Raw genomic sequence first — 55,962 nt, 5'->3', positions numbered from 1 at the left:
CAGAGCTGCGCGAGGCGCTGGCCATGGCCGTCGATCACCTGTCGCTTTATCAATTGACGATCGAACCGGGAACGGCATTTGGAGCGCGGGCCGAAGCCGGTAAATTGCGGAATCTACCCGATGACGATCTGGCCGCAGACATGTATCTGGAGACCCAGGAGCTCTGCACCGCCGCAGGCATGGCTGGTTACGAAATATCCAATCATGCGGCAGCCGGGTCCGAGAGCCGCCACAACCTGGTCTATTGGCGGCAGGGAGACTGGGCCGCAGTCGGCCCCGGTGCGCATGGCCGGATCACCCTGCCCCAAGGCCGTATGGCAACCGAAGCACATCGCGCGCCCGGTGCGTGGCTGGAGGCCGTCGAGCGGAATGGAACGGGGGAACTGCCGCGGGTGTTGCTGTCGTCAGAGGATCTGGCGGTGGAGTATTTGTTGATGGCGATGCGGTTGGCGGAAGGTCTGGATGAGGAGAGATATTCGCGACTTGCCGGACAATCTCTTGATGCCGGGGCGCTGGTCCGGTTGGAGGAATGGGGGATGATCCATCGATCGGATGGACAATTGCGGGCCAGTTCTGCCGGACGGCCTGTTCTGAATGCAATTTTGCGTGAATTGGTCGCCTGAATGAACATCATCTGGTATTTTACTGGCATATTGGCTCTAGGTTTAGGGGCTATAGGGGTGATCTTGCCGGTCATGCCGACAGTGCCCTTTCTCTTGGTCGCCGCTTGGGCATTCGCTCGTTCTTCGCCTCGGTTACGGCAGAGAATACTGGATCACGCAACCTATGGTCCTTATGTCCGGGCATGGCAGGAGCGTGGTGCCATCGGCCGAACTGCCAAACTCTGGGCGGTTGCAGCGATGAGCACTGGTGTTGCGATGGCGATATGGATCGGCCTGCCGCTCTGGCTTGTTGCGATGCAGATCACGATTTGTGCGGCGGTCGGGCTTTATGTGGTGACACGCCCGGAAACATAGTCAAGCCGGGGACATCATCTGCCCCCTTGGGGAGGAGGCAGACAGGAGTGTTTCACCTGTTCCCGCCCAGAATCTGGCAAAGCTGATCGAGTTGATCGAGATCGCGATAGGTGATGGAGATCTGCCCGCCATCCATACCGGCATGCTTGATCGCGACCTTCATTCGCAGATGTGCCGAAAGGTCGGATTCCAGCGCTCGCGTATCCGCATCCTTTTCCTGCTTACGAGCGCTTGCCTTGTTCTCTTTGGCAGCGGGCTCCGATTGCTTGCGCACCAGTTCTTCGGTTTCTCGTACGGACAGGCCTTTTTCGACGATCTTGCGCGCAAGCTGTACCGCATTGGGCGCAGTTATGAGTGCACGCGCATGTCCCGCGCTGAGTTGTCCGCCCTTGACCAGTTCTTGAACCGGATCCGGAAGATTCAGCAAACGCAGTAAATTGGCGATATGGCTGCGGCTCTTGTTGAGCGCCTCGGCCAATTTTTCCTGGGTATGACCGAAGCGATCCATCAATTGGCGGAAGGACGTCGCCTCTTCGATCGCATTCAGATCGGCGCGCTGGATATTCTCGATAATCGCGACTTCGAGCACTTCGGCATCGGAAAGCTCGCGTATGATCACAGGCAACTCATGGAGCTGCGCCATCTGCGCCGCACGCCAGCGGCGTTCTCCGGCGACGATCTGGTAAAGACCCCGGTCCTTGGGATGCGGGCGCACGATCAGCGGCTGCAGGACCCCACGGCTCTTGAGGGAGTCGGCGAGTTCGCTGAGAGCCTCAGGCTTGAATTGACGGCGCGGCTGATCCGGATTCGCAGTGATCTGCTCGATCGGGATCATCGAACGATCCTGAGGTTCGGGGGTGGTGACATCCATATCGGCCATCAGGGCGGAAAGGCCGCGGCCAAGACCACGTTTGGCGGTTTTGCTGTCGGACGTCATGCGGCCTCCGGCGTAAGGTTGAGACGTGCGGCGAATTCGGCCGCAAACTGGCGATAGGCGGCGCTGCCTTTTGAATTCGGATCGTAGATCAGCACAGGCAGGGCGTGGGACGGTGCCTCGGACACGCGGACATTGCGCGGTATCACCGTCGGGTAGATCAGTTCGCCAAGAGTCGCCCTTGCATCAGCCTCCACTTGCTGCGACAGGTTATTCCGATAATCCGACATTGTCAGTAGTACCCCGTTCACGCGCAGCGCCGGGTTGGCTGTCTGGCGGACCTGCCGAACCGATGTGAGCAATTGGGAAAGCCCTTCGAGTGCATAGAATTCGGCCTGAAGCGGAACAAGCACAGCATCGGCCGCAACCATGGCATTGACGGTGAGGAGACCGAGTGCAGGGGGGCAATCTATGAGGATGATCTTGCCCGGCGCTGCGTTCTGGAGCTTTCTGCGCAAGAGCCGGGTGCGGTCTGCGGAACTGGATAGTTCGACATCTGCGGAGGCGAGATCCGGGGTCGCGGGGACGATTTGCAGATTCTCGATATCCGTATCCTGAGTCACTGCCTCAAGGGATTCCTCCCCTACTAACAGATCGTAAACCGTATGATGACGCCTGTCCGGATCTATGCCGAGGCCGGTCGATGCGTTTCCCTGTGGATCCAGATCTATGAGAATCGTCCGGTGCCCTGCCTGGGCCAGGGCCGCACCAAGGTTGATTGCCGTGGTGGTTTTTCCGACCCCACCCTTTTGGTTTGCAATCGCCACGATATAGTGGTCAGGCATCCGAAACCTCGCTTATCTTGAGAATGGCGGCCCCCGCCTGAGTATTACTGGCTATTGTTTCCAGCTCAAATTTCCAATGCTGACGCGCTTCATCCACTTCGGCTTGCCATTTCTCGCCCTTCATCAGCCAAGCCTGCCCATCTTTTGCCAAATGTCGATCAAGATATGGCATAAGGCGTGGTAGCGGAGCAAGTGCTCGTGCACTCAGATAGGCGGCATCCAGCGGATCCCTCGCCTCGATTCGGATGTTATCTATCCTGGTGTTGCTGAGGCCGAGTTGACGAACCACGGAGCGAAGAAATGCCGCTTTCCTTTGGTCGCTCTCAAGAAGCACGAATTGAATGGGGCGGGAGGCAAAAGCGATGGCCAGAACGATTCCGGGCAGCCCGCCTCCGCTGCCCAGATCCGCCCATATGCCCTTATCCGGATCTGCATTTGCGCAGATCTGCAGACAATCATCTATATGGCGAGACCTGAGCTGCGGAATAGTGGAGGGAGAAACGAGATTTATTCGAGGATTCCATCGTATCAGTAGATCCTGATAGGCATCCAGGCGATCCTGTGTTTCACGTGAAACATTCTCGATCATGCGCGCTTTCGTCCTGCCTGCCGCGCAATCGCGATCAACAATGTCAGCGCAGCTGGTGTCATTCCCTCGATTCTTGCCGCCGCCGCCAGAGTCGCGGGCTGCGCCTGTGAAAGCTTGCCGCGGAGTTCCGAAGACAGGCCCGCAATATCGGCATAATCCATATCGACGGGGAGTGTGATCGCCTCGTCGGCTCTCAGTGCTTCCGCGTCCCTGCTCTGGCGATCAATATACTGGTGATATAGGGAATCGTTGATCAGTTGCTGCAATGTCTCCGGCGCAAGATCGTCAAGCCATGGAGCGATATCGCGCATCTTACGGTCCGGGATATCGGCCATGCCCAGCAAGGCGAAAACGGAGCGTGATTGTCCGTCGAGCCGAACATGGATATCTTTTCGTTTCAATTCCGTCGGCGAATATCGCTCTTGCTCAGCCCTCATCCGGGCTTCCTCGTAGCGTCCCTGCCGTTTTGTGAAAGCCTCTTTTCGCGTATCTCCAACGCAACCAATGGCGATACCAACAGGGGTCAGACGCTGATCCGCATTGTCCGCCCTGAGGGTCAGCCGGAACTCGGCGCGTGACGTAAACATGCGATAGGGCTCGCTGACACCGCGCGTAACCAGATCGTCAATCATGACACCGATATAGCTGTTGGTTCGGCTGAACAGAACTGGAGTCTCGCCTTTCGCAAAAAGCGCTGCATTGAGGCCGGCGACCAAGCCTTGGGCCGCTGCTTCTTCATAGCCTGTCGTGCCATTGATTTGCCCGGCAAGATAGAGTCCCTTCGCAGCCTTAAGACGCAATGTCGAATCGAGTGCACGCGGATCGACATAATCATACTCGACCGCGTAACCTGGCTGCAGGATTTCAGCCTGCTCCAAGCCTCGGATTGATCGAACATAAGCCACCTGGATCTCGGCCGGCAAGGAGGTCGAAATACCATTCGGATAGACGGTGTAGTCGTCCAGGCCCTCCGGTTCCAGAAATATCTGATGGGATTGTTTGTCCGAGAACCGCACCACCTTATCTTCTATAGACGGGCAGTAACGAGGTCCCCTTCCCGATATGCTCCCGCCATACATGGCGGAACGCTCAAGATTATTGCGTATGATGTCATGGGTTTGACTGTTGGTATGGGTTATAGCGCAACTGATCTGCCGTTGTGACGGAGCCTCGCTGAGATACGAGAACATGACCGGATCGTCGTCGCCCGGTTGTTGCTCCAGCGCAGCCCAATCTATGGTGCGGCCATCAATACGCGGCGGTGTACCGGTTTTAAGGCGACCAAGAGGCAGTTCAAAGCGTTCAAGCGATTCCGCCAAGCTGTTCGAAGCGTCGTCGCCCCACCGGCCCGCGGCGCGACTTACGTCACCAATATGGATAATGCCGTTTAGGAAAGTCCCCGTTGTCAGGATCACGGCAGATGCCCCGATGCTCGTCCCGTCAGCGAGCTGAACACCGTCTACCTCGTGCGAATTTCCCGAAAGTGCAGCAACTTCACCAAAAATCAATTCCAAGCCCGGAATTGTTAAGGCTTCACGATACGCAGCGTCACGGTATAGTGCCCTGTCCATCTGGGCTCGAGGCCCCTGTACAGCCGGGCCTTTACGGCGATTCAAGAGACGAAACTGAATTCCGGCCCGATCAGCAAGACGCCCCATCACGCCGTCCAAAGCGTCGATCTCGCGCACCAGATGGCCTTTTCCAAGCCCTCCAATTGCGGGGTTACATGAAAGCGTCCCGATATCGCTCTTGCGCATCGTCACCAGTGCGGTTTGCGCGCCCATGCGGGCGGCTGCCGCAGCAGCCTCCAGCCCGGCATGACCGCCGCCAATCACGACAACATCAAAATGTTTCACGTGAAACATCCTCACTTTCCGATACAAAATGACGTAAAGATAACATCCAGATACTCTTCTGCGCCGATTCTGCCAAGTAGCCGGTCCAATGATGCGGCCGCTTGCCTGATTGCTTCAGCCAAAAGCTCCGGTGGAAGCCGCTCCAAGTCGGAAAGAGCGTTTCGCGCTTCAACCAAGGCGTTCAATTGGCGTTCGTGACTGACGATACCTGCCCCGGCAACCCGTGACGACAACCTATCATGTATATGTGAAAGTAGTGCGTCCATTCCTTCACCGGTAACGGAAGATACGGCATTCTCGCACCGTTTGTCCGGATCAAGATCAAGCTTGGTCGTGACGGTTATATCTCCATCGCGCCACAGATCCTGATCTGCTTCACCAGTTTCCGACAGATGCAGCCTGAGATCTGCTGCCAAGGCTCTCTGCCTGGCACGATCAACACCCATCTGTTCAATCTCGTCAGTGGACAGGCGCAATCCAGCAGTATCAAGGAAAGTCACCGCCAAGCCGTTCAAATCCAGCCGCAGTTCGATGATATCCCGCGTCGTCCCGGCAATATTCGAAACCAGAGCAACATCCCGCCGCGCGATTCGATTGATAAAACTCGATTTACCGACATTCGGAGCCCCAATGACAGCGACCTCGAATCCCTTCCGCAAGCGCTCGGCCGCAGGGAAACCACCAATCTCGTGATCGAGAAGAACCTTCAGCTCCGCGAGTATGGAGAAAACCTCCTGCGGGACTTCCTCCGGAACCTCTTCGTCGGCAAAATCGACACTCGCCTCGACAAGGGCGCCAGCGCGAATCAATTTTCCGCGCCAGATTTCCGCTTTACCGCCGATCTCCCCATTCGCAGCTCGAACCGCCAACTGCCGCTGCGCCTCGGTTTCTGCTTCCAGAAGATCGCCCAGACCTTCCACTTCAGCCAAGTCCATGCGGCCGGATTGGAATGCCCGGCGCGTAAATTCACCAGCCTCGGCCTGCCGCGCCCCGCATGTTGCGAGCGCCTGCGCCACGCGGCGCACAACAACCGGAGCACCATGCAGATGGAACTCGGCAACCTCTTCCCCGGTAAAGCTGCGACCTTCCTGGAACCAGATGACCAATGCCTGATCAAGCACCTCCCTACCATCCCGGATGGATCGCAAATATCCATGCCGGGCATCGGGCAATGGTCCGGCCAACCGTTCCGCCACCTCTCTTGCGCCGTCACCGCTCAGTCGGATGACCGAAACGCCCCCCCGCCCAGGCGAGGTGGCTTCGGCAAAAATCAGATCCATGGTAATCTCGTCAGGCGTTCATTGAATCGAAGAACTCGGAATTGGTCTTCGTTTGCTTCAATTTCGAAATCAGGAATTCAACAGCATCGGTCGTTCCCATCGGATTGAGGATCCGCCGAAGAAGATATGTCTTTTGCAGATCCCTCGCCTCGACCAGAAGTTCCTCTTTCCGAGTGCCGGATTTCAGAATATCCATTGCCGGGAACACGCGCTTGTCGGCGACTTTGCGATCAAGCACGATCTCGCTGTTGCCCGTCCCCTTGAACTCTTCAAAGATGACCTCATCCATCCGCGAACCCGTATCGATCAGCGCAGTGGCAATGATCGTCAGGGAACCGCCTTCCTCGATATTCCGCGCCGCGCCAAAGAATCGCTTGGGCCTTTGCAACGCATTCGCATCGACACCACCAGTAAGCACCTTGCCCGAACTCGGAACGGTTGTGTTAAATGCCCTACCAAGTCTTGTGATTGAGTCGAGAAGAATAACAACATCTCGCTTATGCTCAACCAGACGCTTGGCTTTTTCAATTACCATCTCACTCACGGCAACATGTCGGCTCGCCGGTTCATCGAAGGTCGAAGAAACGACCTCACCACGCACGCTCCGTTGCATATCGGTAACTTCTTCGGGACGCTCATCGATCAGCAAAACGATCAGGTAGCACTCCGGATGATTACGTTCGATGGAATGCGCAATATTCTGCAGGAGTACCGTCTTACCGGTACGGGGGGGTGCCACGATCAAGGATCGCTGTCCTTTGCCGATTGGCGCGACCAGATCGATGATCCGTGCACTGCGGTCCTTGATCGTCGGGTCCTCGATCTCCATGTTCAATCGCTGATTGGGGTAAAGCGGGGTCAGGTTGTCGAAGGCAACCTTGTGCCGGGCCTTCTCGGGATCCGAGAAATTGATCCGCTCGACTTTCGTAAGGGCGAAGTAACGCTCGTTCTCCCCCGGCGCACGGATCACACCCTCGACGGTATCGCCAGTTCGCAGGGAGAACTGACGGATCATATCCGGGCTCACATAGATGTCGTCAGGGCCGGGAAGATAATTGGCTTCGGTCGAGCGCAAGAACCCGAACCCGTCCTGTACCACCTCCAGAACGCCCTCTCCGCCGATATCCCAGCCCTCTTCGGCATGTTCCTTCAGGATCGAGAACATCATCTCGCCCTTGCGCATGGTCGAGGCGTTCTCGATTTCCCACTCTTCCGCCATCGATAGCAGATCGGCCGGGCTCTTGGCTTTAAGCTCGGACAGGTTAAGGCGCTCTTCGCTCATCTTGTAACCTCGTGAACGCCAGAGAATGAGACCCGGCGCAATCATGAATATAATGGAGAATCCCGCACCGGACGGCCGGGTTTGAGCGTCAAATAAGCTTCAATGGACCTCGAGTCAATCATCAGGGTCAGTATTTCACGATCACCGAAAGAACGATCAGGATCATCAGCAATGTCGGAACCTCGTTCATCATGCGATAGCGTCTGCCTCCAGACGACTCCCCACGCGCCAGACACTGCCTTTGAGTCGCACACCATCCGTGAAACCAGGTCATCGCCAGAACACATGCCATCTTGACCCAGGGCCAGATCAACGACCAATCCACGATTCCGGGGGTAAATGCCAAGCACAACCCACTGATCCACACCGCGATCATTGCCGGACGCATGATGAAAGCCAGAAGCTTGCCTTCCATAATGGAAAAACTGCGCCCGGGCTCACCATCCTCCATGCCGCGTTCCGCATGATAGACGAACAAGCGCGGCAGATAGAACAGACCAGCCATCCAGGAGAGCACGGCCATCACGTGGAATGCTTTCACATAAGGATAGATGGTCAGGAATAGCTCGGTCATGAAAATTCTCCCGCTGAGCCCTATCTAAATAAGAAGAAGATAGAAAGGAATGTTGTTGTTATAGGGGCTGGGGAGAATGGGATCATCCGGTTGTCTACATCTCCTTCCAAAGATTCCACGACTGTGGATAAGCAGGAACAAGCTTCGGTAATTGATATAAATATTATTTAAAAACAAACAATTAAATTGTGGATAAATCTGGGGAATCAATCCTGATCAGAATGTTATCAACAGGTGGCAGATTGGCGGGACAGCTTTGTCCACCTGTGGACAATCCGGGACCGTTCATGCTTGGTTCCAGGCCGTTCAGGGAAGATCCGCGGGGGTGTCGGCCTTATCAACGGATTCTCCCGAAGATATCCGCATGTTTCATCCACAAGGGTGAGTCCATTGCGCCACAACCACGGTCCCGACTCCGGCAAGGATCTCATTTCCCCCACGCGATCGGTCGACACTCTGCTACAATCCCGAAAAATGGCAAAGCATAGTGAGAAATGACTGAAGACACGCCTATCAGCGAGATCCGGCACGCCCCCCTCGCCGGCGTGATCGGGCTGCCGATTGCGCATTCACGATCACCGAAACTCCATGCACATTGGTTGAAGCGCTACGCGATCGACGGGTATTACATCCCCATGCCGGTCATGCCCGAAAATCTCGCCGAGATGCTACGGGCGCTTCCCAGGCTGGGATTTGTCGGCATCAACGTAACCATCCCCCACAAGGAGGCGGTGCTTACGCTGGCGGATGTGGTCACGGATCGTGCCGCATTGATCGGGGCGGCGAACACATTGATTTTCCGACCGGATGGCAAGATCCACGCCGACAATACGGACGGCTACGGCTTTATCGCCAATCTGCGGCAATCCGCGCCTGAATGGGTTCCGGATCGCGGACCCGCGGCCATTATCGGGGCCGGTGGCGCAGCGCGGGCCGTAGTCGCATCCCTGCTCGACAGCGGCGTGGGTGAACTCCGGATCACCAATCGAACCAGGGTCCGGTCCGAGCAGATCCGTTCGGAATTCGGCGCACGTGTCATCGTTTATGACTGGGCACAGGCGGGTAACATGCTGGAAGGTTCCGCGACGGTCGTGAACGCGACATCCTTGGGGATGCGGGGCAAGCAGCCGTTGCGAATCCCGCTCGATGCGCTATCGCCGGACGCTCTGGTCACCGACCTCGTCTATACACCGCTGATCACGCCGTTTCTGGCCGAAGCGCAGGCGCGCGGATGCCGCATAGTGGACGGGTTGGGAATGCTGCTGCACCAGGCCGCACCGGGATTCGAGCGCTGGTTCGGTCAGCGTCCGACCGTTGATGACGAAACCCGCCGGATCGTTCTTGAATGACCTACAAGCTTGGCCTGACCGGCAGCATTGGCATGGGGAAATCGACCACCGCAAGGATGTTTCACGATCTCGGATACCCGGTATGGGATGCCGATGAGGCGGTGCATCGGCTCTATGCGCCCGGAGGCGCGGCGGTAAAGCCGATCGCAGCCAGATTTCCAGGAAGCCTCGGCAATGACGGTATTGATCGCGAAGCATTGAAACGGATCCTGGCCGAGGATCCCGATGCGCTGAAAGACCTGGAAGCGATCGTTCATCCGCTCGTTGCGCAAGACCGGGAAAATTTCATTCGTGAACATGCCGCCAGGCAGATCGTGGTGCTGGATATACCCTTGCTTTTCGAGGGCGGTTCGGAACGGCAGCTGGACGGTGTGGCCGTCGTTTCAACACATGCGGAGATCCAGCGCGAGCGTGTACTCTCGCGGCCCGGTATGACAGAAGAGCATTTCCGGATGATCCTTTCGCGCCAGATGCCCGATGCGGAAAAACGTGCGCGTGCCGATTGGATCATTCCGACCGATACGCTGGAAGGCGCCCGCTCCGCCGTCGAACGAATTTGCAGGGAGATTGTGACGAATGCGTGAGATCGTCCTGGATACCGAAACCACCGGCTTCGATGCGGAAAAGGATGACCGTATCGTCGAAATCGGCGCGCTCGAATTGCTCAACCATTTGCCGACAGGCCGGACCTTTCACGTCTATATCAACCCGGAACGTTTCATGCCTACCGAGGCGTTCGAGGTCCATGGCCTTGGCGACGATCTCCTGCGCGACAAGCCGAAATTCGCGGAAATCGCCCAGGATTTCCTCGATTTCGTAGGGGATGACGCCAAGCTGGTGATCCATAATGCCAGCTTTGACATGAAGTTCCTGAACGCGGAACTGAAGCGCGCGGGTCTGCCCACCCTTCCATGGGGCCGCGCTCTCGATACCCTGGCTTTGGCTCGCGAGAAATTTCCCGGTGCCCCGGCGTCCCTGGATGCGCTTTGCAGACGCTTCCGCGTGGACAATTCCGGGCGCGAGCTACACGGCGCCCTGCTGGATTCGGAGCTTCTGGCAGAGGTATATCTCGAACTGATCGGAGGGCGGCAACCCGACCTCGTGCTCGATCAACCAAGCGAGGAGAAATCCGAAGACGAAGACCAGGCCGCTCCAACCACGATACGCCCCCTGTCGCGGCCGAGACCGCTACCGTCTCGATTGACCGAGACCGAGGCGGCAGCGCATGCCGAGCTTGTTTCGAAAATGGGCGATGCATCCATTTGGGCGCGTTACACCGGTTGAGATCCAGTCGAAGCTGGAACCGGGCAAAGTCGGACAAGATCGAGGAAAAGCCCATGCTATACGCGTTCCGAGAGCTCTGGTCCTTCTGGCAAGCGGTTCTTGACCGGATGGACAAGATCCATATGGGTCTCATCGCTGCGGGCGTGGCCTTCTATGCGATGTTTGCCGTTTTTCCCGGCCTTGCCGCGATCATTGCGCTTTGGAGCCTGTGGTTTGATCCAAATGTCATCATGGCCTATGTGGAAGTCGCCCACGAGTTTCTTCCCGATGGCGCGGCGGGAATCATAGACACCCAGATCAGATCGCTGACCGCTGCCGGTCGCACCTCCATCGGATGGGCGTCCCTTGTCTCCTTCCTGGTCGCGACCATCTCGGCGCGGGCGGGAGTCGATGCCCTGATCAATGGGCTGAACGCGGCTCACGGGGTGCGTCGGCGCTCCACGATCTTTCGCTTCATCAGGGCCTATCTGCTGACATTGGCGATTGTCGGGGTGTCATTGGCCGGAATGGCCACCATCGTCATCATACCCATCTTGTTGAACTTCCTGGTCATCGGGCAAGTCCGCGCATGGTTCCTGACCGCGTTGCCCTGGGCGGGAATGTTCCTGCTGGTCATTCTGGGGATAGGCATCCTGTATCGCTACGGCCCGAACGTGAAGGCGTCGCGAACCCCCCTGCTGACATGGGGCGGATTGTTCGCCACGCTCCTATGGGCCGCCGCGTCGATAGGCTTCTCGGCATATCTTGGCAGCTTCAACAGCTATAACAGGATCTACGGCTCCATCGGCACGGTTGTCGCACTTCTGATGTGGTTCTATCTCGCTGGCTTTTCCGTGCTTCTGGGTGCGGTGATCAATATCGAGCTTGCCCACAGGAAACGCCTGCGGATCGCGCGCGCGGCGCGGCAACCGATCGAGACGGGGTGAGGCAAGGGGCCTGTTACCACCCCTGCGATTGCCGGAACGGCCTCAGGCCTCCAGCCCCTCGGTCGTGGCGAAGAACATCGCCTGAGACACGGCCGAGCGGACCTGTTCCTCGTTATAGGGTTTCGAGATCAGGAAGGCCGGTTCGGGCCGGTCGCCGGTTAGCAGCCTGTCCGGGAATGCGGTGATGAAGATCACCGGGATTTCACCCAGGTCCCGCAACAGGTCATTGACCGCATCGATCCCCGAAGATCCGTCGGCAAGCTGAATGTCGGCAAGGATCAGATCGGGTCTCTCGCTTTCGGCCAGTTCGATGGCGGCGGAATGGGTTCGGGCAATGCCGGTGACATCGTGCCCCATCGCCTGCACGATGCCCTTGAGATCCATGGCGATGATGGTCTCATCCTCGATCACCATGACCCGGCCGGCAATCGCGTCGCTCATTTCGTTCAAGGCGATCTGGATCAGTTCCTCTGCCTCTGGCTGGCCGATCCCCATGATATGGGCGATCTGATCGTAACGCAGCTCTTCTATGGTGCGCAGGAGCAGGGCTTCGCGTGAATTCGGTGTCAGCTTGCGCAAACGGTCCTGGGCGCCCTTTTCCCGGGCCGACAGGTCGGATTCCTCGACCGGCTCGCCAGAACTTTGCCAGATCGCGTGAAAGGCGCGGAACAGGCCGATGCGCGTGTCATTCTCTCCGTCCAGCACCGAGCGATCGGAAAGAATGGCCTCCAGGGTCGCGGCGGCATAGGTGTCGCCTGCCTTCTGACTGCCGGTCAATGCGCGCGCGTAGCGCCGCAGATATGGAAGTTCGCGCCCGACGGATTGGGCAAGATTTGCAGCGGACATGACGTCTATCCTCGAATTTCGCAGGTTGCGCGGAACCATCACCCACCCCTACATGTTGGAAGGATGGCGCACAAGATTACCGGGACTAACGAAAAGATGACACCTAAGCGAGAAGACAACCGCAGGGACGCGATCCAGAAGCAGATCGATGAGAACTTGCGGCGGGTGTATGAACAGGACAGTTCCGACGAAATTCCCGATCGTTTTCTTGAATTGCTGCAAAAATTGCGCGAGCAGGAGTAACAGATGACACCTGCCGACAAATCCGGCGGTGAGCGCAAAGACGCCATCGCCCAGACCGATCCGCGCGAAGAACTGGTCGAACATCTTCCCGCGTTGCGCGCATTTGCGCTGTCGCTGACACGCGAGGGTGCATCCGCGGATGATCTGGTGCAGGACACCATCGTCAAGGCATGGACAAATATGGACAAGTTCCAGGCCGGGACGAATCTGCGGGCATGGCTGTTCACAATCTTGCGAAACACATTCTATTCCGCCCGCCGCAAGACGAAGCGGGAGGTCAGCGACAGCGATGGCCTTCACGCCGCGCGCCTCTCGACACGTCCGGATCATGACGGGCGTCTGGCCTTGCGCGATTTCCGTGTGGCCTTTGAACAATTGCCGGATGAACAGCGCGAGGCATTGATTCTGGTGGGAGCGTCGGGTTTCTCGTATGAGGAAGTTGCCGAGATGACCGGGGTGGCTATCGGAACCGTGAAATCACGCGCAAATCGTGGTCGGCGCAAACTGGCCGAACTGTTGCATCTGGAAGAAAACGAAGAGTTGAGCATGAACGATCAGGTCACTCTCGCCGTAATGGCACCGAATCAACCCGTGCGCCGCTGACCTTGTTCAAGTGGTATCGCTGCGCCGTCTGACCGAAGGACTGGAGTTCACCAAGCGGCTTGGTTTCCGCCTTGGCATGCTGCTTTCCGTCGCGATCCTGCCGATCGGCCTGATGTCACTGATCCAGAACCTCAACCTGTCACGGGAAGCGGAACGCAGCGCCGAGATCGCGCTTCTCGGCCGCACCGCATCCGCTGCATCGGGCGAGAGGGCGCTGTTGCAAAGCGCATTGGGTTCGGCCGATGCCTTGGGTCCGGGCGTGCTGGATGCGATGGATCAGCAGCGGAACTGTTCCGATCTCATGCGGAACTTCATCGAGCGCAGCGCAACTTATGTCTATGCCGGCTTCGTGCCTCTGAACGGGGTAAGCACCTGTCATTCCGGACCTTTGTCCGATGCTGTCGCCGATATGCGCGAATCCCCTGCCTACCAGAATTTCGTCAACGAACCCGGGACGCTTGTCACCTCTCTGGACGACGGTTCCGACGGCGATCCATCGGTGATCCAGGTCATGCAGCCGCTCTATCGGGACCGGGAACTGCTCGGATATATCGCTGTCGCGCTGACCCATGAATTGCTGCGTTCGACGCATTCGATCAGCTTCGGCACGGAAGGCGCAAAGATTGCCACCTTCAATCACAGGGGCGAGATTCTGACCGCCGATAGCGGTTCCGGCGACAGCGCGACCGATATCCTGCCGCAGGGAACCGAATTGGTCAGTCTCTTGTCCAGGACCGAGACAACCTTCCGCGATTATTCCAATACCGGAGAGCTGCGCGTCTTTACCGTGGTTCCGGTCGTTCCGGGCCTGGTCTATGCGCTTGGCAGTTGGAGCCCCAAGATCGCCGGTGTGGGGGTGCTGCAACTGTCGCGTTTCGGTGCCGTATTGTTTCCGGTCACCTTGTGGCTGGTGTCGCTGGCCGTTGCCTATTTCGCCGTGTTCCGCCTTGTCTTGCGCCATATCAGCGAGCTTCGCGGCCAGATGCGCCGCTTTGCCATCGGTAATCGGGACATCGCTCCCCCGGTTCTGTCCGACGCACCGACGGAGATCGCCGATGTCAGCCAGACCTTCCACAACATGGCCCGCATCCTGATCCGGGACGAAGAGGCGATGGAGGCAGCGGTTGCCGAGAAGACCGTGCTTCTCAAGGAACTCCATCACCGCGTGAAGAACAATCTCCAGCTGATCGGCTCGATCATCAACATGCAAAGCCGCGTCATCGAGGATAACGACGCCAAGCGCGTCCTGCGCTCGGTTCAGGACCGGGTGGCCGCTCTGGCCACGATCTATCGAAATCTCTACCAGGCCGAGCATCTCGATGCCGTCGAAGCCGACCGCCTGCTGGGCGACATCATCAACCAGATGGTGAATGTATCCGTCGAACCCGGATCGAACTTGAGGGTCGATACCAGGCTCGAACCATTGACGCTCTTGCCCGACCAGGCGGTTCCCCTGTCGCTGCTGGCAACCGAAGCTTTCACGAACGCGCTGAAATACGCTGGAAAACCGGATGACGAAAGCGCGGCATGGGTGCGGGTGAGCTTGACCAAGGCGGCGGATGACGCGGGTGTTCTGGAAATCGTCAACTCTATCGGAAAGCAAGAGAATGAGGCCGAGGGAACCGGTCTCGGAAGTCAATTGATCGAAGCATTCTCGACTCAGCTCCAGGGTGAAACCAGCTTTGGTGTGGAAGGCAAGACTTTCGTCATGCGCCTGCCATTCCGGATCGAGATGCCGAAACCGAATGTTCAACCGGATATCAAGAATGTAGTATTGACCTCCGCCGCACGGGGCGGCGCCCAGCACTGAGGGAAAAAACACAAGGACTTAGCCCATTCGTGAACCTGTACTTGCACCGGTTGGCAGTCGGCCTATCTTGATGAGTGTGATGAAGAGCAAGGACGGATATGATCTGCAGACCGGCGAGGGGCTGATGGCCTGCCCGCGCTGCGACGCATTGCATGTCGAGGAAGAGCTGACCGCCGGCGAAAGAGCCCGCTGCATTCGTTGCGGAACGGTTCTGGCAAATCCGCGCAGCGGGGCGTTCGTGCAGCTTATCGCATTGGCCTTCACCACCATGGTATTGATGATGGGTGCGGTCTTCTTTCCCTTCCTCGAAATCTCGCGGATGGGTATCGGCAATGCGACCTCGCTATTCGGCGTGGCCTTGGCCTTTGCGGACGGATTCCTGCTGCCATTGGTTCTTGCCGTTCTGATCATGATCGTCGGGCTTCCGGTGCTGCGGTCCTTCCTGCTGCTTTACACGCTGGTGCCTCTTGCCCAGGGTAGGCCCGCCCGCCGCCATGCCGCGACCGCCTTTCGCCTGTCCGAGCATCTGCGCCCATGGTCGATGGCCGAGATCTTCGTCATCGGCACCTCGGTTGCGCTGGTGAAGGTGGCGGGGTTGGCGAATGTGCATCTGGGCCCGGCGTTCTGGGCATTCTTTGCACTGATCTTCGTCAATCTGGTGTCACGCGGCTTCATGTGCCAGACGACCATCTGGGATGCGATCGAGGATAGCGGCGGCCGGACGGATGGCCGTGAAATGGTCGAGACGCCAAAACCCGAAACGGCGCAGTCATGAGCAATGCGCCGGATCCGCATGATGACGGACCCGTTTTGACCGCCCATCGCGCGGGGCTGATCGGCTGCCGCAGCTGTGGTCGGGTCTGGCCCGCCGAGCAGGCGGTCTGCAAACGCTGTGGCGAGCATCTGGTCCCGCCGGACCGGCGGCGGCTGCAATATGTCTGGGCGTGGCTGTTTGCGGGGATCATCACCTATATCCCGGCGAATATCTTCCCGATGATGCGCACGCAGACCTTCGCGGGACTGCAAGGCAGTTCCGAAGCGACCATTCTCGAAGGCGTGGTGGAACTGATCCATCATGGCAGCTACGATATTGCTGCGATCGTGTTCGTCGCCTCGATCATCGTGCCGATCGCGAAATTCGTGGCGATCACCTGGTTGGCGCTGGTTGCGGGACGGCCCGCAACGGTTGACCAGGCGCATACCCGGCTCAAGATTTACGAGATTGTCGAATTCATCGGGCGATGGTCCATGATCGACGTTTTCGTGGTGGCGATCCTCTCGGCCCTGGTGCAACTGGGCTTCGTGGCCTCGATCCATCCGGGCCCCGCTGCGGTTTCTTTTGCATTATCAGTTGCTTTCACGATGCTTTCGGCGCAAAGCTTCGATCCAAGGCTGATCTGGCGGGGGCTTCCTCTGCGCAGCCGTGGTAACAGTAACGATGGTCGGGGAACACAGGCAGGATGAGCGAAACCCAACCGCCATTGAAACCGGCAAGCCCGGTTCGCAAGACTGCCGCAAGGGCGGCGCGGGCCGGAGTCAACGTGATCTGGCTGGTGCCCATTCTGGCGCTGGTCGTGACTCTCGGTGTGGCGTGGAATTCCTATTCCAATCGCGGCACTCTCATCGAGGTGGAATTCGCTGACGCGACGGGCATCACACCAGGCGAAACGGCGCTGCGCTTTCGCGAGATCACGGTCGGGCAGGTCGAGGCGGTGAAGTTCACCCCCGACCTTTCCAGGGTCAGCGTCGAACTGCGCGTCGATCCCGATGTTGCGAAATATATCGATGACGAGGCCAGTTTCTGGATCGTACGCCCGCAGGTCACCGCACAGGGGGTTACCCGGCTGGACACGGTGCTGACCGGGGCATTCATCGAGGGCTATTGGGATTCCAAGGTCAGCAAAAGACAGGCCGAGTTCGTCGGCCTGGACCGTCCGCCGCTCGTCCGGAGCGATGCCAAGGGCAGTTGGATCATATTGTCCATGGATAGCGCCGATGGCCTGACAGAAGGTGCTCCGGTGCTGTATCGGGGGGTTCAGGTCGGACGGATGGACAATATTCGCCTGTCCGAAGATGATGACCGGGTGATCGCCAATGCCTTCATCGAGGCCCCGCATGACAAGCGCCTTACCAGTGCGACGGTGTTCTGGGATACTTCCGGCTTCTCCCTGTCACTGGGAACGCGGGGGGTTTCGTTCAACGTGAACTCTCTCTCGTCGCTTCTGCAGGGCGGTGTCGCCTTCGACACGCTCGTCAGCGGTGGAAAGCCGGTTGAAACAGGCCAGATCTTCACGGTCCAGCCGGATGAAGAGACCGCCCGAAGCAACCTGTTTATCGAAGACGAGTCCAGGCAACTGCACCTGAATGTTCTGGTAGACAATTCCGTCGGTGGATTGACGAAGGGCTCGGATGTCCAGTTTCTCGGGCTGAAGGTCGGCACGGTCACGGATCTTGCCGTCTATGTGGACGAAGAAGAGGCCGGACCCGTGACGCTGCAACAGGTCACTATCGCGGTTTCGCCTAGCCGGATGGGGCTATCGACCGACGCCACTGCGGAAGACGCGCTCGAATTCCTTCGGGATTCGGTCAAGTCGGGGCTGCGGGCAAGAGTCGCCAGCACCGGTTTCTTCGGTAGCGCATTGATGATCGAACTGGTCAATATCCCGACCGCCCCGGCGGCGGAGATCGACATGGATGCCGAGCCCTACCCGATCATTCCTGCGGTCGAGGGCGATATTTCGGACTTCACGGAAACGGCCGAGGGTTTCATGAGCCGTATCGGAGAATTGCCGATCGAGGAGGTGCTGAAATCCGCGACCGACATGATGAACAGCGTTACCGCCCTGACCAGCTCGCAAGACACGCGGGCGATCCCGGAGAGCCTGCGCAAGACCGTTGACGAGGCCCAGACGACGCTGACCGATCTTCGAGAGATGGTTCAGGAATTCCGCGATGCCGGTGCGGTCGATAATGCCGGCACGGCGCTCGCCTCGGCCAGCGAGATCGCAGACAAGCTGAACACTGCCGCAGATCGGCTGCCAGCGATTCTCGAGTCGCTGGAAAAGGCGTCGGCCTCCGTGCAGGATGTGGATTTCGCGTCGATCGGTGCGCAGCTTGATGCGACCTTGCAGGATCTGCGCGACGTGATCGGAACGCCGGAAGCCGAAGCGCTGCCTGCCAAGATCAGCACTCTGGTGGATACCCTGGACAGCGCCGCAACCCAGATCGATACGCTCGCAAGCGAGATCCAGCAATCCGGGGCGAGCGCGAACATGGGCAAGATGATCGATGAGGCGACGGCCGCCTTTGAATCGGTCCAGGTTGCTGCCGAGGATGTTCCCGGCATGGTTGATGATATCGAAGAGGTAGCCGCCAAGGCCAAGGAGATCGATTTCGCCGCGATTGGCACGCAGCTGGAGGGAATACTGACCGATTTGCGCGCCATGCTGGGCAGCGAGGATGCCGAGGCATTGCCTCGCAACCTGTCGGATACGCTGGAAGCTGCTGCCGGTCTGCTGAATGATCTGCGCGACGGCAATGCGGCCGGTAGTCTGAACAACGCGCTGGATTCGGCCAGTGTTGCGGCGGATGAGATTGCCGAAGCGGTGCAGGATCTGCCCGGCCTGATCAAGCGGCTGCAGGCAACGGCGGCGCGGGCCGATGCGGTGCTGGCCGCTTACGGCGACCGCTCGGCCTTCAACAGCGAGGCTGTGGGCATGTTGCGCGAACTGCGGCGCGCGACGGAATCCTTCGGATCTCTGGCAAGGATGATCGAACGTAATCCGCGCGCCTTTATCTTGGGACGATGACATGATCATGAGACGCTTTTCCGCCCGTCAAGTATCCGCTCTGCCGTTTCTTGGCCTGTTGCTGATCCTGTCGGCCTGCTCGAACCCGGAGAAGACCGGGCGCTTCCTGATCGACCCGCCCTCGACGCGGGCGCAGGTGCCCAACCGGTTGGGAACGGCGGAGCTGAAGGACGTGTCGCTGCCCGATTATGCCGCCGATCAGGAAGTGATGTGGCAAACCGAAGATGGTGCTGTCCGGTCCAATCCGGATAATCTCTGGGCGGACAATCCCAAACGCGGTTTCACCTTGGCGCTTGCACGCGAGATATCAGACATCTCGGGCGCGACGGTGATCGGGGAGCCCTGGCCCCTGGCCGAGCCTCCTCAGCGCGTCCTGGAGGTGAGGGTCGAGAAGGCGCTGGCGCAGGCGGATGGAATATATCGGCTGAGCGGACGTTACTTCGTTTCGGACGAGGAAAGTGGAGGCACCAATCACGCCCGCAGCTTTGACATTTCCGTACCGATGTCCGGCGATCAGCCTTCGGCCATCGCCGGGGCAATGTCGCAGGCGATAAGTCAGCTTGCACAACAGATCGCCACGCTCGGCGGGCCGGGCCGGACAATCGCCACGCGAGCCAGCTCCGATCCGTTCGCACTGGATCCCATCTTCTGACCGGTCGGGGCCAATCAACCCTTTCGTTCATGGCTTCGACCCCCCATATTGCGACCAACCACAGATACCAGCCGTTTTTGGGGGCAACATGACCATGCTTTTCGACGCTGCGCAGGACGCGCCGCAGTCTGGCGATTTCATCCGCGACGTGACCGAAGCCGACTTCATGGCCGAGGTGGTCGAGAAATCCATGGAGATTCCCGTCGTCGTGGATTTCTGGGCACCGTGGTGCGGTCCTTGCAAGACATTGGGGCCCCAGCTCGAAGAAGAGGTGGCGCGGCACAAGGGCCGGGTCCGGATGGCAAAGGTCAATATCGACGAGAACCAGATGATCGCGGCACAATTGCGGGTGCAATCGGTTCCGACCGTCTATGCCTTTTTTCAGGGCCGTCCGGTGGATGCCTTCCAGGGCGCTGTCCCGCAAAGCCAGATCAAGCAGTTCATTGACAAGCTGGCCGCACTTGGCGGCGATGACGGCGGGCTGACCGAGGCCCTGGCCGCAGCCGAATCCATGCTCGAGGAAGGTGCCGCCTCCGACGCGATCGAAACCTTTGCTGCCATCATCGGCGAAGAGGCCGAGAATTCCGAGGCATGGGGCGGATTGATCCGCGCGCATCTGGCGGCAGGCGACGCCGCCGCCGCGGCTTCGAGCTTGCAGCAGGTTCCGGCCTCGATTGCCGGGACCGCGCCGATCGAGGCCGCCCGGGCGCAGCTGCAACTGGCCCAACAGGCCGAGAACGCGGGCCCGTTGGGCGATCTGCAGGCCAGGGTCGAGGCAAATCCCGAGGATCAGCAGGCGCGGCTTGAATATGCTCAGGCGCTTCATGCCGCCGGAGAGGTCGAGGAGGCGGTCGAGATCCTGCTGGACAGTTTCCGCCGCGACCGCGACTGGAACGACGGTGCCGCAAAGGCTCAGCTCCTGACGATTTTCGACAGCCTCAAGCCGAATGACCCGATCGGCCAGAAGGGTCGCCGGAGGCTGTCCTCGCTGATCTTCGCCTGATGGGCTTTCGCTTTGATCTGCCCACGCGAATCGCGCTGTTTCCGCTTTGCGAGGTGGTGATGCTGCCTCGCGCCAAACTGCCACTGCATATCTTCGAGCCGCGTTACCTGCAGTTGCTGGACGATGTGCTCAAGACCGATCATCGCCTGATCGGCATGATCCAGCCCGATGGAAACCGGCTCGCCGCCATCGGCAGCGCGGGCCGGGTCATCGCCTTTTCGGAAAGCGAGGATGGGCGGATGATGATCTCGCTTCGTGCGGTCTCGCGCTTTCGGCTGGCGGGGATAGAGGACGGCTTTACTCCTTACCGGCAGGGCGAGGTTGATTGGGCGGGGTTCGAACGGGATCTCGATGGTCCCGAGACGGATCCCGGACTTGACCGTTCGGCATTGCTGGACAAGCTGCGCCGCTATGCCGAGGCATTACAGCTTTCGGCAGATCTGGAATCCGCCGCAAAGGCCGCCGACGAAACCTTGATCAACGCCTTTTCAATGATGCTGCCCTTTTCATCCGGCGAGAAGCAGGCCTTGTTGGAGGCCCGCACCCTGACCGACCGCCGTGTGCTGCTGGAAGGGCTGATGGATTATGCGCTGCATGGCGGCGAAAACGAAGAACCTATGCAATGACCGACATTCCCAACCCCCGATTCGACCGCCACATGCTGGAAGCCCTGGTCTGCCCGGTCACCCATGCGGTGCTGCATTACGATGCGGAACGGCAGGAACTGGTGTCCAAAACCGCAGGCCTCGCCTTTCCGATCCATGAGGGTATCCCGGTCATGCTGATCGATGAGGCCCGCCAGATCAAGGCGGACTGACGGTGTCATGACCCAACAGGCCAGACCGAGCCTTCCCCACTGGATGATCGCGCTGATCCTCGTCTGTTGCGTGATCGAGGCGGGCCTTTGGCTCGCCCCGATGCTGGGATATGGCGGGGTGCGCGTCGCGGTGAACCTCGCAGGGGGATTCTGGTCTCCCCTGTTATGGCGCGGCGGTGGACTCTATCCCGGCCAACCGGTGCTGATGTTCGTGACATACGGGCTGTTGCATGGCGGTCTGGCGCATCTGGCCATGAACATGTTCTCGCTCGCCGCGGTCGGGCGGGAACTTGCGCGTTTCCTGCGGCCGTTGCCGATGCTTGCCGTCTATCTCGTTTCGCAGATTGCAGCGGGCGTGCTTTTCGCCCTGATCTCCCCGGCGCCGGGTCCGATGGTCGGCGCGTCGGGGGCGATCTTCGGCCTTGCCGGTGCGCTGATCGGGCAGGCGATCAAATGGCGGCGCAGCCGCCGTATGTCGATGAGGCCGATCTGGCGCGCCGTGCTGATCATCGGCGGGCTGAATATCGCCCTGACCCTGCTGGTGCCGCAAATTGCCTGGCAGGCCCATCTGGGAGGGATTATCGCCGGGTTCGTCATGGGTCTGCTTTTGCCGCTCAAGCGTGATCGATTTGGGGCGCGGGCGCTCCGCTAGACCCACCTTGATCGCCGGATCTGTCCGCCGCGCCCCGAGATGACCCGCGCCATGCTAACCGATGGCCTGATCCCGCGTTTCCGTCTTGATCAGCATCAATGCCGCGGCTCCCAGAAGCAGCAGGATGGCGAATACTCCGATGGCAAAGCCGAAGCCGCGGGCAAAGGCCACCGCAAGCAGGCTCGGCGCAAGAATACCCCCCAGTCTCGCCATGGAACTTGCGGTTCCCATGCCGGTGCCGCGCAGGTTGGTCGGGTAGAGTTCCGGCGTAAAGGCATAAAGCGCGCCCCAAGTTCCCAGCAGCGCAAAGCTCATCAGGATCAGCGAGGCGGCGATCAGCCCGGTCGAATCCGCAATGGTGAACAGAAAGCATCCCGCCGCGCTGAGCAGCAGGAATCCCATCAATGTATTACGGCGGCCGATTGCCTCGACTCCCCAGGCGGCCAGCGCATAGCCGGGGATTTGCGCAAGGGCAAGGATCACCAGGAAACCGAAGCCCCGCACGAAACCGAAGCCTTCGGTTGCCAACTGCCCCGGCACCCAGATGAAAACACCGTAATAGGACAGCGAGACAAGGAACCAGACTGCCAGCACGCCAAGGCTGCGATTGCGCAATGCGGGCGCGAAGATCGAGCGTTCCGCAGAGGCGGGAACCGGTGCCGGAACGATTTGGACGTCATCGCCAAGTGTCTCTGCGCCATTGGCCGCCAATACCCGGTTGATCACCTGTCGCGCCTCGGGCTGACGCTTGTTCCGGATCAGGTACATTGGCGATTCCGGCACCCAGAGGCGCAGCCAGAACCCGATCAGCGCAGGCAGTGCCGCGATCGCGAATATCCATCGCCACGCGGCGGGCGCCCCCATGGTGGAGGCGATCCATGCCGTCAACGCGATCACGATGGTGCCAACCGCCCAGAAGCCCTCCAGCCAGACCAGCCAGCGGCCGCGGTTCCTGGGCGGCAGGAACTCGGCCATCATGGCGTAATCGACGGGTAGCGTGCCGCCGACCGCAATGCCGGTCAGGAAACGCAGCGCCAGCAGGAAGGTGAAATCATTCGCGAAGACCGAGGCGAGGCCGAATACCGCATCCATCGCCACGGTAAACAAGAGCACATTGCGCCGTCCGATCCGATCGGCCAGCCGTCCAAAGGCGAATGCCCCGACGAACATGCCCAGGAAGAACAACGTGCCGATCTGCAGCGCGGTGACCCGCTCCAGCCCGAAAGTCGCCGCGATGCTTGGCGCTGCGAAACCGACCGCGATCACCTGCATCGCATCCGCCGCCCAGACCAGCCCGAAGATCGCCAGCAGCCGCCATTGAAAGCGCCCGGTTCCGCCTTGCGCCAAGGCGTCGTCCACGGTCATCTGCATGATCTGCTCTCCGGCCCCGATGTCTTCATGCATGGATAACCGCAGCGCCCGCCTTCACCAAGGGACATCCCGTCGAAAAAGCGGTTTCCGTCAGGTCAGTGCGGCTCGACATGTTCTGGCGTCGCAGCTAGGCTCTGCCGCAAAGGAGCCCGCCCATGTTCACACTCGCCACCTGGAACATCAACTCGGTCCGCCTGCGCGAGGGCCTTGTCGCAAGATTGCTGCGCGAGGAAAGCCCCGACATCCTCTGCCTGCAGGAATGCAAGTCCCCGGTCGAGAAGATCCCGATGGAGGCTTTCCGGGAACTGGGCTACGATCACATCGTCGCGCGCGGGCAAAAGGGTTACAACGGCGTCGCCATCCTGTCGCGCCTGCCAATCGAGGATGCGGGTGATCGCGACTATGCGGGGCTTGGGCATGCACGGCACGTTGCGGCACGGCTGCAGAATGGCGTCGTGATCCACAACATGTATATCCCGGCAGGAGGTGACATCCCCGACCGCGAGCAGAACGAGAAATTCGGCCAGAAGCTGGATTTCGTGGCCGAGATGCGGGATGTCTTTCACGCCGACCGGCCAAAGCGGTCGATCATGGTCGGCGATTTCAACATCGCCCCCCGCGAGGATGACGTCTGGTCGCACAAGCAGCTTCTCAAGGTCGTCAGTCATACCCCGATCGAGGTCGAGCATCTTCTGGATGCCCAGGCAGCGGGCGAATGGGTGGACATCACGCGCAAGGACATTCCCGAAGGGCAGCTTTATTCCTGGTGGAGCTATCGCGCGCGGGATTGGGACGCGGCCGACAAGGGCCGGCGTCTGGATCACATCTGGGCCAGCACCGACATCGCCAATGCGGGCCATGGCAGCCGGGTGCTGCGGGATGTGCGGGGCTGGGAAAAACCCAGTGACCATGCGCCGGTCTTTGCCAGCTTCGATCTGTAAATTCGTTCAAATGCAATCCGAATGACGGTCGCCCTGCCGTGACAGCGGCACGTAGCGGCCTGCATTCGCTTGCGATGAACTGGCGGGGGCAGCCTGCCCCGTATTTCGTCGCGGCGATGTGCCGAAATTGAGTAAAATGCAAGGCGAACATTGTTTGTAAGCCCTTGGGCATTCGTGTTTTATCAACCCCACGCAGGCATAACCCGTCAATGCGGGGCCGCGTATGAATAGAAATTCCCCGCCGGTCAGAAGGCCATATCAAACGAAACCGCGGCGTAAAACCTGCCGCAACTAAATGGAGGTCTTTATGACCAGCATTCTGACGAATAACGGCGCCATTGTCGCTCTTCAGACCTTGAAGATGACGAATATGCATCTGGAAAAGACGCAACAGCAAATTTCCACCGGCAAGAAAATCGGAAGTGCCAAGGATAATGCAGCATTGTGGTCAATCGCCAAGATCATGGAAACCGATGAAACTGGATTTCGGGCGATCAAGAACAACTTGAATGCCGCCGGTCAGACTGTCGCAACCGCCGTGGCTGGCGCGAACGAAATAACCGATGTTCTGAAGGACATGATGGACCTTGCTACGAACGCGGGTACCGACGGGTTTGATTTCGCGACCGTCAACGACCAGATCACCAATAAGCATAAACAAATCAAGGCTATCATTTCCGGTACGCAGATGAACGGTGTGAACCTGCTGAAAAAGAATGTCAGTGGGACCAAGACGGATTTCACGATTCTGGCTTCGTTGGATAGATCGTCCGGCACTGGCGCACCGGCTATCGGTACGATCGTAGTGAATGGACTTGGTTTTGACCAAAATGTGGCTTCCGCGCCAACGGTTGTATACAGTGGGGATTCCGCCCCATCGACCCCTAGTGGCGGTACTACTGCACCTGCTACGGGCGCTGCGCCTGCTACGGCCACGACTGGATTCTCCGGCAGTATCACTCAAGTGACGGACACGGCCTCCGCGCATCAGGCGCTCGCTCAACTCACACTCATGCACGACCTTGCTGTTAAGGGCACGGCTGCGTTGGGCAATGCGGCGAAGCGGATCGAAGATCAAGTGAGTTTTGTTACGAATCTGGCTGATTCTCTGAAGCTGGGTATCGGCTCGCTGGTCGATGCGGATCTTGAGGAATCCTCCGCGCGCTTGCAGGCCCTGCAGGCTCAGCAGCAGCTTGGCATTCAAGCCTTGTCGGTTGCTAACCAGGCGCCGCAGTCGGTTCTGGCCCTTTTCCGTTAAGGCCACTGTCAGCAACAATCTTCGGGGCGCGCGGACCAGTCGCGCCCCGATCTTTCAACCAAATGACAGGGAACCGGGTCATTGAACGCTTTAGCATCCGACTATTCGCACGGCTATGGAAATAATCCCGTACGCTCTGACCGGGATACCGAATATGCCATGCTTTCGCGCGTCACCTCAATGCTGCGCCGGGCTTCCGCCAGCGGCGATATCAGGGTTCAGATCGAAGCGGTGGGCAAGAATAACCAGCTATGGACGATCCTGGCCGCCGATCTTGCATCCGAAGGAAACGCCCTTCCCGACGATCTGCGTGCTCGCTTGCTCTCTCTGGCGAGTTTCTCCCTGCGCCATGGTCACGCCGTGCTGGTTCGCAAGGCAACCGTGAATGCCCTGATCGATGTGAACATGTCGATTATGAAAGGCTTGCGAGGCGAGGCCGGCGCATGAGCGGGCTCATTCTGAAACTCGGACCGAATGAGCGTGTCTTGATCAATGGTGCCGTTATCCAGAACTGTGATCGCCGGACGAAACTCTCGATCAAGACGCCGAATGTGCATGTGCTACGCTTGAAGGATGCCATCCATCCCGACATGGCGAACACCCCGGTTGCCCGCACCTGTTACATCGCGCAGCTCATTCTTTCTGGCGACGCCGAACCCGAAAAGGGCCGCAAGCAGCTTCTTGTTGCCATCGAACAGCTCAGCCAGGTCTTCGAGGATTTCGATAGCCGCAGAATACTGTCCTCGGCCACGGAACATGCGATCGCAGGGAACGCGTATCAGGTCTTGCGCCAACTGAAAAAGCTTCTTCCCCGCGAAGCCCGCCTTTTCGCTGCAGGAGAACAATGATGATATCCATATCAGTTGGACTTGGTGGAATCGCAGGATGGGGCATCCTGCAGCGCCTGGAAGGCCGCCAGAAAGCAATTCTGGCCAAGGATCCCATCATTCAACGCCAAACCAGGCATTTCCGCGACCGCATAGAACTCACGAAGATGGCAAGGGATCTGGTCGGTGATTACCGGATGCTCAGCGTCGCCTTGGGTGCCTTTGGCCTGGAAGATGATATCGGTAACAAGGCGTTCATCAGGAAGGTGCTGGAGTCCGATCTCGATGATCGCAGATCCCTGGCGAATCGGCTTGCCGATAAACGATATCTCCGCTTGGCGGAAGAATTCGGTTTTCAGGATGCAACTTCATCCGAAGCATCTGCTGCATCTCGTGATCCCGGCTTTGCCGAGCGGATCTCCCGTGCCTATCTGGATAGGGAGTACGAGCGCCGCGTTGGGCTTGGTGATGAGAATCTGCGCCTTGCCCTGAACGCCAAGCGAGAGATCGAGGCGTTTGCGAGCCGGGATTCGAGCGAGAAGGCACTGTGGTATGAAGTGCTTGGGAACCAGCCATTGCGGAAAGTATTCGAGAAAGCTTTCGGATTCGGCGATTATTTCGCGAAGATACCCGTAGACCGGCAATTGGCAGAGCTCACCAAGGCGTCCCGGCGGCTTTTCGGAAGCAGTTCCTTTAAAACCATCTCGAAGCCCGAGAATATCGAGAAAATCACCCGAAACTTTCTGATCAGGTCGGAAATCGCAACGACGAGCGGTCAAAACCGCTTCAGCGTGGCGTTGACCCTCTTGTCGCGATAGGCTGATGTTGCGCGAGACGCCTCGTTCCGGGCGGATCTGACCTTGCACCCAGGCTGCGCATGGCTATAACCCCGGACGATTTGCGCCGTTCCATGACAAGCCCGGAGGCAGGACCATGCCAAAAAGAACCGATATCAAATCAATCCTGATCATCGGTGCCGGCCCCATCGTCATCGGGCAGGCCTGCGAATTCGACTATTCCGGCGCACAGGCCTGCAAGGCGCTGCGCGAGGAAGGTTACCGGGTCATCCTGGTGAACTCGAACCCCGCCACGATCATGACCGATCCCGAGATGGCGGACGCGACCTATATCGAGCCGATCACCCCGGAGATCGTCGAGAAGATCATCGCCAAGGAACGGCCCGATGCGCTCTTGCCGACCATGGGCGGGCAAACCGGGTTGAATACCGCATTGGCGCTGGCTGATTCAGGTGCGCTGAATCGATATGGCGTCGAACTGATCGGTGCGCAGCGATCCGCGATCGAGATGGCGGAAGACCGCAAGCTGTTCCGCGAGGCGATGGACCGGATCGGGTTGGAAAATCCCCGCGCGACGATCATTGCCGCGCCAAAGCTGACAAGCGGGAAATACGATGTCTCCGCGGGCGTTGCTTCGGCGATGGAAGTCCTGGAGGAGATCGGCCTGCCCGCGATCATCCGTCCCGCCTACACCCTGGGTGGCACGGGCGGCGGCGTCGCCTACAACCGCGACGATTACGAGCGGATCGTGCGTTCGGGCCTTGATGCCTCGCCGGTCGCGCAGGTGTTGATCGATGAAAGCCTGCTGGGCTGGAAGGAATACGAGATGGAAGTCGTGCGTGACCGCAACGACAACGCCATCATCGTCTGCTCTATCGAGAATGTCGATCCGATGGGCGTTCATACCGGCGATTCGATCACCGTCGCCCCGGCCCTGACCCTGACCGACCGCGAATATCAGCGGATGCGGAATGGCAGCATCGCGGTCCTGCGCGAGATCGGGGTCGAGACCGGCGGATCGAATGTGCAATGGGCGATCAACCCCGCGGATGGCCGCATGGTGGTGATCGAGATGAACCCGCGGGTCAGCCGTTCATCTGCTCTGGCCTCCAAGGCCACGGGTTTTCCGATCGCCAAGATCGCCGCGAAACTGGCGGTTGGCTACACGCTGGATGAACTGGACAACGATATCACCAAGGTCACCCCGGCCAGTTTCGAACCTTCGATCGATTATGTCGTGACGAAAATCCCGCGTTTCGCCTTTGAGAAATTCCCGGGTTCCAAGCCCGAGCTGACGACCGCGATGAAATCGGTGGGCGAAGTCATGGCGATTGGCCGCAGCTTCCATGAATCGCTGCAAAAGGCGCTGACCTCGATGGAAAACGGCCTGACCGGCCTGGATGAGATTGCCATCGAAGGCGTGACCGAACAGGGCAAACCCGCCGTCATCGCGGCGCTGTCCAGGCAGACGCCTGACCGGCTGCGCGTCATTGCCGAAGCCATGCGTTTCGGCCTGACCGATGACGAAATCCAGCGCATCACGCATTTCGATCCCTGGTTCCTGGAGCGTTTGCGCGAGATCGTGGATACCGAAACCCGGATCCGCGAATCCGGCCTGCCCGAAGATGAGGAGGACCTTCGGGCGCTGAAGATGATGGGTTTCACCGATGCCCGCCTCGCCACCCTGACCGGCCGGGACGAGGCCGATATCCGCCATGCCCGGGTATCGCTGGATATCCGCCCGGTCTTCAAACGCATTGACACCTGTGCGGCCGAGTTCGAGGCCCAGACCCCCTATATGTATTCCAGTTACGAATCCCCCGCGATGGGCGAGGCGGAATGCGAATCCCGTCCGACCGGGGCCAAGAAGGTGGTCATCCTCGGCGGTGGCCCGAACCGTATCGGCCAGGGGATCGAATTCGACTATTGCTGCTGCCACGCCTGTTTTGCCCTGACCAGCGCGGGTTACGAGACCATCATGGTCAATTGCAATCCCGAGACGGTGAGCACTGATTACGATACCTCGGACCGGCTCTATTTCGAGCCGCTGACACTGGAGCATGTCCTTGAAATCCTGCGCGTCGAGCAGGAGAACGGCACCCTGCATGGCGTCATCGTGCAATTCGGCGGCCAGACCCCGCTGAAGCTTGCCAACACGTTGGAGGCGGAGGGCATCCCGATCCTCGGCACCACTCCCGACGCCATCGATCTGGCCGAGGACCGCGAACGTTTCCAGCAGCTCCTGAACGATCTGAATCTCAAGCAGCCCATCAATGGCATCGCGCGCAGCGATGCCGAAGCCATCGCGATTGCCAAGAAGATCGGTTTTCCGTTGGTGATCCGTCCTTCCTATGTCCTGGGCGGCCGCGCGATGGAGATCGTGCGCGACATGGATCACCTGAAACGCTATATCACCGAGGCGGTCAGCGTTTCGGGCAAGAATCCGGTTCTGCTGGACAGCTACCTGACCGGCGCGATCGAGGTGGATGTCGATGCTCTCAGCGACGGCACGAATGTCCATGTCGCCGGAATCATGGAACATATCGAGGAGGCCGGCGTGCATTCGGGTGACTCGGCCTGCTCGCTGCCCCCGCATACGCTGGATGCGGCGACGATTGCCGAGCTGAAGCGCCAGACCGTCGCCATGGCCCGCGCCCTTCATGTCGTCGGGCTGATGAATGTGCAATTCGCGCTGAAGGATGGCGAGATCTACGTGTTGGAGGTCAATCCGCGCGCTTCCCGGACCGTTCCTTTCGTGGCCAAGGCGACCGACAGCGCCATTGCCTCCATCGCCGCCCGGCTGATGGCCGGAGAGCCGATGTCGAACTTCGCCACCCGCGACCCCTATCCCGAGGCGTCGGCCCCGAGGATGATCTGCCCTTTGCCGATCCGCTGACGCTGGCCGATCCGAACACGCCGTGGTTCTCGGTCAAGGAAGCGGTGATGCCCTTCGCCCGCTTCCCCGGCGTCGATACGCTGCTAGGCCCCGAGATGCGTTCGACGGGCGAGGTGATGGGCTGGGACCGCAATTTCCCACGCGCCTTCCTCAAGGCACAGCTTGGGGCGGGCACCAATCTGCCGCATGACGGACGCGTTTTCATCTCGATCAAGGATGCCGACAAGACCGGGGCAATGGCGGATGCGGCCCGCGACCTGGTCGCGATGGGTTTCCGGATCGTCGCGACCAGCGGCACGGCAGAGTTTCTGGCCGCCAATGGCGTGGAGGCGCAGGGTGTGAACAAGGTCTATGAAGGCCGGCCGAATATCGTCGACCGGCTGAAGAATGGCGAGATCGCCATGGTCCTGAACACGACCGAGGGCGCGCAGGCTATTGCCGATTCACGCGAAATCCGCGCCGTCGCCCTGTACGACAAGATCCCCTATTTCACCACCGCGGCAGGCAGCATCGCCGCGGTCGCGGCCATCAAGTCGCGCGAAGAAGGTGAGGTTGGGGTCCGCAGCCTGCAGGCCTGACATTCCCGCTTGTCCGAAGGAGGCGATCCGTATCGCCCCTTCTTCATGCTATCCTCCGGAGTCGCCGGTTCTGCCGCCACTGCTTCAAGAAACTTGCCGATGACGGGGGCGAAGCGCCCCGGCCATGGCAGGGCACAATCAACCTGCCCGCTTCAGTTCCGCGCCGTCTTGCGCGAGGCCTGCCGTGGAACAAGGGCACGCATGATGGCGGGCATTTCCAGCGAACCGACCGCTTCGCCATCCCGCATGACCCGATATCGCCGGTCCAGCGCACCCTCTGCCATGGCGATGACGCTTTCGAGATTGTCATTATGGTCGATCTCGCCCGAAATCTCGCCCTCGGCGGGGCCTTCCTCCATGATGGACCGGGCCCGCAAAACCCGGGCGCGATTGATATCGCTTACGAAATCCTCGATATAGGGATCGGCCGGTTCCAGCAGGATTTGTTGCGGCTCGCCCTGCTGGATGACCGCCCCGTCTTTCAGGATCACCAGGTGATCGGCCAGTTTCAGCGCCTCGTCCAGGTCATGGGTGATGAAGACGATGGTCTTGTGCAATTCCGCCTGCAATTCGATCAGCAGATCCTGCATATCGGTGCGGATCAGCGGATCGAGCGCCGAGAAGGCCTCGTCCATCAGCATGATCCCGGAATTCGAGGTCAGCGCGCGGGCGATCCCCACCCGTTGCTGCATGCCGCCCGAAAGCTGATGCGGGTAATGACCGCCATAGCCTTCCAGCCCTACGCGATCCAGCCAGCGATTGGCATCGGCCTCGAATTCCTTGCGCGAGATCCCCCGCGTGGCCAGCGCCATTCCGGCATTCTCCAGCACTGTGCGATGTGGCAGCAGGGCGAATTTCTGGAACACCATCGACATGGTCTCGCGCCGTAACCTGCGTAGCCGCGTTTCGTCCCATGTCAGGATATTCTCGCCATCGACCAGCACTTCTCCCGCCGTCGGTTCGATCAGCCGGTTCAGATGCCGGATCAGGGTGGATTTGCCCGAGCCGGACAGCCCCATGATGACGGTGATTCGGCCCGTGCGGATCTCGACATTGATATCGCTGAGCCCGAGCACGTGGTTACGCTTTTCCAGCAGTTCCGGCTTGCCCATCCCGGCCCGCACATCGGCCAGCGCGGCCTGCGGTGTATCGCCGAAGATCTTGTAGAGGTTGCGGATGGAAATCTTGACCTGATCGTTCATATCCATCCCCCCTTATCGTCTGGCCTGGCTGGCATCGATACGGGCCAGTGACGCCTTGGTCACCCGGTCCAGCATGATCGCCAGCAGCACGATGCCAAAGCCCGCCACAAGGCCGACGCCCAGTTCCAGGCTGCGGATGCCGCGCAGGACCAGCACACCGAGTCCGGGGGCCGAGACCAGAGAGGCGATGACGACCATGGCGAGGCTCATCATGATGGTCTGGTTCACGCCCGCCATGATATTGGGCAATGCCAGCGGGATCTGCACGCCGAACAGTTTCTGGCGATTGGTCATGCCGAAGGCATCGGCGGCCTCGATCACGTCCTTGTCGACCAGCCGGATCCCCAGGTCGGTCAGCCGGATCACCGGCACGATCGCGTAAAGGATGATTGCGATCCCGTAAAGCTTGGGCTCGGTCACGGAGAACAGGAAGATCAGCGGGATCAGGTAGACGAATGGCGGCAGCGTTTGCAGCATGTCGAGGATCGGGATGACGATCCGCTGCAACCTGTCGCTGCGCGACATGGCGATGCCGATGGGCACACCGAAAAGTACACAGATAAAGGCGCAGACGAATATGATCGCCAGCGTCTGCATCGCCGCATTGTAATGATCGACAAAGGCCAGCAACGCCAGCGAGATGGCCACGAAGACTACGACCCGCCACGACTTGCTGACCAGCCATGTGACCGCCAGCAGCAGCGGGATCATGATCCACCATGGTGTGTTGGTCATCACCGCAAGGCTTTCCCGCAGCATCCAGCTTAGCGGTTGCGTCACCGGATCGATCACCACCCGCAGCGCGTCACGCATCGACAGGAAGCCCCGCTCCAGCCCAAGGGTCAGGTCGCGCGATTCCGGGATCACCCCGCAGGCGTCATGTAGTGCATCGAGCGACGGGAAGGGTAAATCCCAAAGCGAGGCACCGCCGGTCCCGCCACCGGATTCGCCCCTGCTGCGGGCAAGCAATTCGGCCATCGACATCGGCCCTTCGCCGCTTCCGCCGCCATCGCACCATTCCCGCAGGCCCAGACTGTCGAACACGCTGTCATATATTGCCATGAATCTCCCGGGCCGCCTGCCCGTCCACCTTGACCGATTGCAAAGGACGGCGCCGACCCCCGACGCCGTCCTCCCTTCTCATCGAGCGGTCCCGATCAGTTTTGCTCGACCAGCGCCGAAAGCTTCTCGCGCGCGGCGTCCGACAGCCAGCCCTGCCACTCATCGGGATTCTCGGTGATGTAATGGACCGCGACCTCTTCGGCAGAGGCCGAGTTCTCGTCCTGCCAGGCCAGCAGAGCGCTCATGGTTTCGGTCTTGAAACTCATGTTGCGGAAGAACTCGGTGATTTCCGGGTTGCTTTCTACGAACTCCGTGGTAGCCGAGGTCAGGATCGGTGCGGCCGGGAAATCCGAGACCTGCGGATCGGGCGTATCCGGGTTCTGCAGCGGCTCGAACTTCGCTTCGTCATATTCGCCCAGCTTTACCCGGGTCATGTCGTATTTGCCCATCGGCACGGTCGGGCCCCAGTAATAGCCGAACCAGGGTTCGCCATCGGTGACGGCGGCACCCATCGACGAGGCCAGCGTTTCGCCGGATCCGTGGTTGAACACTTCGATGCCGGACTCCTCCAGGTTCAACGCGCGCACGAGATTATCACTCACTACGCGGCAGCCCCAGCCATCCGGGCAGTTGTTGAAGCGCCCACCCACGAGGTCGGGATTTTCCATGATCCCTTCGATGGTCGTCAATTCGGGATGCTCCTCGGCCATGGCGGTCGTAATCCACCAGCCTTCGATCCCGCCGGGATCCAGAACGCTGGTCAGGCGCTCCATCTTGCCTTCGTCTTCCAGTTTCGTATAGGCGTCGCCGGCCGAGTTCAGCCACAGATTGGTGACGACGTCAGGTTCGCCATTCTCCGCGACCGAGGTGATCGCGGGGATGGTATCGGATTTCACCAGCGAAACGTTGCAGCCATAGCCCTGTTCCAGCATGAACTTGGCGACTTCCGTGGTCACCTCGGCGGCGGCCCAGTTCATCTGCGCGATGGAAACATCACCGCATTGGCTGTCGCCATCCTGTGCATTCGCAGGGAGTGAGAAAAAGCATCCGGCCGCAGCAATCGCGGCGATCGAGGTCATTCTGAGCATGATCTTTCCTTCAGCTTGTCATGATACTGATGGCCGGACGCAGCGACATGTCGCGGCCCGGTCGGTGAAAACGGGGGAATATGATAGCATAAAACCCGGCGCGGCTGTTTGCCGCGTCGAAGCGCCTTGACGCACTTGAGAGCTGCTATGATCTCTCTCGGCCATTAATTGCCGATTAGCACGGGGTCGATCGAAAGGCAACCTGACCGGGCTGGTCGGCCCATGTGTCTGATTGACCTGAATCAGTTCAATTTATTGAAAAATATAAATAAATATTAACAAGAAAAGACCCTGACCTCCCCGTTTGCCTGTGCTATCGCTCGGTGCAGGAGGGGCCATGATCGAGACGACGACAGGAGATGCCGGGCGGGACTCGCGCGCGGGAATGCTGGCCATGATCGCGGCCATGGGGCTGTTACCGATAGGCGACGCCATCGCCAAGCTGCTGACCGGGATAGCCTCGCCCTTCGAGGTGAGTGTCTGGCGCATCGCGATGCAGGCGTTGTTCTTCATACCCGTCGCGATCCTGTGGCGCCGCCGGTTGAAGGGATCGCTGCTGTCCCGGCCCGCGCTGTTGTCGGGTGCGCTTTTCGCGGTGACGATGATTTGCCTGGTCAGCGCCTTTCAGAAGATGCCCATCGCGACCGCCATCGCGATCTTCTTCATCGAACCCCTGTTGCTGACCCTGCTCGCATGGCCGTTCCTGAACGAGCGTCCGGGTCCACGCCGTTTCGTGGCGGTTGGCGTGGGTTTGATCGGTGCGCTGATCGTGATCCGCCCGAATTTCGCGGTCTTCGGGCCCGTGGCGCTGTTTCCGGTCGGCGCGGCCATCGCCTATGCGCTGAACATGATCGTGCTGCGCCGCGCTACCCGCGATCACTCGGCGCTGACGCTACAGATCGGGGCGACCTTCTGTGCGGCGATCGGGTTGCTCACACTTCATGCGGGTGGGGTGATGCTGGGACAGGAGGCTACCTCGCTGGCCGATGCCCCAGGCTGGACCTTGCCGGCGCTGATCTGCGCCGGGGGGTTGCTGGCAGTGACCTTCCTGCTGATCACCCATGCTTTCAGCAAGGTCGAGGCCAGCCTGCTGGCGCCTTTCCAATATCTCGAAATCGTCGGTGCAACCATCGTGGGGCTGATTGTCTTCGGCGATTTTCCCGATGCGCTGACATGGCTGGGAACCGCTATCATCCTTGGCTCGGGTATCTATGTCTTTCACCGCGAGCGGAAGACAGAAAGCTAGGCCACCCGGCTCCGGTAGAACCGGAACCGGGCCGTCGTTTTACTCCGCGGCGGTGTCAGCCTCGGCAAGCTTGTCGTCAATGATCTTCTTCAACTCGTCCCAAGGCTGGTTTTGCACCTTCTCGCCGCCGATGACGAAGGTCGGCGTGGCCTCGATCTCATCGGCGGTGGTGTTCTGCTGGAAGGTCGCGATCAGGCTTTCCGCCTTGGCGCTGTCGTTCCAGCAAGCGGTCATCTGCTCTTCGGTCATCCCTGCCTTCAGGCCGATTTTGCGCAGGTTCTCGGCGATCTGGTCGCCCGAGTCGCCTTCAAGCCATTTCTTCTGCTCGTCGAACAGCATGTCCGAGACGGCATAATACTTGTCGTCGCCCCCGCAGCGGGCGAGAATCCCGGCCCACAAACCGACCGCATCGAAATAGACATCCCGCTGGATGAAGCGGACCTTGCCGGTATCGACATATTCGGATTTCAGCTTTGGCCAGTTCTGATCGTGGAAATTGGCGCAATGGCCACAGGTGAAGCTGGCATATTCGACGATGGTCAGCGGCGCGTCCTCGGCCCCGAGCGCGATGTCGGGCAGGGTTTGCGCCTCGCTGGTTTCGGTTTCCTCGGTCGCCGTGGCGTCCTGCGCCAGAACGGGTGTGGCCAGCGACAGCGCCAGAGCGGCGGCAACGGAGCGGATCAACATCAAGAGTCCTTTCGGTTTGTTCGGGAAGAGAGATTCAGTGCCAGCCGGGCCATCGCCTCGGCCAGTTGCGGGTCCTCGAACTGCGCGGCAACCTCATGGGCCCTGGCCTTTGCCTGCGGGTCGGGGGGGGCCGTGCTGCGCGGTGGCGCGGGGGTGAATTGCGCCTGCCCTTCGGCAAAGCCGGTCGCGGCCGTTTGAGTCAGAACGATCTTCTGTATCGCGTTATAGCCGTAACAGGCGTTGACCCTTTCACGAAGCTGCGGAAGCTGCATTTCCACCAGGGGCGCGGCCGGACCCGAGGTCAACAGGGTCAATGTTGCGCCGAACCCGCCCCGGCTGTGGCTGATCCGGACCGGACGGGTTGCGCGCGCCAGTTGCTCGCCGGCGATCTCGGTCCAATGGGTCAACAGGCGGGTGACTGCAAAGCCCCGGCCTTCCGCCGCTTTCTGGACGCGCTGCGCCAGCAGGGCAGAGGCTGCTTCGAAGCCCCGCTTCCGGCGGGGTGTCCGTTTTTCCTGGCGTTGCGGAGTCTGGGCCATGCCTGCCTGATCGGTTATCACGTATATATCCTTAACCAGCAGGAGCCCCGGATGAAAGCGCGCCGAAAGGATGGAGTTCTGAAAATTGCGTGACAGCAAGGTGATCGCGGAACGGCTTCTGGAATGGTATGACCGGCATGGAAGGGTCCTGCCCTGGCGCGTTCCGCCGGGCGGGGGCGCGGCCGATCCCTATCGCGTCTGGCTGTCCGAGATCATGCTGCAGCAAACCACGGTTGCCGCCGTGAAGTCTTATTTCGAGCGTTTCACTGGCCTGTGGCCCACCGTGGACGACCTGGCGGCGGCAGAGGATGCGCATGTCATGGCGGAATGGGCCGGGCTGGGCTATTACGCGCGTGCCCGCAACCTGCTGGCCTGTGCGCGGATCGTGTCGAAAGCTGGCGGGTTTCCCCGGACACGCGAGGCATTGCAGGCGCTGCCCGGCATCGGCCCCTATACCTCGGCGGCCATCGCGGCGATCGCCTATGACCAGCCCGAAACCGTCGTCGATGGCAATGTCGAGCGAGTCGTGGCGCGGCTGCATGCCGTTGAGACTCCACTTCCTGCTGCGAAACCCGAACTTGTCGCATTGGCGCAGAAGCTGACCCCGCAAGCGCGGCCCGGCGATTACGCCCAGGCCATGATGGATCTCGGTGCAACGATCTGCGCGCCGCGCAATCCGGCCTGCGGGATATGTCCCCTGATCGATGAATGCGACGCGCACCGGCTTGGCATCGCCGCGACTCTTCCCCGCAAGGCTCCGAAAACCGCCAAACCGAACCGGAGCGGTATTGTCTGGGTGGCCCGTCAAGGAGACGGGCTGCTGCTGGAGGAACGCCCCGCCAAGGGTCTGCTTGGGGGAATGCTGGCCTTTCCCTCAGCCGGTTGGGACGGGCGCGACCTGCCGCCGCCCGGCCAGGCCGATTGGCGCGAGATTGGCGAGGTGCGCCATGTCTTCACGCATTTCAACCTGTCGCTGCAGGTGATGCTGGGCGAGTTGACCGGTCCGGCACAGCGCGGGCATCTCGTCCCCCTGCGGCAAATCGACCGGGACGGGCTGCCGGGACTGATGCGCAAGGTCTGGGATGTGGCACATGCTGAAATCGTGGCGTAATATCGCGGCCATGAGCAGCAAATCACCCAATACCCTACCCGCCGCCGCTCCGTTCTGGATGTCGGTCGTCATGCCGCCGCTTGTCGCATTGGCCGCCGTGAAGGGCGGGTTTTGGTGGATGCTTTTGCCCGCATATGCCTGGTATCTGACCACGGCGCTGGACGGCGTGCTGGGCCTGAACGAAGACAATCCCGACACGGAAACCGGGACCGCGCAACTGTTCTGGCATCGCGCGGTCACCATCGTCTGGTTCCCGCTGCAATTCGCGACGATTTTCGGCGCGATCTGCTACGTGACCTCCTCGGGCCATCTGTCCGGGCTGGAAAAGCTTGGCTTGTTCTTTGGCATCGGCGTGCTGTCCGGCTCGATCGGGATCGTCTATGCGCATGAGCTTTTGCACCAGAAGACCATGCTGGAGCGGTGGCTGGGTGATCTGCTGCTGGGTTCGGTCCTGTATTCGCATTTCCGGACCGAGCATCTTCTGGTCCATCATTCATGGGTCGCCACGCCCCGGGATGCTGTCTCCGCCCGCTATAACGAGGGGTTCTATCGCTTTTTCTGGCGCGTGCTGCGCCATGGCCCGGCAAGCGCGTGGCGGGCCGAGACCGGCTTTCTCGCGCGGGGCGGCAAGGGGCCGTTCGATCGGCGTAACCCGTTCTGGCGCTATGCGGCGATACAGTTGGCAATGCTGGCGCTGGCATTGCTGCTGGGCGGCTTGCAGGGGTTGTTCCTGTTCCTGTTCCAGGCCTTCATTGCCGTCTGGCAGCTGGAACTGACCAATTACGTCGAGCATTACGGGCTGACCCGCCGCTATCTGGGCGAAGGCCGGTATGAGCGCATCCTGCCCCGGCATAGCTGGAACGCATCGCATAAGGGCTCGAACTGGCTGCTCATCAACCTGCAGCGCCATTCGGACCACCATTACAAGCCGGACCGGCGGTTTCCGCTGTTGCAGACCTATGACGAGGTCGAGGCGCCGCAACTGCCCCTGGGATATCCGGCGATGACCTTCGTGGCCATGGTTCCGCCATGGTGGCGGCGGCGGATGAACCCGAGGGTGCGTGCCTGGCGGCGGCAATTCTATCCCGATATCGAGGATTGGGGGCCGTATAACCGGGGCGAATTGCCGATGCCGCGCAATGCGCTTTGAACCCGATGAGCTTTGCTGATGGAATATGAAAGCGATTTCCACGTCGAACCCGGTCCCCGGGTGCTTTGGGCCGGAATGGACGGGGTGCTGCTGCGCTTCGCCCTGACGCCGGAACCCGAGGCGATGGTGGCCACGCAGCTTCTGGCCGCCGACCTGGAGCGCAGTCCCCCCGCCGGCACCGTGGAAATTGCGCCGGGGCTTGTCTCTGTCCTGCTGCGGTTCGATCCCGTGACAACGCGGCGCGATGTTCTGGCCAGGGAGATCTCGGCGCGTGCGGCGCATATCCTGCAGGGGCCGCTCGATCGTCCGGCTCCGGCAAGGCGCTGGACGATTCCGGTGGCATTCGGCGATGCCGATGGTCCCCAGCTTGCCGAGGTGGCGCAGGCGGTGGGTTGCGGCCCCGACGCCGCCATCCAGCAGATCTGCGAGGCGGATCTGCGGGTGCTGGTGATCGGCTTCGCCCCCGGTCAGCCCTATATCGGCCTGCTGCCGGAGGCATGGGATCTGCCGCGCCAATCCGAATTGACACCGACCGTTCCGGCGGGGGCAATCGTCGTCGCAGTGCGGCAGATCGTGATGTTCGGCGCGGCCTCCGCGACCGGCTGGCGGCAGGTGGGCCGCAGCGCCTTTCGCAGCTTTCGCCCCGAACGCGATACGCCGATGCCGTTGCGGGCGGGCGATGCGATCCGCTTCGTCCCCGTGCCTGCATCCGAGATCGAGGCGCTTGATAAGGCTGACGACGGTCTTGGCGGCGCGCGGCTGGAGGTGCTGCGATGACATCGCTGATCTTGCGCCGCGCCGATGGGATCCTGACGGTCCAGGACATGGGACGACCGGGCCATCTGGCCAAGGGGCTGTCATGCGGAGGCGCCGTAGATCGGCAGGCGCTGATCGAGGCCGCGGCCTTGCTGGGCGCAGACAGGCCGCTGGCGGGGATAGAGATGGCCGGTGCGGGCGGCATATTCGAGGTCGAACAGCCGATGCGCATCGCCCTGACCGGAGCGCCGATGACGGCGACGCTGGACGGCGCTCCGCTGCGCTGGCATGCGTCGCATCAGGTGGCCCCTGGACAGAAGTTGCTAATCGGCGGGGTGCAGGCGGGAAGCTATGGCTATCTGACCCCTGCCGGCGGCATGGCGAGTGATGAATGGCTTGACAGTCGGGCGGCGCATCTGAGCATCGGCATTTTCTCGCCCCTGGCTCCGGGCGAATTGCCGACCGGACAGGATACCTGCCCCGACATGCCACCGCAGGTGATCGATCCGGCACCACGATTCAACGGTGGCACGGTCCGGATCATCGATGGCCCGCAGACCGGATTGTTCGACGACGAGGTTCTGTCCGCGTTTTTCAGCACTGAATTCACCCGCTCGGATCGCGGCAACCGGCAGGGCGTCAGATTCGATGCCGACCGGGGATTCGCGTCAGAACATGCGTCTGGCCTTGCCTCGGACCTGATCGGGCCGGGCGATCTGCAGATGACCGGGGACGGCGTGCCCTTCGTCTTGCTGGCCGAATGCCAGACCATCGGCGGATATCCCCGCCTCGGCACGATCATTCCCGCCGATCTGCCGATTGCGGCACAGGCTGCTCCCGGCATGAAGCTGCGCTTCCGGAGGATAACGCTGGACGAGGCCGACAGGCTTTGGCAGACCGAAACCGGGCAATTGCGGGCAGCCCTTGCCCGCTGCCGCCCGCTGGTCCGCGACCCGGCGATGATGACCGACCTGTTGGGCTTTCAGCTTATCAGCGGCGTCACGGCAGGCAACGAATTGGAGGATCAATGATGCGTGTCGACCTGAACTCGGATATGGGCGAAAGCTTCGGGCCGTGGAAGATGGGCGATGACGATGCCCTGCTGGATATCGTGACATCGGCCAATATCGCCTGCGGATTTCATGCCGGGGACCCGGATGTGATGGCCCGGACCATGGCCCGCGCCCATGCGAAGGGCGTGGGTATCGGGGCGCATCCGGGCTTTGCGGATCTGCAAGGCTTCGGCCGCCGTCGCATTCGCCTGAGCGGCGAGGAGCTTGCCAATATGGTCGCCTATCAATTGGGGGCGGCGCAGGGCATCGCGCGGGCGGCGGGGGCCGAGCTTCGGCACCTCAAGCTGCATGGCGCCTTGTCAAACATGGCCACCGATGAGCCCGAGATCGCCCGCATCTGCTACGAGGCGGCGCTCAAGGTCGCTCCGGAGCTGATCCTCGTGGTATTGGCGGGCACCGGAATGGAGACCGCCGCGCGCGACCTTGGCGCCACCTATGCGGGAGAAATCTTTGCCGACCGAGCCTATAACGATGACGCTTCTCTGGTTGACCGCAGCCAGCCCGGCGCGGTGCTGCATGACCCGGAAGAGGCGGGCCGGCGCATGGTGCAGATGGTTCGCGAAGGCGCGATCATCACAGGCAGCGGAAAACGGATCTCCTGCCGCATCGATACGATCTGCGTGCATGGTGATTCGCCCCAAGCCGTGGCCATGGCGGCAGGGGTCCGGCAAGCATTGGTTGAGAGCGGAATCGACGTCAGGCGCTTTGGTTGAGCAGTGCCTCATGCCCCGCCACGATTTTCGTTCTTGTCCGACCTGAATAGATGGGAAAATCGCCCGACCGTTGCGCAGATCAACAGAATGTTGGGCGTTATTCCGCCGCCCCTCTTGGTATTGTCGCCGAGATCTGCCAAATGCCACCCCGCATAAGAAACGAGTTCATAGCCATGATGACCCAGCCCGCCACTGACACCGAAATCAGCCCGGCCACGCTGACCCATTTGCAGCGCCTCGAAGCTGAAAGTATCCATATCATGCGCGAGGTTGTGGCCAATGCCGACAACCCCGTCATGCTCTATTCCGTTGGAAAAGATTCCGCCTGCATGCTGCATCTGGCGAAAAAGGCCTTTTACCCTGCACCGCCGCCCTTTCCGCTCTTGCATGTCGATACGACATGGAAGTTCCGCGCCATGTATGAATTGCGCGACCGTGCCGCCGAAGACGCGGGCATGAAACTGATCGTGCATCACAATCCCGAAGCGATGGAGAAGGGGATCAACCCCTTTGACCATGGCAGCCTGCATACCGACATGTGGAAGACCGACGGTCTGAAACAGGCGCTGACCAAGTACAATTTCGACGTGGCATTCGGCGGTGCCCGCCGCGACGAAGAGAAATCGCGTGCCAAGGAGCGCATCTTCTCGTTCCGTTCGGCCAATCACCGCTGGGATCCCAAGAACCAGCGTCCCGAGCTGTGGCGGCAGTATAATACCCGCAAGGCCAAGGGCGAATCGATCCGGGTCTTCCCGCTGTCGAACTGGACCGAATTGGATATCTGGCAGTATATCCATCTCGAGAATATCGAGATCGTGCCGCTGTATTTCTCGGAACCGCGCCCGGTGGTGGAGCGTGACGGGCTGTTGATCATGGTCGATGACGACCGTTTCCCGCTGCGTGACGGCGAAGTGCCGCAGATGAAATCGGTGCGTTTCCGCACGCTCGGCTGCTATCCGCTGACCGGCGCGGTGGAATCCGAGGCCAGCACCCTGCCCGAGGTCATCCAGGAAATGCTGCTGACCACCACATCGGAACGGCAGGGGCGCGCGATCGACCACGATCAGGCCGCCTCGATGGAGAAGAAGAAGCAGGAGGGGTATTTCTGATGACCCTTGATACCAAAGATCCCGTCTACGTCACGGATTCGCTGATCGCCGAGGATATCGACGCCTACCTGCTGAAGCACCAGCACAAGACCATGCTGCGCTTCATCACCTGTGGCTCGGTGGATGACGGCAAATCGACGCTGATCGGGCGGCTGCTCTATGACAGCAAGATGATCTTCGAGGATCAGCTTGCCAGCCTCGAAAGCGATTCCAAGAATGTCGGGACGCAGGCGGGCGAGATCGATTTCGCGCTTCTGGTCGACGGTCTTGCCGCCGAGCGCGAGCAGGGCATCACCATCGATGTCGCCTATCGCTTTTTCGCAACCGACAAGCGGAAATTCATCGTCGCCGACACGCCGGGGCATGAACAATATACCCGCAACATGGTCACCGGCGCCTCGACCGCCGACCTGGCCGTGATCCTGATCGATGCGCGTCAGGGTGTGCTGACCCAGACCCGTCGGCACAGCTATCTGGTGAACCAGCTTGGCATCCGCAACGTGGTGCTGGCAGTGAACAAGATGGACCTGGTCGATTACTCGGCCGAGCGGTTCTACGAGATCGTCAGCGATTACTCGCATTTCGCCAAGCAGATCGGCATGGAGAGCTTCCAGCCGATCCCGATCTCGGGCCTGAAGGGCGACAATATCGTCAGCAAGAGCCCGAACATGGAATGGTTCCAGGGTCCGACCCTGCTGGGTCATCTGGAAGATGCCCCGATCAGCGAAGCGCGGTTGCAGGACCATCCGTTCCGCATGGCCGTGCAATGGGTGAACCGTCCCAATCTCGACTTCCGCGGCTTTGCCGGTCAGATCGGCGCAGGCGTGGTGCGCCCGGGCGATCCGATCCGGGTCCTGCCTTCGGGCAAGACCACCAAGGTCAAGTCCATCGTGACCTTCGATGGCAATCTCGACCAGGCAGTTGCCGGGCAATCCGTCACCTTGACCTTCGAGGACGAAATCGACTGCTCGCGCGGCGACGTGATCGTCAAGTCGGACGAGCCCTGCGAGGTTGCCGACCAGTTCGAGGCCACGCTGGTCTGGATGTCCGAAGAGGAAATGCTGCCGGGCCGTCCCTATATCCTGAAGATCGGCACCCAAAGTGTCACTGCGACGGTCACCGAGCCGAAATACGAGGTGAACGTCAACACGATGGAGCATCTGGCCTCAAAGACCCTGGGGCTGAACGCCATTGGCGTGGTCAATATCTCGACCGACCGGGCGATTCCCTTCGAGGCCTACGATCAGAACCCCGATCTGGGCGGCTTCATCCTGATCGACCGGCTGACAAATGCGACCGTGGCAGCGGGCATGATCCGCTTCGCCCTGCGCCGCAGCCAGAATATCCACTGGCAGGCAGTTGATGTGGACCGCGACGCCCATGCTGCGCTCAAGAACCAGAAGGCCGCCGTGGTCTGGTTCACCGGCCTGTCGGGCTCGGGCAAATCGACCATCGCCAATATCGTCGAGAAGAAACTGCATGCCCTTGGCAAGCACACCTTCCTTCTGGATGGCGACAATGTGCGTCACGGGCTGAACCGCGACCTGGGCTTTACCGATGCCGACCGGGTGGAGAATATCCGCCGCGTCGGTGAAGTGGCGCGGCTGATGACCGATGCCGGGCTGATCGTGCTGACGGCCTTCATCTCGCCCTTCCGGTCCGAGCGCCGGATGGTGCGTGACCTGATGGCCGATGGCGAGTTCCTCGAGGTCTATGTCGACACCCCGCTGGAGGTGGCCGAAGAGCGCGACGTCAAGGGTCTCTACAAGAAGGCACGTTCGGGTCAGTTGAAGAACTTCACCGGCATCGACAGCCCCTATGAGGAGCCCGAGACCGCCGAATTGATCGTGAACACGGTCGAACTCACCGCCGAAGAAGCGGCAGAGAAGGTGATTGAACGCATTCTCAAGGCATCGCGCTGATCTGTGCGTGAGATCGACGCCGGCCATGGATTTTCCGTGGCCGGCGTTGCTTTATTCCCAGCCTAATCGAGTTCCACTTTGGTCCTGACGCCGGACCAGCCATCTACGAGGCACCGCGCCTCGATTTCGACCATCGTGACAGCGTCAGGAATCTCGACGCCGGTGAGGGACCGTGTGAATGGCTGTTCGTCCACATGCGGATGGACAAGGATTCGCAGGCCAAGCTCGTTTCCATCCATATCCAGCACCCGCCAGGCATCGGCATAATGATCCCACCCGGTATCGGGGTGCGATATGGTGACGTCAAAGCGCCAGCCATCGCCTTGCCGCTCCGCCCGGACATCTTCCACGACCGGGGGATCGGCAAGGACACGCAGCGGCAAGAGGCAGAATATCAAAGCGGCAACATGTCTCATGCCTGAATCCTAGCCGATATGGAGATTATGCGAAGTCACGTCCATGTGTCCGGCAAAACCCCCTGCCCCTTGGTATCACGTGAGTTCCAGCCGCGAGACCGCTCGTCCCACGGCCTGGATGAATAGCTGCCGGGCAGCGGTCTCGGATTGGTCGGCGCGGGCCATCAATCCGACCGGCCCCTCGGTGGAATGGGTGGCGATCGGCAAGCGCACCAACTGCCCCTGCTCCACCTCGCGCGCGACCACCCCGGCGGAGATGAACCAGACCGCGTCGCTGCCCGGCAGATAGGCGCGCCCGAACGCACCTGAAACCGTCTCGATCCGCCTGCCTGGCACTGGCACGCCCTCGGCAATCAGCAGCCGCTCGACAAAGGGCCGGATGGCGGCCCAGGGCGCGGGGTAGATCACCGGCCAATCGGTAATCCGCCGCAGGTCGGGATCCGACAGGATCGGATGGCCGGGGCGCACCACCACCGCGACCTCCTCTAGGTAAAGCTGGGTGAAGCTGAGACCGCGCATGGTTTCGGGCGCGCCCAGCCTGCCGATGACCAGGTCCAGATCCCCTGCCCGCAGCAACCCGGTCAGATGCCCATGCGAGCCATCGGCGATGGTCAGCCGTATCTCCGGCGCCATCGTGGCAAGCTGCGTGACCACCTCGGGCATCAGCCGGGCCGCCACAGATGGCAGGGCCCCGACCCGCAGCTGCATGGCGCCCTCGCGCCCGGCCTCTTCGATCCCGGCCAGCCCCTGTTCCAGTGCCGACAGGCTGCTCTGCGCGAAACCGTGGAAGAACTCGCCTTGCGGCGTCAGCGCCACCCCGCTGCGGCTGCGAGTCAGTAATTCGGCGCCGACGATCTCTTCCAGCTCGGACAGGGTGCGGGATATGGCGGGCTGCGTCAGGAACAGCCGTTCGGCGGCGCGTTTCAGGCTGCCCTGTCGCACGATTTCGGTCAGGGCCTGCAAATGGCGGATCTTGATGCGGCGGTCCATGCTTGTCCAATTTGATAACAATCAAGACAATTATCTCATTTTACTTGGTGATTTCCATATGTAATCCTGCGCCAGACAGGAGAACATCATGCGCACACAGGTTGCCATTATCGGCGGCGGGCCATCGGGCCTGTTGCTGGGCCAGCTTTTGCATCACCGGGGGATCGATGCGATTGTGCTGGAACGCAAGACCCGTGACTATGTGCTGGGCCGGATCCGGGCCGGGGTATTGGAAACCGGCCTGGTGCGGCTGATGGAAGAGGCGGGCGTGGCCGACCGGCTGCATCGCGAGGGGATCGTTCATGACGGCACGCAGATCGCCGTTTCGGGCGAGATGTTCCATATCGATTTCAAGCGCCTGACCGGAACCCCGGTGATCGTCTATGGCCAGACCGAGCTGACGCATGACCTTTATGACGCGCGCGAGGCGGCAGGAGCGCGCACGGAGTTCGAGGTGGATCATGTCGCCATTCACGACGCCGATAGCGACCGGCCATGCGTCACCTATCAGCAGAACGGGCAAGAGCATCGGATCGATTGCGATTTCGTGGCGGGTTGCGACGGCTTTCACGGCATCAGCCGCCAGAGCATCCCGCTGACGGCACGGCGGGAATATGAAAAGACCTACCCGTTCGGCTGGCTCGGGGTCTTGTCGCGCACGCCTCCGGTGCATCACGAACTGATCTATGCCAATTCCGAACGCGGTTTCGCGCTCTGCTCGATGCGCAACGAGAACCTGTCGCGCTATTACGTCCAATGCGCCTTGTCGGATCACCCCGAGGACTGGACGGATGCCGCCTTCTGGCAGGAGCTCAAGCGCCGCATCCCCGCCGATATGGCCGAGCAGCTGGTCACCGGGCCGAGCATCGAGAAATCCATCGCCCCGCTGCGCTCCTTCGTGACCGAGCCGATGCGGTGGGGCCGGCTGTTCCTGTGCGGGGACGCCGCCCATATCGTGCCGCCTACCGGTGCCAAGGGGCTGAACACGGCGGCCAGCGATGTGCATTACCTCTATAACGGGTTGCGCCAGTTCTACGAGGAGGGCGACAGCGAAGGCATCGACCGCTACTCTGAACGGGCGCTGCTGCGGGTCTGGAAGGCCGAGCGCTTCAGCTGGTGGTTCAGCGGGCTGCTGCACCGCTATCCGGATCAAAGCCGCTTCGATCTGAAGATGCAGCAGGCCGATATCGCCTTTCTGCGCGACAACGAGGCGCAGCAACGGGCTTTCGCGGAAAACTACGTGGGGTTGCCATACTGATGCAGACAGCGAATGTGAACGGAGTCGATCTGCATTACGCGGATCATGGACCCAAACACGGCCCGGCGGTGGTCTTCGCCAACTCGCTCGGGACGGATTTCCGGCTGTGGGATGCGCTTCTGCCGCATCTACCGGACGGGTTGCGGCTGGTCCGATACGACAAGCGCGGCCATGGTCTGTCCGGGGAAACCCCCGGCCCCTACAGCATTGACCAGCTAGCCGATGATGCGGCCGGGCTGATCCGGCATCTGGATCTCTCGGATGTGGTGTTCATCGGCCTCTCCATCGGCGGGCTGATCGGGCAGTCCCTCGCTGTGCATCACGGGGATCTGTTGCGGGCGCTGGTCATCTCGAACAGCGCGGCAAAGATCGGTGACAGCGCCATGTGGCAGGATCGCATCGCCGCCATTCGCCAGGACGGCCTGTCCAGTATCGGCCCGGCCACGATGGAGCGATGGTTCTCCCCCGGTTTCCGCGCCTCCGGGGCGGCAGCGCCCTGGCAGCGGATGTTAGAGCGTCAGCCGGTCGGCGGTTATATCGCCTGCTGCGAGGCGATTGCCGCCGCGGATCTGCGCGAGGCTGCCCCGCGCCTTGACCTGCCCACCCAACTGATCGCAGGTGATCTGGACGGCGCCACCCCGCCCGATGTCGTCAAATCGACCGCCGATCTGATTGCAGGGGCACGGCTCGACGTTATTCCGGGCGTGGGCCACCTGCCCTGCGTCGAGGCGCCCGCCGCCTATGCCGATATCCTGACCCGTTTTCTCAAGGAGGTTGGCCATGTCTGACCGTCACGCCCAAGGCATGCAGGTCCGCCGCGAAGTGCTGGGCGACGCCCATGTTGATCGCGCCGAGGCAAGCAAGACCGAATTCGACCAGCCCTTTCAGGACCTGATCACCCATTCTGCATGGGGAATGGTCTGGGCAAGCGACGGAATCAGCCGCCGCGAACGTTCGATGCTGACGCTGGCGCTTTTGGCGGCGACCGGGAATTTCGAGGAAATTCCGATGCATATACGCGCCACCGCCCGCACCGGCGCGTCCCGGCGAGATGTGCTGGAGGCGTTTCAGCATGTCGCCATCTATGCCGGTGTGCCGCGCGCCAACCATGCGTTGAAGCTGGCAAAGCAGACCTATGCCGAAATGGACAAGCAAGAGGAGGCCAGCCGATGAAGCCAGCCGAGTATTACCAGCGCGACCGGACCCTGCACCCCCCTGCGCTGACTCCGGATTACAAGACGACGACTGCGCGCAGTCCGCGTTATTCCATGATTTCGCTGCAAAATTCGATCAGCGAGATCACCGGCCCGACATTCGGCCATAACGATATCGACCCGCTCGACAATGATCTGGTCCGCAATTACGCCAAGGATGCGGATCCAGTGGGAGAGCGAATCATCCTGCATGGCCGGGTGCTGGATGAGAATGCCCGCCCGGTCCCGAATACGCTGGTCGAGATCTGGCAGGCCAATGCCTCGGGACGGTATCGGCACAAGAAGGATACATATCTGGGCGCGCTCGATCCGAATTTCGGCGGATGTGGGCGGACATTGACCGACGAGAACGGCTATTATTTCTTTCGTACCATCAAGCCGGGCGCCTATCCGTGGCGGAACTGGGTCAATAGCTGGCGGCCCGCGCATATCCATGTCTCGGTTTTCGGCGCGGCATTCGTTCAGCGGCTGATCACCCAGCTTTATTTCGAGGGCGATCCGCTGATCCCGCATTGCCCGATCGTCAAGACGATCCCGGATCCGCAGGCCATCGAGCAACTGATCGCCCGGCTGGACCTGAACGCGACGATCCCGCTCGATGCCATCGCCTACAAGTTCGACATTGTATTGCGGGGCCGTCGCTCGACGCTGTTCGAGAACCGGCTGGAGGGGAACTGACATGAAGCAGACGCTGAACTATCTGCGCGAAACCGCTTCGCAGACCGCTGGCCCTTATGTCCATATCGGCCTTGCGCCGGGTGCTGCGGGTTTCGACATATATCGGCAGGAACTGGGCCAGGACATCGCCGGGCCGAATGCCAGGGGCGAACGCATCCGGGTCGAGGGGCTGGTAATCGATGGCATGGGCTCGCCGGTCAAGGATGTGCTGCTCGAGGTCTGGCAGGCCAATGCCGAGGGGCATTATGCCCATCCCGAAGGCGGCGGCCCGGTCGAGGATGGTTTTCGTGGCTGGGGCCGGGTGATCACCGATTTCGAGACCGGCGAATGGGGCTTTGACACCGTCAAGCCGGGTGCGGTGATGGGCCGGAACGGCCGCATGATGGCACCGCATCTGAACCTGTGGATCGTTTCGCGCGGGATCAATATCGGGCTCAACACCCGGATGTATTTCGGCGATGAGGAACAGGCGAATGCCGCAGATCCGGTGATCAGCCTGATCGAATGGGAGCAACGCCGTGCCACCCTGATCGCACAACGCTCGGATCTCGGCGGCATTCCGGTCTATCGCTTCGACATCCGCCTGCAGGGCGATGACGAAACCGTTTTCTTCGATATCTGAGGCCCGATCATGACCAATCCCTGTATCATCTGCGTGGCCATCACCGGCTCGCTTCCCACCAAGGAGAACAACCCGGCGGTGCCGATCACCGTCGCCGAGCAGATCGAATCCACGCATGAGGCTTTCGAGGCCGGCGCGAGTATCGCCCATTGCCATGTCCGCGACGATCAGGGCAAACCGACCAGCGATCCCGACCGCTTTGCCGCGCTGAAAGAGGGAATTGAGAAACATTGCCCCGGCATGATCGTGCAGTTGTCCACTGGTGGCCGCTCGGGGGCCGGACAGGCGCGGGGCGGGATGCTGCCCCTGCGCCCGGACATGGCCTCGCTTTCTGTCGGGTCGAACAATTTCCCGACGCGGGTCTATGAAAACCCGCCCGATCTGGTGGACTGGCTGGCCTCGGAGATGATCGCCTATGACGTCAAGCCCGAGATCGAGGCTTTCGACCTGTCCCATATCTTCCAGGCCGCAAAGATGCACAAGGACGGTCGGATCCGTGGAATCCCCTATGTGCAATTCGTGATGGGGGTGAAAAACGCCATGCCGGTGGATCGCGAGGTGTTCGACTTCTACATCCACACGGTCAAACGCCTTTTCGGCGAGGACGCGCCTTGGTGCGCCACCGGGATCGGTCCGAACCAGATCGTGTTAAACGAATGGACGATTTCATCGGGTGGGCATGCCCGCACGGGGCTGGAGGATAATGTGCGGCTGGACCGCGACAGGCTGGCACCCTCGAACGCGGCATTGGTGAAACGAGCGGCGGAACTATGTGACAAGTATCGCCGTCCCGTGGCAAGCTGCACGCAGGCAAGAGAAATTCTGGGATTGCGCGCCGCATGATGCTGACCGACGGGCTGTTTGGCGACGAGGAACTGGGCGGCGTGATGGGCACGCCAGCCCAGATCGCCGCCATGCTGCTGTCCGAGGCTGCATTGGCGCGGGTGCAAGGGCGGCTCGGGATCATCCCCGGGGATGCCGCCCAAGCCATCGCCACTATCGCCGGGACCCTGCATCCCGACCCCGCCGGCCTGTCCGAGGCCGCGGCACGGGCCGGGATCGGGGCGCAGGCCGTTGTCGGGGTGTTGAAAACCGCCTGTGGCGATCATGCCGGATGGGTTCATTTCGGGGTGACCTCGCAGGATATTCAGGATACCGGCCTGATCCTGCAATTGCGCGAGGCCCTGACGCTTATCGAAGCGCGTATCAGGGCACTGGACGGCAGGCTTGCCGCCAAGGCCGTGGAATATGCCGCCCTGCCCGTCCCTGCCCGCACCCGCTTTCAACTCGCCGCACCGACGACGCTTGGCGCGAAGATCTCTGTCTGGCGCGCGCCGCTGTCCCGGCATCTGGACCGGCTTGCCGAATTGCGCCCGCGCCTGTCGAATGTCTCGCTTTACGGGGCGGCAGGCACCGGTGCGGCGCTGGCTCCGCGCATGGGCGAGGTCCGTGCCGCGATGGCGGCCGAACTGGATCTGGGTGCGCCCGCTGTGCCGTGGCACGCCACCCGTGACGCGATCGTGGAACTTGGCGGCTGGCTGGCGCTGGTTACCGGCTCGCTTGGCAAGATCGGCGCCGACCTGATCCTGCTGGGTCAATCCGAGATCGGCGAGGTCAGTGCGGGAACCGGCGGCGGCTCTTCCACCATGCCGCAGAAATCCAACCCGGTCGCGGCCGAGGCGCTGGTCAGCCTCGCCCGGCTGAATGCCGGGGCGGTGGGCACGCTGCATCAGGCGATGATCCATGCGCAGGAACGCGACGGCTCGGCACTGGCGCTGGAATGGCAGATCCTGCCCGGCATGGTGGTCCATACCGGCGCGGGTTTGCGCCTGGCGCAGGAACTGGCCGACACGCTTGCCCCCTGCCCGGCCCGGATCGAGGCGACTTTCGCCAATGATCGTGGCGCGATGATGGCCGAGGCCGCCGGTTTTCACCTTTCCCAACACATGCCACGCGCAGAGGCGCTGAAGCTCGTCTCCGCCGCGCTGGCCGAGATTGCCGCCAGCGAGACCGAGACATTGGCGGGTGCCTTGTCCCGACTGGCTCCCGATCACGACTGGAGCGCCATTCTTTCGCCCGCAAAGAACACCGGCGATGCCGGTTCCACCGCCGGATAAGTCCTTGTGATCACAAATCCCGGTCTTAGAACAGTTGCGGCGATTTGCGGCCCCTGCTAGGGCAAGGGAAACCTGAGTGAAAGAATTGGTTGCCCCGTGACGACACCACCCCGATTGGAGGTCCAGAACCTGATCCGCGCCTTTGACGGGCAGCGGGTCGTGGACCGGGTGGTTTTCGCGGTCGAAGCCGGGCAGGTCGCCTGTCTGCTCGGCCCTTCGGGTTGCGGCAAATCCACCACGCTCCGGTTGGTCGCGGGGGTGGATCGACCCGATAGCGGGCAGATCTTCGTGGATGGCAAGCCGGTTTGCGACGGCAAGCTCCACATCCCGCCCGAGCGGCGTTCCGTTGGCCTGATGTTCCAGGATTTCGCGCTTTTCCCGCATCTTTCGGTCAGCGAGAATGTCGCTTTCGGGCTCAAGGGTGGCTATTCCGCCAATCGCGCCCGCGTTGCCGAACTTCTCGAACGCGTGCGGATGTCGTCCCATATCGACAGCTATCCGCATGAATTATCAGGCGGAGAACAACAGCGCGTCGCATTGGTCCGTGCATTGGCGCCGCAGCCGCGCGTTTTGCTGATGGATGAGCCCTTCAGCGGCCTGGACGAGCGTCTGCGCGACGGGATCCGTGACGAGACGCTGGCGCTTTTGAAAGAGGAAGGCACCGCCGTCCTGCTGGTCACGCATGAACCGGACGAGGCGATGCGCATGGCCGACCAGATCCTGCTCATGCGGGATGGGCGGATCGTGCAACAGGGCGCGCCCTATAACCTGTATAACGCGCCCGCGGACCGGCAGGCCGCAGCATTCTTTAGTGATATCAATATATTGAATGGCGTGGTGCAGGGCGCGCTGACTGAAACGCCCTTTGGCGATTTCCTGACCCCGGGCATTCCCGATGGCAGCGAGGTCGAGATCGTCATTCGTCCCCAGCACCTGAAGATAGATTTCGACCGTGCCGGTCAAGGCCCCGCGCCGACACATGAAAACGGCACCGCTGCGCTGGCACGGGTGGTGCGCGCCCGCTATCTGGGCCGGGAATCGCTGGTCGAATTCACGACCGATCAGGGGGGGATTGCGCTGAATGCCGTGGTGCCGGGCGTTTTCCTGCCGCCTGCCGATACCCCGATGTGGCTGATGCTGCGCCGTGACCGGGTTTTCGTGTTTCCGAAGGAATGAACGTCGGGAAGGGCGGTTCTCAAGTCCGCCCTGATTCGCCTTGTCCGGCCTGCCCCATGGCGCTTCGATAGTCGCTGAGGACCCGTTCCAGATGCATCCGCCGCCCCGCCGGATCCGCCAGCGCCTCGCAGAGTTTTCGCGCGGCGTCCGACATTGCCTGGCAGGCATCCGGGTTGCTGCGCGCCCAATCCAGCTTTTCCTCCAGATCCGCGGCCGCCCATTGCAGGGGAACGTAATGTTCCCATGGCCGGAACAGGCTGGAATGAAACAGTTTCCAGCCATCTTCCTCTTTCAGAACAACGGATTGGCTATTCGCCGCAACAAGAAAATCCTCGGTTCCGGCAGATCCGCCGAGCGCGATGATATAACGATGAGAAAACAGGAAGTCATCATCCGCTTTCGATGTGACAAGCGAATCCAGTCCTGCCTTGCGCAACGCCTTTTCCGAATGGGCGTCGGGCGTGAATCTTGCGTCCACATCCGCTGAATCCGCGTGAGCGGCGACGAATGCAATACGCGAGCTGTCTCGCAATGAAATCAAGCCATTGATATAACTAGAGGAATTATCGCGCGCGCCAAGAACTGCCTCAATCGCATCTCTCACCGGTCGCGCCAGGTCGGGTCCGTCTTCCCCAAGTGCGTAGCCGGACAATCCTCCGCGCCAGATTGCCCGATCCAGCTTTTCCGCGAAGGGCGCCTCTTTTCGCAAGGGCATCCCCGGCAGTCCGTCGCTTCCGAGCCTGTGCTGCCAGGGCATCGGCCAAAGGAAAACATTCTCGGCCCCGCTCCGGCGGCTTGGGGCGATGATCGGATGGGCGACCGCCTTCTCATCGGTACTTCCGGCAAGGCAAGCCCGGCGCATATCCAGATGATAGACGCCGTCATCCGTGACTTCGGCAATATCGTTAACCGTTGAAATGACTGGTCTTATTTCCGAAAAGGCCGGGTCGGCGTGATACCGCCCGCCTGCCCCGCGCCGAATCGGGAGCAATTGATTGTCGCGGTCGCGGATCTCGCCCTTGGCCGCGTCGAAACGGACCAGCAAGCCCGAGCAGGCACGAAACCCGACAGACTCGAACCCGAGACGGGCAGGGCGGGCAAATCGAGCCAGTTCCTTCGCGACGGCCTCGCGCCGTTTTTCGGGAATGGCGGCACCCGGATCGGATGTGGTCAGCATCCTTTCCAGCTTCGGAAGATATGATGCGCGCTTCTGCCGGACTTTCTTGCCGGGCAGGGTGGGGCAGTGCGGCAGGTCGAACCAGGGCGACAGCGCGGCGCGGTAATCCTCCGGCGTGGCTTCGTCGATGTCGATTTCGATAAATTCGGGCCGCGATCCGAAATAGGCACGGCAGCCCGAGAGATGCGCGTCCCAATCCTCCTTCCAGATATCGGCCAGATCCCCGACGGACACGCCCAGGATCTGGGCATAGGCCCTGGCATAGCTGCCGCCGCGATGCATGTACCGGCTGATGATCCAATCCTCGACCCGGCGCGTGTTCAGCAGGAACACCGAGCCCGGAAAGCTCTGGTCGAGAAAGGCATATTCCCTGAACGCCTCGACCACCGGCATGTTGAGGTAGCGGACCGATTCCATGTCGGTGAAGGCGACCGTGTCGGCGGCCCATCTTTGCAGGGGCGGGCGCCCGACCAGCTTGGAATAGGCGATATCCTCGGCCAGATCGCCTTCCAGCCAGTGAACCGCCGGGATGTTGTTCATGTCGAAAAGCCGCGCGATGAAGGTCGTGCCGCATTTGTTGAAGCCGATTTGAAAGAACTTGCGAGGCATGAAGACCTGGACTGCCGCGGAGATTGGGATCGGGTTGAAACGCGGGATTTCTGAGTCAGGTGGCCTGCCTTGTCAATCGAAGCGCCACCCGGATCAAGCAGTTGTCATCGGAGATGGATCTACGACAAAAGGCTTGCTTTGCCGCTGCGCTGCGGCTAGCACTCGGATCACGGAATTCGGGAGAATCCGGCCCCGGCCGGTGCCGAAGGAGCAGCCGCCCCGGCGAACTCTCAGGCAAAAGGACCGTTTTCCGTGAAGAACTCTGGAGAGTGGCCGTGTTCCGGCCCGCCGAAGGGATAATGATCTCAGGCGCCCCCATACGGGCAGGGACAGAGGGGGCATCGTCACGCGGGCAATCCATGCCCGCTTAACCGATGCCGGCCCGCCGGCAAGACAGAAGGAGGCCGTATGGCCGAGGAACTGCGCCGGACCGGGCTTTACGACCTGCATGTGGCGAAGGGCGCCCGCATGGTCCCTTTCGCGGGCTGGGAAATGCCCGTGCAATATCCGATGGGCGTGATGCAAGAGCATCTGCATACCCGCGCCCATGCCGGGCTGTTCGATGTCAGCCACATGGGGCAAGTGCTTGTTTTTCCTAAAGATGGCAAGCTCGAGACCGCCGCTCTTGCCCTGGAAAGCCTGATCCCCGCCAATATCCTTGGCCTGGCCGAGGGGCGGCAGCGCTATGGCCTGTTCACCAATGATCGGGGCGGCATCCTGGACGACCTGATGTTCGCCAATCGCGGCGATCACTATCTGCTGGTCGTCAACGCCGCCTGCGCAGAGCAGGACATCGCCCATCTGCGGAAGCTTGCCGATGTGGAAATCCGCCCCGTCACGGATCGCGGATTGCTGGCGCTTCAGGGGCCCGAGGCGGCCTCGGTGCTGGCCCGGCTGGTTCCAGATACGGGTGACATGCGTTTCATGGACAGCCGCGTTTTCGACTGGCAGGGGACCGAGCTGTGGATTTCGCGCTCGGGCTATACCGGAGAGGACGGGTTCGAGATCTCGGTTCCCAATGACCGCCTGACCGCCTTCGCCGAAGAGTTGCTGACGCATCCCGAGGTCGCCCCGATCGGGCTTGGCGCGCGCGATAGCCTGCGGCTGG

Annotated in this window: 56 protein-coding genes, 1 pseudogene and 1 riboswitch (2 of these 58 only partly in view); of the genes and pseudogenes, 40 read left to right on the top strand and 17 right to left on the bottom strand. The window is 60.9% G+C overall.

Annotated features, from left to right (window positions below; genetic code table 11):
- On the top strand, positions 1–623 hold the 3' portion of the coding sequence (hemW, locus tag A7A09_RS09755; protein ID WP_106691217.1) for a radical SAM family heme chaperone HemW. 571 nt of this gene lie to the left of the window's left edge; only the last 623 of its 1,194 coding nucleotides appear in the window; its start codon lies beyond the left edge, outside the window; it ends in the stop codon at positions 621–623.
- The gene (locus tag A7A09_RS09750) at positions 624–977 is read left to right on the top strand and encodes a YbaN family protein (RefSeq protein ID WP_106691216.1); all 354 of its coding nucleotides are present in this window, start codon (positions 624–626) and stop codon (positions 975–977) included.
- A gap of 52 nt (positions 978–1,029) precedes the next feature.
- On the opposite strand, the gene A7A09_RS09745 is transcribed toward A7A09_RS09750, so the two are convergent.
- The 7 genes from A7A09_RS09745 to A7A09_RS09715 form a co-directional block, all read right to left on the bottom strand.
- Positions 1,030–1,914, bottom strand: a complete 885-nt coding sequence (locus A7A09_RS09745) for a ParB/RepB/Spo0J family partition protein (RefSeq protein ID WP_106691215.1) — start codon at positions 1,912–1,914, stop codon at positions 1,030–1,032.
- Positions 1,911–2,696, bottom strand: a complete 786-nt coding sequence (locus A7A09_RS09740) for a ParA family protein (RefSeq protein WP_106691214.1) — start codon at positions 2,694–2,696, stop codon at positions 1,911–1,913. The genes A7A09_RS09745 and A7A09_RS09740 overlap by 4 nt, the downstream gene beginning before the upstream one ends.
- On the bottom strand, positions 2,689–3,285 hold the full coding sequence (rsmG, locus tag A7A09_RS09735) for a 16S rRNA (guanine(527)-N(7))-methyltransferase RsmG (protein ID WP_106691213.1): 597 nt from the start codon (positions 3,283–3,285) through the stop codon (positions 2,689–2,691). Before rsmG ends, A7A09_RS09740 begins: the two co-directional genes overlap by 8 nt.
- The gene (mnmG, locus tag A7A09_RS09730) at positions 3,282–5,141 is read right to left on the bottom strand and encodes a tRNA uridine-5-carboxymethylaminomethyl(34) synthesis enzyme MnmG (RefSeq protein ID WP_170167067.1); all 1,860 of its coding nucleotides are present in this window, start codon (positions 5,139–5,141) and stop codon (positions 3,282–3,284) included. The genes rsmG and mnmG overlap by 4 nt, the downstream gene beginning before the upstream one ends.
- An 11-nt stretch (positions 5,142–5,152) precedes the next feature.
- Complete coding sequence (mnmE, locus tag A7A09_RS09725; protein WP_106691211.1) at positions 5,153–6,421, bottom strand: tRNA uridine-5-carboxymethylaminomethyl(34) synthesis GTPase MnmE; 1,269 nt, start codon at positions 6,419–6,421, stop codon at positions 5,153–5,155.
- A gap of 10 nt (positions 6,422–6,431) precedes the next feature.
- On the bottom strand, positions 6,432–7,703 hold the full coding sequence (rho, locus tag A7A09_RS09720) for a transcription termination factor Rho (protein WP_106691210.1): 1,272 nt from the start codon (positions 7,701–7,703) through the stop codon (positions 6,432–6,434).
- Positions 7,704–7,830: 127 nt separating this feature from the next.
- Positions 7,831–8,277: a CopD family protein gene (locus tag A7A09_RS09715; RefSeq protein ID WP_106691209.1), complete on the bottom strand. Its 447-nt coding sequence runs from the start codon at positions 8,275–8,277 to the stop codon at positions 7,831–7,833.
- 494 nt (positions 8,278–8,771) lie between these two features.
- On the opposite strand from A7A09_RS09715, the gene A7A09_RS09710 reads away from it, so the two are divergent.
- The 4 genes from A7A09_RS09710 to A7A09_RS09695 are packed head-to-tail and all read left to right on the top strand — an operon-like array spanning position 8,772 to position 11,836.
- Entirely contained in the window at positions 8,772–9,626 is an 855-nt protein-coding gene (locus tag A7A09_RS09710) for a shikimate dehydrogenase (RefSeq protein WP_106691208.1), read from the top strand.
- Positions 9,623–10,210, top strand: a complete 588-nt coding sequence (gene coaE, locus A7A09_RS09705) for a dephospho-CoA kinase (protein ID WP_106691207.1) — start codon at positions 9,623–9,625, stop codon at positions 10,208–10,210. The genes A7A09_RS09710 and coaE overlap by 4 nt, the downstream gene beginning before the upstream one ends.
- Positions 10,203–10,910 (top strand): DNA polymerase III subunit epsilon, encoded by a 708-nt coding sequence (gene dnaQ, locus A7A09_RS09700; RefSeq protein ID WP_106691206.1) that lies wholly within the window; start codon positions 10,203–10,205, stop codon positions 10,908–10,910. Before coaE ends, dnaQ begins: the two co-directional genes overlap by 8 nt.
- Before the next feature lie 53 nt (positions 10,911–10,963).
- On the top strand, positions 10,964–11,836 hold the full coding sequence (locus tag A7A09_RS09695) for a YihY/virulence factor BrkB family protein (RefSeq protein WP_106691205.1): 873 nt from the start codon (positions 10,964–10,966) through the stop codon (positions 11,834–11,836).
- A 42-nt stretch (positions 11,837–11,878) separates the two neighbouring features.
- On the opposite strand, the gene A7A09_RS09690 is transcribed toward A7A09_RS09695, so the two are convergent.
- Positions 11,879–12,682 carry a response regulator gene (locus tag A7A09_RS09690; RefSeq protein WP_106691204.1) on the bottom strand — a complete coding sequence of 268 codons (804 nt, stop codon included), beginning with the start codon at positions 12,680–12,682 and terminating at the stop codon, positions 11,879–11,881.
- Between the two features lie 63 nt (positions 12,683–12,745).
- On the opposite strand from A7A09_RS09690, the gene A7A09_RS09685 reads away from it, so the two are divergent.
- From A7A09_RS09685 to A7A09_RS09635, 11 genes are all read left to right on the top strand, one after another.
- Entirely contained in the window at positions 12,746–12,925 is a 180-nt protein-coding gene (locus tag A7A09_RS09685) for a NepR family anti-sigma factor (RefSeq protein WP_245999256.1), read from the top strand.
- Positions 12,926–12,928: 3 nt separating this feature from the next.
- A complete protein-coding gene (locus A7A09_RS09680; protein ID WP_106691203.1) occupies positions 12,929–13,528 on the top strand; it encodes an RNA polymerase sigma factor in 600 nt (199 codons plus the stop codon).
- Between the two features lie 10 nt (positions 13,529–13,538).
- Positions 13,539–15,338: a sensor histidine kinase gene (locus A7A09_RS09675; protein WP_245999255.1), complete on the top strand. Its 1,800-nt coding sequence runs from the start codon at positions 13,539–13,541 to the stop codon at positions 15,336–15,338.
- A gap of 79 nt (positions 15,339–15,417) precedes the next feature.
- A complete protein-coding gene (locus A7A09_RS09670) occupies positions 15,418–16,113 on the top strand; it encodes a paraquat-inducible protein A (RefSeq protein WP_106691339.1) in 696 nt (231 codons plus the stop codon).
- Positions 16,110–16,802 (top strand): paraquat-inducible protein A, encoded by a 693-nt coding sequence (locus A7A09_RS09665; protein WP_106691202.1) that lies wholly within the window; start codon positions 16,110–16,112, stop codon positions 16,800–16,802. The genes A7A09_RS09670 and A7A09_RS09665 overlap by 4 nt, the downstream gene beginning before the upstream one ends.
- The gene (locus tag A7A09_RS09660) at positions 16,799–19,147 is read left to right on the top strand and encodes an MlaD family protein (protein WP_106691201.1); all 2,349 of its coding nucleotides are present in this window, start codon (positions 16,799–16,801) and stop codon (positions 19,145–19,147) included. The genes A7A09_RS09665 and A7A09_RS09660 overlap by 4 nt, the downstream gene beginning before the upstream one ends.
- Before the next feature lie 7 nt (positions 19,148–19,154).
- Entirely contained in the window at positions 19,155–19,799 is a 645-nt protein-coding gene (locus A7A09_RS09655; RefSeq protein WP_106691338.1) for a PqiC family protein, read from the top strand.
- Positions 19,800–19,887: 88 nt separating this feature from the next.
- On the top strand, positions 19,888–20,802 hold the full coding sequence (trxA, locus tag A7A09_RS09650) for a thioredoxin (RefSeq protein ID WP_106691200.1): 915 nt from the start codon (positions 19,888–19,890) through the stop codon (positions 20,800–20,802).
- Entirely contained in the window at positions 20,802–21,428 is a 627-nt protein-coding gene (locus tag A7A09_RS09645) for an LON peptidase substrate-binding domain-containing protein (protein WP_106691199.1), read from the top strand. The genes trxA and A7A09_RS09645 overlap by 1 nt, the downstream gene beginning before the upstream one ends.
- The gene (locus tag A7A09_RS09640; protein ID WP_106691198.1) at positions 21,425–21,619 is read left to right on the top strand and encodes a Trm112 family protein; all 195 of its coding nucleotides are present in this window, start codon (positions 21,425–21,427) and stop codon (positions 21,617–21,619) included. Before A7A09_RS09645 ends, A7A09_RS09640 begins: the two co-directional genes overlap by 4 nt.
- Before the next feature lie 7 nt (positions 21,620–21,626).
- On the top strand, positions 21,627–22,271 hold the full coding sequence (locus A7A09_RS09635) for a rhomboid family intramembrane serine protease (RefSeq protein ID WP_170167066.1): 645 nt from the start codon (positions 21,627–21,629) through the stop codon (positions 22,269–22,271).
- Between the two features lie 54 nt (positions 22,272–22,325).
- On the opposite strand, the gene A7A09_RS09630 is transcribed toward A7A09_RS09635, so the two are convergent.
- Complete coding sequence (locus A7A09_RS09630; RefSeq protein WP_245999254.1) at positions 22,326–23,675, bottom strand: MFS transporter; 1,350 nt, start codon at positions 23,673–23,675, stop codon at positions 22,326–22,328.
- 122 nt (positions 23,676–23,797) lie between these two features.
- Between A7A09_RS09630 and A7A09_RS09625 the strand changes: the two genes are divergently transcribed.
- From A7A09_RS09625 to carB, 6 genes and pseudogenes are all read left to right on the top strand, one after another.
- On the top strand, positions 23,798–24,583 hold the full coding sequence (locus A7A09_RS09625; protein WP_106691196.1) for an exodeoxyribonuclease III: 786 nt from the start codon (positions 23,798–23,800) through the stop codon (positions 24,581–24,583).
- Positions 24,584–24,890: 307 nt separating this feature from the next.
- Complete coding sequence (locus A7A09_RS09620) at positions 24,891–25,841, top strand: flagellin N-terminal helical domain-containing protein (RefSeq protein WP_106691336.1); 951 nt, start codon at positions 24,891–24,893, stop codon at positions 25,839–25,841.
- An 81-nt stretch (positions 25,842–25,922) separates the two neighbouring features.
- Complete coding sequence (gene flaF, locus A7A09_RS09615; RefSeq protein ID WP_148043637.1) at positions 25,923–26,288, top strand: flagellar biosynthesis regulator FlaF; 366 nt, start codon at positions 25,923–25,925, stop codon at positions 26,286–26,288.
- The gene (gene flbT, locus A7A09_RS09610) at positions 26,285–26,689 is read left to right on the top strand and encodes a flagellar biosynthesis repressor FlbT (protein ID WP_106691194.1); all 405 of its coding nucleotides are present in this window, start codon (positions 26,285–26,287) and stop codon (positions 26,687–26,689) included. The genes flaF and flbT overlap by 4 nt, the downstream gene beginning before the upstream one ends.
- Complete coding sequence (locus A7A09_RS09605) at positions 26,689–27,486, top strand: DUF1217 domain-containing protein (RefSeq protein WP_211341090.1); 798 nt, start codon at positions 26,689–26,691, stop codon at positions 27,484–27,486. The genes flbT and A7A09_RS09605 overlap by 1 nt, the downstream gene beginning before the upstream one ends.
- 115 nt (positions 27,487–27,601) lie before the next feature.
- A pseudogene (carB, locus tag A7A09_RS09600) lies at positions 27,602–30,939 on the top strand (carbamoyl-phosphate synthase large subunit).
- Positions 30,940–31,091: 152 nt separating this feature from the next.
- On the opposite strand, the gene A7A09_RS09595 reads toward carB, so the two are convergent.
- From A7A09_RS09595 to A7A09_RS09585, 3 genes are all read right to left on the bottom strand, one after another.
- Positions 31,092–32,141: a quaternary amine ABC transporter ATP-binding protein gene (locus tag A7A09_RS09595; RefSeq protein ID WP_106691335.1), complete on the bottom strand. Its 1,050-nt coding sequence runs from the start codon at positions 32,139–32,141 to the stop codon at positions 31,092–31,094.
- Between the two features lie 12 nt (positions 32,142–32,153).
- On the bottom strand, positions 32,154–33,203 hold the full coding sequence (locus A7A09_RS09590; protein WP_106691192.1) for an ABC transporter permease: 1,050 nt from the start codon (positions 33,201–33,203) through the stop codon (positions 32,154–32,156).
- A 95-nt stretch (positions 33,204–33,298) separates the two neighbouring features.
- The gene (locus A7A09_RS09585) at positions 33,299–34,282 is read right to left on the bottom strand and encodes an ABC transporter substrate-binding protein (protein WP_436277794.1); all 984 of its coding nucleotides are present in this window, start codon (positions 34,280–34,282) and stop codon (positions 33,299–33,301) included.
- A gap of 346 nt (positions 34,283–34,628) precedes the next feature.
- On the opposite strand from A7A09_RS09585, the gene A7A09_RS09580 reads away from it, so the two are divergent.
- Positions 34,629–35,537, top strand: coding sequence for a DMT family transporter (locus A7A09_RS09580; protein WP_245999253.1), 909 nt, complete (start codon positions 34,629–34,631; stop codon positions 35,535–35,537).
- Between the two features lie 39 nt (positions 35,538–35,576).
- Here the strand turns inward: A7A09_RS09580 and A7A09_RS09575 are convergent, their stop codons facing one another.
- Positions 35,577–36,224 (bottom strand): DsbA family protein, encoded by a 648-nt coding sequence (locus A7A09_RS09575; RefSeq protein WP_106691190.1) that lies wholly within the window; start codon positions 36,222–36,224, stop codon positions 35,577–35,579.
- Complete coding sequence (locus A7A09_RS09570) at positions 36,224–36,763, bottom strand: DUF721 domain-containing protein (protein WP_106691333.1); 540 nt, start codon at positions 36,761–36,763, stop codon at positions 36,224–36,226. Before A7A09_RS09570 ends, A7A09_RS09575 begins: the two co-directional genes overlap by 1 nt.
- Before the next feature lie 85 nt (positions 36,764–36,848).
- Between A7A09_RS09570 and mutY the strand changes: the two genes are divergently transcribed.
- The 7 genes from mutY (at position 36,849) to cysN (ending at position 44,597) form a co-directional block, all read left to right on the top strand.
- Complete coding sequence (gene mutY, locus A7A09_RS09565; protein ID WP_106691189.1) at positions 36,849–37,874, top strand: A/G-specific adenine glycosylase; 1,026 nt, start codon at positions 36,849–36,851, stop codon at positions 37,872–37,874.
- 10 nt (positions 37,875–37,884) lie between these two features.
- On the top strand, positions 37,885–39,024 hold the full coding sequence (locus A7A09_RS09560; protein WP_106691188.1) for an alkane 1-monooxygenase: 1,140 nt from the start codon (positions 37,885–37,887) through the stop codon (positions 39,022–39,024).
- A gap of 18 nt (positions 39,025–39,042) precedes the next feature.
- Positions 39,043–39,801 (top strand): 5-oxoprolinase subunit B family protein, encoded by a 759-nt coding sequence (locus A7A09_RS09555; RefSeq protein ID WP_106691187.1) that lies wholly within the window; start codon positions 39,043–39,045, stop codon positions 39,799–39,801.
- Positions 39,798–40,811 (top strand): 5-oxoprolinase subunit C family protein, encoded by a 1,014-nt coding sequence (locus tag A7A09_RS09550; protein WP_106691186.1) that lies wholly within the window; start codon positions 39,798–39,800, stop codon positions 40,809–40,811. Before A7A09_RS09555 ends, A7A09_RS09550 begins: the two co-directional genes overlap by 4 nt.
- The gene (locus A7A09_RS09545; protein ID WP_106691185.1) at positions 40,808–41,566 is read left to right on the top strand and encodes a LamB/YcsF family protein; all 759 of its coding nucleotides are present in this window, start codon (positions 40,808–40,810) and stop codon (positions 41,564–41,566) included. The genes A7A09_RS09550 and A7A09_RS09545 overlap by 4 nt, the downstream gene beginning before the upstream one ends.
- Positions 41,567–41,742: 176 nt before the next feature.
- Entirely contained in the window at positions 41,743–42,675 is a 933-nt protein-coding gene (gene cysD, locus A7A09_RS09540) for a sulfate adenylyltransferase subunit CysD (protein ID WP_106691332.1), read from the top strand.
- Complete coding sequence (gene cysN, locus A7A09_RS09535) at positions 42,675–44,597, top strand: sulfate adenylyltransferase subunit CysN (protein WP_106691184.1); 1,923 nt, start codon at positions 42,675–42,677, stop codon at positions 44,595–44,597. Before cysD ends, cysN begins: the two co-directional genes overlap by 1 nt.
- A 62-nt stretch (positions 44,598–44,659) precedes the next feature.
- Here cysN and A7A09_RS09530 read toward each other — a convergent pair whose 3' ends face one another.
- Positions 44,660–45,013, bottom strand: coding sequence for a hypothetical protein (locus A7A09_RS09530; protein WP_106691183.1), 354 nt, complete (start codon positions 45,011–45,013; stop codon positions 44,660–44,662).
- Between the two features lie 75 nt (positions 45,014–45,088).
- Entirely contained in the window at positions 45,089–46,003 is a 915-nt protein-coding gene (gene pcaQ / locus A7A09_RS09525; RefSeq protein ID WP_106691182.1) for a pca operon transcription factor PcaQ, read from the bottom strand.
- An 88-nt stretch (positions 46,004–46,091) separates the two neighbouring features.
- On the opposite strand from pcaQ, the gene pobA reads away from it, so the two are divergent.
- The 8 genes from pobA (at position 46,092) to A7A09_RS09485 (ending at position 53,068) form a co-directional block, all read left to right on the top strand.
- Complete coding sequence (pobA, locus tag A7A09_RS09520) at positions 46,092–47,261, top strand: 4-hydroxybenzoate 3-monooxygenase (RefSeq protein WP_106691181.1); 1,170 nt, start codon at positions 46,092–46,094, stop codon at positions 47,259–47,261.
- The gene (gene pcaD / locus A7A09_RS09515; RefSeq protein ID WP_106691180.1) at positions 47,261–48,049 is read left to right on the top strand and encodes a 3-oxoadipate enol-lactonase; all 789 of its coding nucleotides are present in this window, start codon (positions 47,261–47,263) and stop codon (positions 48,047–48,049) included. The genes pobA and pcaD overlap by 1 nt, the downstream gene beginning before the upstream one ends.
- The gene (gene pcaC / locus A7A09_RS09510) at positions 48,042–48,434 is read left to right on the top strand and encodes a 4-carboxymuconolactone decarboxylase (RefSeq protein WP_106691179.1); all 393 of its coding nucleotides are present in this window, start codon (positions 48,042–48,044) and stop codon (positions 48,432–48,434) included. The genes pcaD and pcaC overlap by 8 nt, the downstream gene beginning before the upstream one ends.
- Positions 48,431–49,153, top strand: a complete 723-nt coding sequence (pcaH, locus tag A7A09_RS09505; protein WP_106691178.1) for a protocatechuate 3,4-dioxygenase subunit beta — start codon at positions 48,431–48,433, stop codon at positions 49,151–49,153. The genes pcaC and pcaH overlap by 4 nt, the downstream gene beginning before the upstream one ends.
- A 1-nt stretch (position 49,154) precedes the next feature.
- Positions 49,155–49,775: a protocatechuate 3,4-dioxygenase subunit alpha gene (gene pcaG / locus A7A09_RS09500; protein WP_106691177.1), complete on the top strand. Its 621-nt coding sequence runs from the start codon at positions 49,155–49,157 to the stop codon at positions 49,773–49,775.
- A 9-nt stretch (positions 49,776–49,784) separates the two neighbouring features.
- The gene (locus A7A09_RS09495) at positions 49,785–50,618 is read left to right on the top strand and encodes a 3-oxoadipate:acetyl-CoA acetyltransferase (protein ID WP_106691176.1); all 834 of its coding nucleotides are present in this window, start codon (positions 49,785–49,787) and stop codon (positions 50,616–50,618) included.
- Positions 50,615–51,892, top strand: a complete 1,278-nt coding sequence (locus A7A09_RS09490) for a lyase family protein (RefSeq protein WP_106691175.1) — start codon at positions 50,615–50,617, stop codon at positions 51,890–51,892. The genes A7A09_RS09495 and A7A09_RS09490 overlap by 4 nt, the downstream gene beginning before the upstream one ends.
- A 96-nt stretch (positions 51,893–51,988) precedes the next feature.
- Entirely contained in the window at positions 51,989–53,068 is a 1,080-nt protein-coding gene (locus A7A09_RS09485) for an ABC transporter ATP-binding protein (protein ID WP_106691174.1), read from the top strand.
- 19 nt (positions 53,069–53,087) lie between these two features.
- Here the strand turns inward: A7A09_RS09485 and A7A09_RS09480 are convergent, their stop codons facing one another.
- A complete protein-coding gene (locus A7A09_RS09480; protein ID WP_106691173.1) occupies positions 53,088–54,854 on the bottom strand; it encodes a glycosyl transferase family 90 in 1,767 nt (588 codons plus the stop codon).
- 167 nt (positions 54,855–55,021) lie between these two features.
- Positions 55,022–55,110: riboswitch (glycine riboswitch) on the top strand.
- A gap of 152 nt (positions 55,111–55,262) precedes the next feature.
- Between A7A09_RS09480 and gcvT the strand changes: the two genes are divergently transcribed.
- Positions 55,263–55,962 carry the 5' portion of a glycine cleavage system aminomethyltransferase GcvT gene (gene gcvT / locus A7A09_RS09475; protein WP_106691172.1) on the top strand. The gene runs 425 nt beyond the window's last position, so 700 of the gene's 1,125 nt are visible here — the first part of the coding sequence; it begins with the start codon at positions 55,263–55,265; the stop codon falls past the right edge of the window.

Origin of the sequence: Paracoccus methylarcula, from assembly GCF_003007735.2 — a bacterium.
Lineage (GTDB): Bacteria > Pseudomonadota > Alphaproteobacteria > Rhodobacterales > Rhodobacteraceae > Paracoccus > Paracoccus methylarcula.
The sequence above is the reverse complement of the archived record's forward strand: the minus strand, read 5'-3'. Positions and strand labels throughout refer to the sequence as shown.

What these genes read in the sequence shown, in the direction of transcription:
- A7A09_RS09550 (WP_106691186.1), top strand. Translation starts at nt 39,798, where the DNA reads ATGACATCGCTGATCTTGCGCCGCGCCGATGGGATCCTGACGGTCCAG.
- A7A09_RS09680 (WP_106691203.1), top strand. Translation starts at nt 12,929, where the DNA reads ATGACACCTGCCGACAAATCCGGCGGTGAGCGCAAAGACGCCATCGCC.
- pobA (WP_106691181.1), top strand. Translation starts at nt 46,092, where the DNA reads ATGCGCACACAGGTTGCCATTATCGGCGGCGGGCCATCGGGCCTGTTG.
- A7A09_RS09580 (WP_245999253.1), top strand. Translation starts at nt 34,629, where the DNA reads ATGATCGAGACGACGACAGGAGATGCCGGGCGGGACTCGCGCGCGGGA.
- A7A09_RS09715 (WP_106691209.1), bottom strand. Translation starts at nt 8,277, where the DNA reads ATGACCGAGCTATTCCTGACCATCTATCCTTATGTGAAAGCATTCCAC.
- pcaG (WP_106691177.1), top strand. Translation starts at nt 49,155, where the DNA reads ATGAAGCAGACGCTGAACTATCTGCGCGAAACCGCTTCGCAGACCGCT.
- A7A09_RS09605 (WP_211341090.1), top strand. Translation starts at nt 26,689, where the DNA reads ATGATATCCATATCAGTTGGACTTGGTGGAATCGCAGGATGGGGCATC.
- A7A09_RS09645 (WP_106691199.1), top strand. Translation starts at nt 20,802, where the DNA reads ATGGGCTTTCGCTTTGATCTGCCCACGCGAATCGCGCTGTTTCCGCTT.
- pcaD (WP_106691180.1), top strand. Translation starts at nt 47,261, where the DNA reads ATGCAGACAGCGAATGTGAACGGAGTCGATCTGCATTACGCGGATCAT.
- pcaQ (WP_106691182.1), bottom strand. Translation starts at nt 46,003, where the DNA reads ATGGACCGCCGCATCAAGATCCGCCATTTGCAGGCCCTGACCGAAATC.
- flbT (WP_106691194.1), top strand. Translation starts at nt 26,285, where the DNA reads ATGAGCGGGCTCATTCTGAAACTCGGACCGAATGAGCGTGTCTTGATC.
- A7A09_RS09560 (WP_106691188.1), top strand. Translation starts at nt 37,885, where the DNA reads ATGAGCAGCAAATCACCCAATACCCTACCCGCCGCCGCTCCGTTCTGG.
- A7A09_RS09625 (WP_106691196.1), top strand. Translation starts at nt 23,798, where the DNA reads ATGTTCACACTCGCCACCTGGAACATCAACTCGGTCCGCCTGCGCGAG.
- A7A09_RS09595 (WP_106691335.1), bottom strand. Translation starts at nt 32,141, where the DNA reads ATGAACGATCAGGTCAAGATTTCCATCCGCAACCTCTACAAGATCTTC.
- trxA (WP_106691200.1), top strand. Translation starts at nt 19,888, where the DNA reads ATGACCATGCTTTTCGACGCTGCGCAGGACGCGCCGCAGTCTGGCGAT.
- A7A09_RS09740 (WP_106691214.1), bottom strand. Translation starts at nt 2,696, where the DNA reads ATGCCTGACCACTATATCGTGGCGATTGCAAACCAAAAGGGTGGGGTC.
- dnaQ (WP_106691206.1), top strand. Translation starts at nt 10,203, where the DNA reads ATGCGTGAGATCGTCCTGGATACCGAAACCACCGGCTTCGATGCGGAA.
- A7A09_RS09585 (WP_436277794.1), bottom strand. Translation starts at nt 34,282, where the DNA reads ATGACCTCGATCGCCGCGATTGCTGCGGCCGGATGCTTTTTCTCACTC.
- cysN (WP_106691184.1), top strand. Translation starts at nt 42,675, where the DNA reads ATGACCCTTGATACCAAAGATCCCGTCTACGTCACGGATTCGCTGATC.
- pcaC (WP_106691179.1), top strand. Translation starts at nt 48,042, where the DNA reads ATGTCTGACCGTCACGCCCAAGGCATGCAGGTCCGCCGCGAAGTGCTG.
- A7A09_RS09695 (WP_106691205.1), top strand. Translation starts at nt 10,964, where the DNA reads ATGCTATACGCGTTCCGAGAGCTCTGGTCCTTCTGGCAAGCGGTTCTT.
- A7A09_RS09685 (WP_245999256.1), top strand. Translation starts at nt 12,746, where the DNA reads ATGGCGCACAAGATTACCGGGACTAACGAAAAGATGACACCTAAGCGA.
- pcaH (WP_106691178.1), top strand. Translation starts at nt 48,431, where the DNA reads ATGAAGCCAGCCGAGTATTACCAGCGCGACCGGACCCTGCACCCCCCT.
- A7A09_RS09545 (WP_106691185.1), top strand. Translation starts at nt 40,808, where the DNA reads ATGATGCGTGTCGACCTGAACTCGGATATGGGCGAAAGCTTCGGGCCG.
- A7A09_RS09750 (WP_106691216.1), top strand. Translation starts at nt 624, where the DNA reads ATGAACATCATCTGGTATTTTACTGGCATATTGGCTCTAGGTTTAGGG.
- A7A09_RS09495 (WP_106691176.1), top strand. Translation starts at nt 49,785, where the DNA reads ATGACCAATCCCTGTATCATCTGCGTGGCCATCACCGGCTCGCTTCCC.
- rsmG (WP_106691213.1), bottom strand. Translation starts at nt 3,285, where the DNA reads ATGATCGAGAATGTTTCACGTGAAACACAGGATCGCCTGGATGCCTAT.
- A7A09_RS09655 (WP_106691338.1), top strand. Translation starts at nt 19,155, where the DNA reads ATGAGACGCTTTTCCGCCCGTCAAGTATCCGCTCTGCCGTTTCTTGGC.
- A7A09_RS09490 (WP_106691175.1), top strand. Translation starts at nt 50,615, where the DNA reads ATGATGCTGACCGACGGGCTGTTTGGCGACGAGGAACTGGGCGGCGTG.
- A7A09_RS09590 (WP_106691192.1), bottom strand. Translation starts at nt 33,203, where the DNA reads ATGGCAATATATGACAGCGTGTTCGACAGTCTGGGCCTGCGGGAATGG.
- A7A09_RS09690 (WP_106691204.1), bottom strand. Translation starts at nt 12,682, where the DNA reads ATGTCCGCTGCAAATCTTGCCCAATCCGTCGGGCGCGAACTTCCATAT.
- A7A09_RS09660 (WP_106691201.1), top strand. Translation starts at nt 16,799, where the DNA reads ATGAGCGAAACCCAACCGCCATTGAAACCGGCAAGCCCGGTTCGCAAG.
- A7A09_RS09555 (WP_106691187.1), top strand. Translation starts at nt 39,043, where the DNA reads ATGGAATATGAAAGCGATTTCCACGTCGAACCCGGTCCCCGGGTGCTT.
- A7A09_RS09480 (WP_106691173.1), bottom strand. Translation starts at nt 54,854, where the DNA reads ATGCCTCGCAAGTTCTTTCAAATCGGCTTCAACAAATGCGGCACGACC.
- A7A09_RS09745 (WP_106691215.1), bottom strand. Translation starts at nt 1,914, where the DNA reads ATGACGTCCGACAGCAAAACCGCCAAACGTGGTCTTGGCCGCGGCCTT.
- A7A09_RS09670 (WP_106691339.1), top strand. Translation starts at nt 15,418, where the DNA reads ATGAAGAGCAAGGACGGATATGATCTGCAGACCGGCGAGGGGCTGATG.
- A7A09_RS09620 (WP_106691336.1), top strand. Translation starts at nt 24,891, where the DNA reads ATGACCAGCATTCTGACGAATAACGGCGCCATTGTCGCTCTTCAGACC.
- A7A09_RS09665 (WP_106691202.1), top strand. Translation starts at nt 16,110, where the DNA reads ATGAGCAATGCGCCGGATCCGCATGATGACGGACCCGTTTTGACCGCC.
- A7A09_RS09530 (WP_106691183.1), bottom strand. Translation starts at nt 45,013, where the DNA reads ATGAGACATGTTGCCGCTTTGATATTCTGCCTCTTGCCGCTGCGTGTC.
- A7A09_RS09575 (WP_106691190.1), bottom strand. Translation starts at nt 36,224, where the DNA reads ATGTTGATCCGCTCCGTTGCCGCCGCTCTGGCGCTGTCGCTGGCCACA.
- A7A09_RS09710 (WP_106691208.1), top strand. Translation starts at nt 8,772, where the DNA reads ATGACTGAAGACACGCCTATCAGCGAGATCCGGCACGCCCCCCTCGCC.
- mnmE (WP_106691211.1), bottom strand. Translation starts at nt 6,421, where the DNA reads ATGGATCTGATTTTTGCCGAAGCCACCTCGCCTGGGCGGGGGGGCGTT.
- A7A09_RS09630 (WP_245999254.1), bottom strand. Translation starts at nt 23,675, where the DNA reads ATGCATGAAGACATCGGGGCCGGAGAGCAGATCATGCAGATGACCGTG.
- A7A09_RS09570 (WP_106691333.1), bottom strand. Translation starts at nt 36,763, where the DNA reads ATGGCCCAGACTCCGCAACGCCAGGAAAAACGGACACCCCGCCGGAAG.
- rho (WP_106691210.1), bottom strand. Translation starts at nt 7,703, where the DNA reads ATGAGCGAAGAGCGCCTTAACCTGTCCGAGCTTAAAGCCAAGAGCCCG.
- A7A09_RS09635 (WP_170167066.1), top strand. Translation starts at nt 21,627, where the DNA reads ATGACCCAACAGGCCAGACCGAGCCTTCCCCACTGGATGATCGCGCTG.
- cysD (WP_106691332.1), top strand. Translation starts at nt 41,743, where the DNA reads ATGACCCAGCCCGCCACTGACACCGAAATCAGCCCGGCCACGCTGACC.
- coaE (WP_106691207.1), top strand. Translation starts at nt 9,623, where the DNA reads ATGACCTACAAGCTTGGCCTGACCGGCAGCATTGGCATGGGGAAATCG.
- A7A09_RS09640 (WP_106691198.1), top strand. Translation starts at nt 21,425, where the DNA reads ATGACCGACATTCCCAACCCCCGATTCGACCGCCACATGCTGGAAGCC.